We start from the raw sequence: 56,152 nt of genomic DNA on the forward strand, positions 1-56,152 counted from the left end.
CTCCTGGTTGGTCTCTTCCGCCACGCGGTGAAGGGTGCCGACGGACTCCCCCAGTTCACGCGCATGTTCCACCATCTCCGAAACCATCCCCTGCAAGCGCTCGATAAATGCGTTGAACAGACGCGCCAAACGATCAATCCCGTCATTGCGCGGGGCATCGATCCGCTGGCTCAGATCGCCCTCCCCCTCCGATACCCCGCGAAACTGCGAGGCCAGATGCGCCAGGCGCCGCCGAATCATCAACACGAACAGGAAATACACCACGACAACCACGCCGATCGCGACACCCAGCATCATCGCGTTGACCTGCCAGGCCGCAAGATCCAGCAGACGATTGATCTCGAGCGCCACCTCGGCCTCCAGTGCCGGGGTCGTCTCGTGGCCCTGCATGACGCCCGTCAACGTCGCCTCCATACCCCCCTTCAGCGTTGCGGTGTGCCAGAACACCGCGGCAGCGGCAATTAGAAAGAACACCCCCACGATCGCGCTCAGGGCCAGCGAGAACCGTCCGGCGAGTGACAGCCGGCCCAACCCCTTGATCGACTCCATTGAATTCCCCTGTATTTCGGCTTCAGAAGCCTTGTTATTATTGGCATGTAACGGCCGGGCTGTGCGGTTTCTGAACCCCGAATACGCCCCGGCCTTCACTCAGCGGCAACGACCGAACTTGTGACGGGTGTCCGGAGCGATTAAGGTTCCAAGACATATGCGCGCATGCATATCCTTCAAAACCGCGAACCGACGATTCCTTCCCTATGCAGCTCACTCGCTATACTGATTTCTCCCTTCGGGTCCTGATGTACCTCACCGTGCAACCGCGCGACCAGCGCGTGACCGTGAGCGATATCTCCGAGCAGTTCACGATCCCGCGCAACCACCTGGTAAAGATCGTTCACCAGCTCGGCCAGAAGGGCTACATCATCACCCGGCGTGGCAAGGGGGGCGGGATCTCGCTCGCCTGCGAGCCGAACGAGATCAACGTAGGCAGTGTCATCCGCGACATGGAGCCGAACCTGAACGTGGTGGACTGCGAGAATCCCGTCTGCCCGATTCTCCCTGGTTGCCAGTTGCGTGGGGTACTGAACGATGCGCGCGATGCCTTCCTGGACGTCCTCGACCGCTACACCATCGCCGATGTCACCCAGGCGCCGGATTATCTCTACGAACTGCTGAACCCCAGCAAGAGCGCCTGATTCTTCTCATGCGGCCATGGATCGGCTGACGCACCCCCGCCGCCACGCCAACCCGGCCCCGTGCGTGCGCCGCACGCTGGGGGGCGCACTGGTGGTTCTGCTATTCGCAGCCTCCCCGGTCGATGCCCGGGTGACCTGCCCCTCCCCCGGGGCCGAGGTCGCCCCTCTCGCCGAGCTCCGCGCCGGCGCGGTCGCCGAGGGGGATGCCGTCATCGCGGAGGGCATCGTCACGGGCGTGTTTATGGGGCCCGATCAACTCGGCGGGTTCTATCTGCAGCAGGGCGCCGGGCCCGACTCGGCCGGTATGTTCGTGTATGCCCCGCGGCGCGAGCCGGTCTCGACCGGCGAGCATGTGCAAGTACACGGGGTCTTTAGCCGCCACCGCGGACGCCCGCAGATCGCTCGGCTGGACGGCATCCAGGGCTGCGGGCACGGCGAACTGCCGGCACCGCTGGAGGTGCGCCTGCCTGACGACGCCAGCCGCCTCGGCGAGTACGCCGACCTCCGTGTTCGCTTTGCGCAGACGCTGGCGGTGACCGCCAACCACGAACTCGCGCGCTATGGCAGCCTGACGCTCTCGGCCGGGGGGCGGCTCATGCACCCCGGCCAGACCGGGGCCGCAGGAACCGCCCGGGACGAGAATCGCCGGATCACCCTGGATGATGGCAGCTATCGCGCGAACCCCGACCCGATCCCCTATCGCGACGATCATGGCACGCGCCGGGTGGGCAGCACGCTGGAAGGCCTGACCGGGATCCTGACCCACGCCTTCGGCGACCATCGCATCCATCCCACCCACTCGCTGGACTGGCTCGGCGGCGAGCGCCCCGAACCGCCGTCGACGCCGGGGACGGACCACCTGCGCATCGCCACCGCCAATCTGGAGAACGACTTCGTGACGCTGGGCGAGCGCGGCGCACAAAACCGGGCGGAACGCGAGCGCCAGACGGCCAAGCTGGATGCCCTGCTGCAAACGCTGGACGCCGACCTGCTGGGCGCGGTCGAACTGGAAAACGCCAAGGCGGCGCGCCGGCAGCTGGTCGAACGACTGAATGCCGTCCCTCCGCCGCGCGGCGACTATGCGGCCATCGCCCACCCGGGGCCGGGCGACGACGCGATCAAGGTGGCCCTGCTCTACCGTCCGGACCGATTGCAACTCGTTGGGTCCGCCACCGATCGCGATGCCGTGCATCATCGCCCGCCATTGCTCGGCTGGTTCCAGCAACCCGGGAGTGGCAAGCGTTTCGGGGCCGTGGTGGTGCACTTCAAGGCGAAGAGCGGTTGCCCCGACGCGGGCGATATCGACCGCGGCCAGGGTTGCTGGAATGAACGGCGCACGGCCCAGGCCGAACGTCTGGTGACATGGATCCGGGAACAGCAACGCAATGAGTTTGCCAATGTTCCCGTACTGATCCTCGGCGACCTGAACGCCTACGCCGCCGAAGACCCGGTGCGAACGCTGGCCGCGGCCGGCAAGCGGGACCTGGTGCATGACGATCCAGCGTCCGCCCATACCTATGTCTTTCGCGGCCGGGCCGGACAGCTGGATTACCTGCTGGGTCCCGATGCCTTGCGCGACGCCGTGCACGACGGGGCGACCTGGCCGGTCAATGCAGACGAACCCGGCTTCCTCGGCTTTGACGGTCGCGCGCCCGCCACGGGGCCCTGGCGCGCCTCGGATCACGACCCGGTCTGGGCGGATCTCCGCCTGGATTGAGGGACGGCCCAACCCCGCTCCGGCGGCCTGCCGGTCAGTCGCGCGCGGACGCTTCCGCCTCGGCCTCCGGCACGTTGTCGACGATGCGCACGGGTAACGGGCTTCCATCCAGGCCACCCAGCGTGCGCTGCGGGAACGGGATATCAATCCCCGCCTCGTCCAGCGCGGCCTTCACACCCTCGTGCATGGAATTGCGCAGATCCAGGAACTTCTCCCGCCGCGCCCACACCGAGAGCTGAATCTTCAGCGCAGAATCACCGTACTCGAGGAAGATAAACAGCGGCTTGGGCTCCTCCAGACAGACTGGATTGCGCTCGGCCACGCCCATGAGCACGTCACGCAACTGCTTGAGATCGGTCCGATAGCCCACCCCGATTTGCATGTCCAGACGGCGGATGGGGAAGCGGCTGAGATTGGTCAGTTGCGTCTTCACCAGGGTCTCGTTGGGCACGCGCACCATCAGGTTGTCGAAGGTGCGCAGCTTGACCGACAGCGGGTCGATCGACAGCACCTCGCCCGTGGCATCCCCGACCTTGATGACATCCCCCACGGAGAACGGGCGTTCGCCAATCAGGAACAGCCCCGAGATCAGGTTCGAGGCCGAAGTCTGCGATGCAAAGCCAAGCGCGACCGTCAGGATGCCGGCCGCGCCCAATAGCACGGTGAGATCGAACCCCAGCTCGCGCAGCGCCGAGGCCAGCACCAGCAGAACGATCAAGTAAAAGCTGATGCGGCGGGTGAGCATGACCTGCTGCGCGTCGAGCTTGTCCTCCAGCGCGCGCGCCAGACCGCGCGACAGCAGGCGCGCCAGCAACAGGCCCACCAGCAGATAGACCGCGGCGCGGATGGCGGCGAGAAAGGCCTCGCTGGTCACAAAGGTCTGAGCGGTTTGCAGCCATTCATTCATCGCGCCGGATGCTCCCTACTGAAACAGGGCGGTGAACGCCCTGACCATCAAATGCCGCCCCCCGGCCTGGCGGGGTTCGGCAATGCGCTGGGCCCCGCCGGCCACACCGGGGGGACCGGAGTCGATCTTCATGTCTGCCATGTCGCGATCTTCCTCGCGCTCCATGCGCACCGCCGGGGTCCACAACCGGTGGTGCTCGTCGGCGAACACCGGAAGGCGCGGCACCGGCAGGTTCACGCGTTCCAGGAACAGGGCATCCGAAGCCTTGTTCTCGATGGTCAGCGGCGTGATGACGCGGTGCGGGCGCACGGGCACGTCGGCCAGGTCCAGGCGAGCCTGGGTGCGAGTGGCATAACAGAGCTCCCCGTTCACGGTATTCGGGCCGAACCAGGTATCGGACGGCGTATAGACCGGAAACTCCTGCACCATGGCCTCGCCCAGATGCAGCTGCACCCAGGCCGGGGAACTCAGATAAAGCGTGACCTGACCACGGGCCGGCACATAGAAGGGGTTCTGCGGCCGGCTGACCATCGGCCGATCCGCCAGGGCCACCCGCAGCTCCGGTACCGAATCCGCCGGGGATCCGGCAAAACGCAGCAGGTCGTTCGCGTCGGCAGGGAACCCCTCGGCGCAGGGAACATCGATCGCCAGTGTGGCATCGGCGGGGTCGCGCGGGCGTTCCAGGACCATCTGCCATTCCTGCTCGCCGTGCAGCAGCCAGAGGTCCAGGGGGCCGATGGACCAGCGTCCATGTTGCCCCGATGCAAGTGCCCGGCGCCCCCACCAGGCCGCATCGGCGGTACTCATGGTTGGATTCTGCGGCATCGTCCGCCCTGTCGTGGTGTTGGCGTCACTGTAAACCAGAACACCCCGTCCGCGGGAGAAGCATCCTCAGGACAATGGCGCCATTCGCCGAGCGTCAGAAGAGATCGAGCTGCCCTTCGGACCGCGTCTTCTGCGGGCGCGCGGGCGGGGCAAACTGGTTGCAGTCCAGCTCCACGAGACGTCCGGCCAGCCCCGCCCGGCGCCGCGCCAGCCGGAAGCGCTGCCGCAACAGCTCCGCATACGGCCCGGCCCCGCGCATACGGTGACCGAAGGTTGAATCGTAGAGCTTGCCCCCATGCGCCTCGCGCAGGCGCTGCAGTATGTGCTCCGCCTTGAGCGGGTGATGGGTGCGTAACCAGTCCTCGAACAGTGGGGCCACCTCACGCGGGAGCCGGAGCAGCACATAGCCGGCGGCCACTGCGCCAGCCGCCGCCCCGGCATCCAGCAAGACCTCCAGCTCCCCGTCCGTGAGCACGGGGATCAACGGCGCCACCAGCAAGCTGACGGGGACACCCGCCGCCGTGAGCCGCTCCACGGTCTGCAAGCGCCGTTGCGGGGCCGCCGCGCGCGGCTCCAGATGTCGCGACAGCCCGCGATCCAGGGTCGTCACCGAGATCGCCACCTGCACCAGTCCGCGCTCCGCCATCGGACCCAGCAAATCCAGGTCGCGCTCGACCAGTGCGGACTTGGTCACAATGGATACGGGATGCCCGGTCTCGGCCAGCACCTCCAGCAGCTCACGCGTGATCCGCCATTCACGTTCGATCGGCTGGTACGCATCGGTGTTGATCCCGAGCGCCAACGGGGTCACCCGGTGGGACGGTCGCGCCAGTTCGCGCCGCAGGCAGTCGGCCGCGCCGACCTTGGCGAACAGCCGGCTCTCGAAGTCGAGCCCCGGCGAAAGGCCCACATAGGCATGGGCCGGCCGCGCAAAGCAGTAGGCACAGCCGTGCTCGCAGCCACGATAAGGGTTCAGGGAGAGCTCGAATGGCACATCCGGGGACTGATTCCAGGACAGGACGCTGCGCGGGTGCTCGACCGTCACCTCGGTGCGCAGCGGCGCCGGTGCCTCGCCATCACCGACCCACCCGTCGTCGAAGGGTTCGTGCCGGGTCGACTCGAAGCGGGCATGGGGATCGATGGTCGCGCCCCGGCCCTTGGTCGGTCCATGGACCGGCTTCATTGGCTGGGGCCATCCATGCGCTCGCATAGCTGTCGGAAATAGCCGGACTCGGAGAGCATGCCCCGACCCGCATCGCTGCGGTTCAGCCGGTCGAGCAGCAAGCGCAGGCGCTTGGCCGCCTGCTGGCGCGCCACCTCGTCATCCGCCGCCTGCAGCAACGCCTCCGTGGAGGCGATCTCGCCCCTCAGTTGCACGGCCTCGGGGACATAGCCGGCGTTCTTCATCACCCGGAAGGCCATGCGCAGCTCTTGCGGCACCGCGCTGTCATCATCCAGTTCCAGGGGTCGACCCGCCCCCGGGAGGTCATCGAACTCCCCGCGGCGCGCCGCATCGGCCAGCCGGGCCTCGATCTGTAACTCGGTTAGCAACATCCCGTAGTCCGTTGTTCATGCGACGGGCCGCGCTTGTTGAGCCCCCGCCCGATTTACCGTAACGTCCAGCTCTTCCACAAACCGTCCCCGTCTGGACCCCGATGGCACTCACCCCGCGAGACAATCCACCGGCGTCCAGCGTACGCGCGCTTGTTCCGGCCCGCGAGGCATTACGCGCCGATCCCCAGTTCGACACCTATCTGACGCGCCAGATCCCGGTGCTGGTGGCGCTGTCCCTGGTCCCCGGCCTGGGCTACATCCTGCTGGGTGCGCTGCACGGGGCCTTCACCGCGGCTGCAGCCTGGTACAGCGTGATGCTTGCCGCATCGCTCTGGGGCCTGCAGCTGTATTGGCGTTATCACCGCTCACCCTTGTCGCCGGAGCAACGGCTCCGCTGGCGGCTGCACCTCACCCTCTTCCTGTATCTCTACTTGGCGTTGTGGACCGCGATCTTTCTGATCTTTGTGCGCCTGGACTCGCACAATCTCCACTACATCGCCATTTTCACGCAGATCGGCGCCACCACGGTGGTCGCGGCCCTGCTCTACCCGGCCCCCTGGGTTTTCCGGCCGCTAATCCCGGCCATGATGGTGCCGCTGGCCGGGTATTTCCTGCTAATCGGGGACTGGTATAGCTATGTCCTGGCGGCCTTCTCGGCAACCCTTGCCCTGGTCCTGTTCTACGCGGCCAACAGCAGCTTCGGGCTGCTGCGCAACAGCTTCCACCAGGCCTCCCACGATGCCCTGACCGGACTGAACAATCGCGCCGCCTTCATCGAGCATCTCGAACAAAGCCTCGAGGTCCTGCAACATCACGGACAGCACTCGTACCTGCTGCTGATCGATCTGGACCATTTCAAGACGGTCAACGACCTGCTGGGGCACGACATCGGCGACGAGCTGCTGAAGTCCGTGACGCGCGACTTCGCCAACGCCCTGCCCCCGGGCCACCACCTCGCCCGCCTGGGCGGCGACGAGTTCGTCATCGTGGCCCCTGGCAAGGAAGACCGCCAGACCTGCGAGCGCGCCGCCCGGCGCCTGGCGCATTCGCTGCTCCAGGTGGTCAAGACGCCCTACATTATCCGCAACCATCACCTGCACGTGAGCGCGAGCATCGGCATCCGCCTGATCGAGCCCGCGCAGCCGGTCGACTCGCACCAGCTCGTGCGCGAGGCCGATATCGCCATGTACGAAGTGAAGGACCGCGGGCGCGACGGCGTGGTCGTCTTCAGCGACGAGTTGTCGCGGGCGGTGGAGCGACATCTGCAGATCGAGCGCTGCCTGCACTTTGCATTGCACAATCGCGAGATCGAGGTCCTGTTCCAGCCCCAGGTGGATACCACTGGGCGGATCCGCAGCGCCGAGACCCTGATTCGCTGGCACAGCGCCGAGCTGGGCGCCGTGTCACCGGCGGAGTTCATCCCCATCGCCGAACAGACCGGCTATATCAGCGAACTGGGCGACGCGGTGATCGCGCGGGCGTTCCAGGCCTTGCGCGACTGGGATCGCGCCGGGTTCCCCCTGGAGCAGCTCGCAATCAACATCAGCCCGCGCCAGCTGGTGCACCTGAACTTCGTCCACCGCATGCAAGACCTGATCACCCGCTATCTGGGCCGTGAACACGCCCACCGCATCACGCTCGAGATCACCGAGCACGTGGTGGCGGAGGATACCGACCGGGTGATCCACATCATGCAGGCCCTGCGGCAAATGGGCCTGCGCTTCTCCATGGACGACTTCGGGACCGGGTTTTCCTCGCTCAGCTACCTCAAGCGTCTCCCGTTCGACGAACTCAAGATCGACCGGAGCTTCGTCCGCCAGGTCGACCACGACCCGGACGACCAGGCCATGGTGCGCACAATCTGCGACATCGCACGCCAATTCGGTCTGGCGGTGGTGGCCGAGGGGGTCGAGACCGAGGCCCAGTACCGTTGGCTGACCACCCACGGTGACCTGCTCTTTCAAGGCTTCCTGTTCGCCCGGCCCATGGATGCCAATGCCTTTTTCGACCACTGCCGCCGCGCGCAGGCGCTGACGCCCGACATCCGTCAGGCGCCAGCGGCCGGATAGGAAACCGGCCTCAGGCCCCGCCGGTCGCGGCCGGCAGCACCCAGAGCGTCAGCGACAGCAGGATCGCCGTCAGGCTGACCCCGATCAGCGGCAACATCATCACGCCGGCCAGGGCCTCGCGCCGGAACAGGCGCACGGCCATGCCACCCAGGGTCAGCGCCCAGCCCAACGCCACGAAGAACGCCAGCGCGTTCAGTTCGGCCCGCCACAGCAGGATCAGGGCCACCGGGAGCCCAAGGTTGAGGATCACCACCCCCATCTCCTGGCTGCCCGCGGCTCGTCCGGCAGACAGCGCATAGGCATACGCGGCCCAGACCATCAGCAGACCGAAGCCCAGGGCACCGGCGGCCGGCGAGCTGAGCGGCGCGCGCAGGATCGGCGCGCCGGCCGGCTCCAGCCCGACCCCAAGCGCCACGATCAGCAACGCCACCCCCAGGCTGATGGCCATCCAGAACAACAGGGTCCCGCGTTGCACATTGGGTTCGGTCATGTCTCCATCCTCGTCTTGTCCTGTACTCGTCTACCCTGCTGACCGCCGAGCCGTTACAGGGTTCGCCACGCCGGCCGCTTCCGGAGGCTGGACTACGCCAGCTGCCAGGCGATCGTCTCGCCCGCGCGCAGGGGCACACCCGGATCATGCCCGAACAGTACGGCCTCCGGTACGGTCCACGGGGACCGCTCCAGCGTCAGCTTGTCGGTATTGCGCGGCAGTTTGTAAAAATCGGGGCCAAAATGACTGGCAAAGCCCTCCAGCCGGTCCAGTGCATCTGCCGCGGCAAAGGCCTCCGCGTACAGCTCGATGGCCGCGTGCGCGGAATAGATACCCGCACAGCCACACGCCGACTCCTTCGCGTGGCGTGGATGCGGAGCGCTATCGGTCCCCAGGAAGAAGCGCGGGTGGCCACTGGTGGCCGCCTCGAGCAGCGCCTTGCGGTGGCGTTCGCGCTTCAGGATCGGCAGGCAGAAGTGATGCGGCCGCATGCCGCCCGCGAACAGCGCATTGCGATTGTACAGCAGGTGCTGGGGCGTGATCGTGGAGCCGACGTTGGCCGGCCCGGCCTGGATGAACTGCACGGCCGACTCGGTGGTGATGTGTTCCAGCACCACCCGAAGCTCCGGAAAATCGCGGATCAGCGGCTCCAGGTGGCGCTCGATAAACACCGCCTCGCGATCGAAGATGTCCACGTCCGGATCGGTCACCTCGCCGTGAATCAGCAACGGCAGGTCCACCCGCTGCATCGCCTCGAACACCGGATAGCAGCGGCGGATATCGGTCACGCCACTGGCCGCATTGGTGGTGGCACCCGCGGGATAGAGCTTGACCCCGTGCACGAACCCGGAGGCCTTCGCCGCGTCGATCATGCCCGGTGTCGTGCCCTCGGTCAGGTACAGCGTCATCAGGGGCTCGAAGTCCGCCTCTTCCGGCAGCGCCGCCAGGATGCGGTCGCGGTATTCGGCGGCGGCCTCCACCGTCGTCACCGGCGGTTTCAGGTTGGGCATGATGATGGCGCGGCGGAAGCGGCGCGCCGTATCCGGCAGCACCGTCGCCAGCACATCGCCATCGCGCAGGTGCAGGTGCCAGTCATCCGGTCGAGTCAGGGTCAGGCGGTTCATCCGTAGTTCCCTTCGCAGGGGGGCCGTCCGGTACTGGGCCCCGTCACAGTGTTTGAGTCATGAGGATAACGCGCGGTGCAACTCGGCCTCGGACCAGCCCTCGACCACCACGGTCTTGCTGCGCGAGGTCGCACCGGCCACCACCTGCACGGCCGCCTTCGAACACCCCAGTTCCGCGGCCAGCAAGGCCACCACGGCCTCGTTCGCGCGGCCCTTCTCCGGCGGCGCCTGAACCTGCAGCTTGAGGGTCTCGCCCATCCAGCCGCCAATGGCGTTGCGCTTGCTGCCGGGCGCCACCTTGACCTTCAGCCGGCCCAAAAACCCTACCCGGCCGGGCGCGTCGCCATGTAGGCGCTGAAGACGCCGAGCTGGACATTGCGCTGCACGTCTTCGAAACCGACCGATCGCAGGGTTTCCAGGATGTCCTCCGGGGGGACGCACTGATCGATGGTGTCCCAGAAATAGCGCATCAACAGTTGCCCGTCCGGGTCGCGGGTGAGCACCTTGCCCACGAACGGCACGAAATCGCGGAAATAGAAACGCGCCAGGCCAAACTGGAACTTCGTACGTGGCCGCGAGACCTCGAGGATGGTGCAGCGCCCGCCCGGCTTCAGCACGCGGAAGTACTCGCTGAACAACTCGTGCAGGTCGCGCACATGGCGAAGCCCATACCCCATGTACAAACGGTCGTACTGCTGGTCGCGCAAGGGCATTTGTTCGCCCAGGCTCTGCACGAACGTGGCATCCATCTTGGTTCGGGCCACATCCATCATGCCGCGGCTCGGGTCCACGCAGGTCAGGTGATCATCGCCCACCACCTTGCGGATCTCCTCTGCAACCGGGCCGGTGCCGGTGGCCACGTCCAGCACCTCCATGCCGGCCTCGAGACCGGATTGTTTCAGGACAAACCGGCGATACGACTGCCCGGTGCCGAAGAAGCCGACCCGCAGGATTCGGTCGTAATACGGGGCAGTCCGGTCGAACAGGTCGTCGACGTAGGCGCGCCGGCTGGCTTCATCCCCGTAGTAGTCCTTCAGGACCGGGTGTGGCTTCTTGGTGGTTGGCTGCATTGCGTGTACTCCCCAGGCAAGGGACCGGCGCCACCGCAAGTCGGCGGCCTGACCGGCCCGGCATCAATCCTTCATGGTGTCGCGAACGTCGCGGTCAGACGCTCCGAATAAAGTCCCTCGATCTCCACCAGCAACTCCTCGCGGCAGATATCCCCGTGCAGCAACAGGCACGGCACATCGTGACCAAGGCGCGCGCGCAAGTGACGTTCCGCGGCCGACGCATCGGCCGCATGGCGCAGGTACACCTTGAGCAGCGACAGGTCGCGCGGCCTCTCCACCCGAACCGGGTGATCCGTGGCGGCCTGTTCCAGCAACACACCGACATTGCGCAGGCTTTCGTCGATCTGCGCCTCGAGATCGCCAACATGCCGGCTTTCATGGCCGACAATACTGGCGGTGCCCGAGATAAACAGCTCGGCCGATTCCGGCCCCGACTGCCACAGACTGGCGCGGGCAAACGAAGGGCTGCGCGGCCCGTACTGAGGCGGGTAGTGATACGCGCTGACCTGGCGCGGATTCTCGATACGCGCGGCCGCCTCGCGAGTCGCAATGAAATAGATCAGCAAGCCGTCGGAATGGGTGCCAATCGCCGTCGCCGCCGGCAGGAACTGTTCGTACTCCGGCAATGCCTCGAACACCCGCGCCCGTCCGCTGCAGAAGCCACGATAGCGCTCCTGGCCGGCGACCGGGTCATTGATCGCGGGAAGATAGTTCCACACCCGCACCAGGTGCTCGAAACCCAGCGCACGGCAGCCAGCCAGGATCTCGCGGTACGCGCACTCGGTCAGCGGGTCCGGGTCGCCTGCGGCATCCAGCGGCTGAACCCAGCAACCGATCAGGCAATCCTTGTGGCGAAGGTAGCTCAGCGAGCCTTCCACCCCGGTCTCGCCCTCGGCGCCGTCCGGCAGCGACCAGCATTCCGCCCAGTCCGACTCGCCACCCAGGGGCTCCAGCCCCACGCGGATCTCCAGACGCCCGGGCTTGCATTTCACACCGCTCGCCCCGCCAAAGCGGATCACCACCGGCGCCGACGCGCATTCCGGCTGCTCATCACGACAGTAGGTAACCGTCAGGGGGGCTTTTGCGGCAGATTCGCTCATTCCGGACGCCAGGGAGATCCATTCCAGCCAAAACAGCCGCGGAGTCTACCAATCTCCCACGATGGAAACACGGGTTCTCCCCTCGACCTGCCCCATCCGGTCTCTTTGTCCGCTCGTCATTGAGGGCCGTAGACCGCCACACCCGCATCGCGGAGGAATGCCCGCAGGCCCTCCGTGTAGTCGTCCCCCGTGGTCAGGAAGGCGTCGTTGTGGCCACCCTCCATCTCCAGCACTCGCGCATTCGTAGCAGCGGCCCGCAGGCGTTTGGCATGCTCGAATGGCACGATCTCGTCTTCGGCACTATGAGCCAGCAGGATGGGCGCGGAGATCGCGCCCACCCGGCCCAGGGTGTCGTATTGGTGCCGCAGCAGCGCCCGCACCGGGAGCCAGGGGTAATGGCGCGCCCCCAGATCGGCAGCCGAGGTAAAGGCGGACTCCAGGATCACCGCCCCCGGCTCCACGCCCGTTGCCAGTTCCGCCGCGACCGCCGCCCCCAGCGAACGGCCAAACAGCACGATCTCCTCTGGCGAAACCGAACGCTCATCAATCAGGTACTGCCAGGCGGCGCGGGCATCCGCATAGGTGCCGGCCTCGTCCGGGCGCCCCGCACTCCGCCCGTAGCCGCGGTAATCGATGATCAGCACGGCCAGTCCCAGCTCGTGGAACTGCCGTAGAGAATGCAACCGGTGACCGATGTTTCCGGCATTGCCATGCAGGAAGAGCAACACGGGCGTGTCGCCCCCGGGCCCCGGCAGGAACCAGCCATGAATCCGCACCCCATCCTCGGTGACCAGCTCGACCTCCTCGTAGTCCAGCCCGATGCGCTCCGGCGTGCTGGTCACCGTGCTCGACGGCAGATAGATCAGACGATCCTGAGTCACGAAGATCAGCGCGGTTACCAGGACATAGCCCAGCCCCACGAGCAGCAGGATCTTGAACAAGTTGGCCATATCCCGATCCTGATCCCGGTCACCCCCGTTCGCAAGCCTCTCGCCACCTTCTGCGCTCCCGTACAATAGGGCTCTCGCTCTGTTTCGACGATTGCCTCCATGCGCCATTCGCTGCTGACCAATACCGATCTGCAGGGGCTCGACCGCGACGCGTTGCTGCGCCATTTCGCGGGCAGCCAGCCCCTGGACGACGCCACCGGCCTGCAGCTGGCCGAGGCACTGGATCAAGCACTGGAGGCCGTCGATACCGCCGGGCTCGAATCGCATCCACTGGACGTGGCGGAGATCCTGCGCCATCTCAACGTCGATCGGCAGACGCTGATTGCGACCTTGCTGGTACCCGTGTATCTGGCGGACCTGATCAAGCCGGCCCAGCTCGAGCAGCGCTTCGGTGCCGCGGTGGCCCGGCTGACCACCAACGTCGCCGCGCTGGTGCGCCGCCGCTTCGAGGCCCCGGCCGGGCGTCCGGAACAGGCCGAACGCCTGCGCCGCATGCTGATGGCCATGGTGGACGACGTGCGCGCCGTGCTGATCAAGCTGGCGTTTCGGGTGCAGCACCTGCGCCAGCTGGTCCGCGAGCCCGACGAAGGCGCCCGCATCCTCGCCCAGGAGACCCTCGACGTCATCGCACCGCTGGCCAACCGCCTTGGGGTGGGCCAGCTCAAGTGGGAGATGGAAGACCTCGCCCTGCGCATCCTGGAACCCGAAACCTACCGCGACATCGCCGTCGGCCTCGAGGAAAACCGCACTGAAAGAGAATCCTACGTCGAAGAGTTCGCCCAGACACTGAAGATACGCCTGCAGGCAGACGGCATCGAGGCCCGGGTCTTCGGCCGGCCGAAGCACATCTACAGCATCTGGAAGAAGATGCAGCGCAAGCGCACCTCGCTGTCCGAACTGTACGATCTGCGCGCCACCCGCGTGATCGTCGACCAGCTGGCCACCTGCTACACCGTGCTCGGGATCGTCCACAACGACTGGCGCCACCTGCCCAGCGAGTTCGACGACTACATCGCCAACCCCAAGGACAACGGCTACCAGTCCCTGCACACCGCCGTGGTCGGACCGGAGGGCAAGGTCGTGGAGGTGCAGATCCGCACCCGCGAGATGGACGACTTCGCCGAGCTGGGGGTCGCCGCGCACTGGCGCTACAAGGAAGGCGGACGCGAGGATCAGGCGCTCAACCGCGCCATCAACAGCCTGCGGCAGCTGCTGGAGGCCGCCGACAACAACGACCAGAACCTGCTCGACGAGATCCAGAGCGAACCGCTGCACCAGCGCGTGTTCGTGCTCACGCCCCAAGGCGAAGTGCTGGACCTGTCCCAGGGCGCGACCCCCCTGGACTTCGCCTACGCGGTCCACACCGAGGTCGGCCACCGCTGCCGCGGCGCCAAGGTCGACGGCCATATCGTCCCGCTCACCTACAAGCTGAAGTCCGGCGAGCGGGTGGAGATCCTGACCACCCGCGAAGGCGGGCCCAGCCGCGACTGGCTAAGCCCCGCGCTGGGATATCTCAATACCGCACGCGCGCGCTCCAAGGTCCGCACCTGGTTCCGTCAGCAACACCAGGACGAACACCTGGCGACCGGCAAGCACCTGTTCGATCGCGAATGCCAGCGCCTTGGCTGCGGCCACAACCTCGACCGCCGCGCGCTGGCCGAGGCAATGAAGTATCAGACCTTCGACGAACTCCTGATTGCCCTGGGCGCGGGGGATGTCACCACCGCCCAGATCGCCGGACGTATCTCCCACCAGCTGCGCGACGCCCGAATTGGGGAACAACCGGCCACCACCCCTGCGCCCCAGCGGTCGCGCCGCCACGAGGGCGAAGCCAAACCGGACGACATCCGAATCCGCGGCGTCGGCGGGCTGCTGACCACGCGCGCCCAGTGCTGCAATCCGCAGACCGGTGATCCGATCATCGGCTTCATCACCCGCGGCGCCGGCGTCTCCGTGCACCGCAGCGACTGCGTAAACATCCTGCACATGCCGGAAGACAAACGCGGCCGCCTGATCCCCGTCTCCTGGGGCGAAGAGCCCGAACGCGAGGCGATCACCCTGGAGGTGGATGCCCACGACCGCCCCGGCCTGCTGGGCGAAGTCGGCAACGCCTTCTCCGAATGCGGCATCAACCTGCTGCGCGTAAACACCGAAACCAACCGCGAAGACCGCAGCGTCCGCATGGAACTGGAAGCCGAATTCAGCGACCTCGGCGAACTCAGCCACCTCTTCGACCGCCTCCAATCCCTCAGCAGCGTCCAAACCGTCCGCCGCCTACCCCCAAACCCCTGACCGCATCTCGTCAACCAGACCGTACATCGCCGCCCCTTCCCGTCATCCCGGCACAACGTGCGCTCCCCGTCATCCCGGCCGTAGCGCAGCGAAGAGCCGGGATCTCCCACGCCGGACACGCCCCAACGCGCGGGCGCACCGCGCCACAGAGATCCCGGATAACCGCTCCGCGGTTTCCGGGATGACGGGAGGGGGGATCGAGCTTTGCTGGATGTCGAAAAAGTGCCGACCGGGTACAGAGCCCCGTCAGTCGACCGAGTGGTCCGGCCCGGCCCGCATGGAATGCCGCCGGGTCGTCTCGTAGGCGTTGGTGCCCTTGCGGCCGGACTTCAGCTCGCGGATCTGCTCTGCGACCTCGCCCCGTCGTTGCGACAGGTCCTGTACGGAGGTCTCGTAGAAGCGCGCCAAGTCCTCCAGGGTCGCGCGCAGGGCCGCCCCGGAGTCATCTCGCAGCGGCACCGGATCGGCCCCGAAGGCCCGTTCCACCAGGGCCCTGGTCTGCCGGTCCAGCTCCTGCAGCTCTTCCCAGTCTTCCTCGGCCACGGCTCGCGCCATGTGGGCGCGGATCGCTTCAACCGCATCCTCCATGGTCGCCGCAACCGTGACGTCGGCGGTATCGGTACTATCACCGTTCGTCATACGCGTCGGCCCTGGGGGCACTCGAGAAGCTGGCCCATGGGCGACTTCAACTCGCCCGGGCAACACGTTGTTCGGACGGAATATCGTCCCAGCCAGCCTTGATCTCGCGCAGCAGCTTGGCCACCTCGTCCAGTGCCGCCGGATCGTTCTTCGCGTTCGCCTCCAGCAGGCGGCGGCTCATGTACTCGTAGAGCGCATCCAGGTTCCCGGCCAGCTCGCCGTTGTGCTTGTGGTCCAGCACCGCCCGCAGGGACTCGACAATGTCGATCGCCTTGCCGATCTTTTCGCCTTTCAGCGCCACGTTGCCCTGCTGCATCGCGCCCTTGGCCACGGCAATCCGCTCCAGTGCGCCCTCGAAGAGCATCTGGATCAGCCGGTACGGGTCCGCCACCTGGGCCTCGGCCAGCGCGCCCGACTGCCGGTACTGGTTCACTCCGCGATTCATGCCCGGTCCGTACATGCGTTGGTCTCCGTTATCCGTTCGCCCAAACGGGGCGACTATCGACGAGAATTGTTCTGGGCCAGCGGCATGTTCGCCAGCTGCCCCGTCAGAAAATCACCCGTGCTCTGCATCTGCGCCACGGCACTGTCCATCCTCGAGAACTGACCGATCAGGCGCTCCTCCATCCGCTCGAGGCGAATATCCAGGCGTTCGCGTTGCTGGCCGATTCGCTCCAGATCGTTGCGCAGGCCATCGGTACGCGCACCAATGAGACCATCAGCTCCAACAAGGGTATTCGTGACCCCTTCCATTCGACCACCGACCTCGCGTACGACCTCCGCAATACTGTCAAAGCTATTGTTATCCATCGCCTGATTGAAGCGGCTGGTATCGAAGGTCAGCGTCCCATCCCGGTTCGAGACAATACCCAGCTCCGAGAGCGTCTGCGCGTTTGCATCGGGTACTTGTGCGGGCTGCATCAATGCGTCACCGAGTCGGCTGCGGATTCCGCGGACCGTACTGTCACCCGTGAGCACCGAAGCTTCATCCTCTTCTGCGTTGTACGAGGTCAGTTCACGCGTTTGCCCAACCAGAGCGTTGTACTGTTCCACGAACGCCTGCAAGGCTTGACGCAGCTCACCCTGGTCCTCACGGACCGAAACATTGACGGGGCCCGTCGACGTATTCTGCAACTCAATACTCAACCCCTCGACGGCGTCATCGAGCGTGTTGCTTGAACTCGTTACCGTCAGGCCATTGATCACCGCCTCGGCATCCTGTGCGGCTCGTGTCTCAACCAGGCTGTTGCCGTCCAGACGCGCCAACCCACTACCCGCAGGATCCTCCGTCGCGCTAACCGTGATCGTGTTGTCCGCACCGGTCTCATTGGCATTCAGCACAAGCCGCGCGCCGTTGCCATCATTCACGATGGATGCGGTGACACCCGCGTCGGCTTCGTTGATCGCGTTGCGGAGATCGCGGAGCGTATCGCCCTCCTCCACATTAATGGTGATGGCATTTCCGCCACCCACCTGGATCTCCAGCTGGCCGGCTCCCACCTCGGCGTCGGCGTCCGCGAAATCCCCCGGGGCCGAGGCGATTGATTGCGCCTGAGCAAGCTGATTAACCTCAAGCGAGAAGCTTCCGTTGGCCGCAGTACCGTCGGCGGTAACGCTTGCCACACTCGCATCGGAAACAGAGGCGGACTGGGAGAGCTCAAAGCCGGAAAGTGATCCAAGCGCACCAGCCAGCTGTTCGATGCCATTTCTCAGATTGCCGTATGCGGAAATCTGGGCCTCGATCCGTTCTTCACGCTGGTTGAAACGCGTCTCTTTCGGCACCCGTTCCGCATTCAACAGGTCGCCGACAATCTGATTCAGATCGAGCCCCGATCCTACACCTAACGCACTAATGGCCATGGTCGTTATTCTCCTTGGTGTCCGACGTCTCGGACCCTTTGCACGCGCTATAGCGTATACAACGACAGCCTAGCCCAAATCTTGAGCCCACCGAAGAAAAAACCGGTCAAAGCCAGCCTTCACCGGCGTCCCTCTTCGGTCCAGCCGTCTGCCCTGTCCCAACACCACCTTCCTCCGTGATTGCAAGCGAAGCGAAGCAACCGGGATAACCTGGTCCCAATACGTCCATCCGACCCAGACCCCGACCGCGACCCCGTCATCCCGGAAACCGTGAAGGTGGCACAGACGTCGAGGCATTCCGACGGAGGAGATCCCGGCTCTCCGCTGCGCTACGCCCGGGATGACCATAACGGGGGTTAGGGCGGCATGAAGGCAAGGGGCTGTGCCCCGGATGGCGGCGAAGGCGCTGCAAGCGCAGACGATGGGAAAGAGGCCCGCGGCACATGAATCTGCGGCCGGCTGCCGCTGACCCAACGAAAAAAGCCGGACCCATTACCGGATCCGGCTCAATGAAAAATACCGCGTTAAGGTGCAGTCTGGATAAGACCGTCAGGCCTTGTCCGCCAAACCCGTCCCGGAAAGCTCTTGCTCGCTCTGGAACTGTTCCACCAGGGCCAATACGGCCTCCGGTGGAATCTGACGAATCACCTGTTCGCGTTCTCCATCCATCACCGTAATCACCGTGCGGCCGCTGCTGTCGTCCACGCTGAACTCTAGCGCCCGCTTGGTGGATTGCAGATAGGAATTGATCGACTCGACCACCTGATTGACCTCGGCCATGTCCATGGCCTCGATCGCCGGTCCGGTGGAACGGCGAGCCGTTGATTCCGAACTACTGTCCGAACGAGCCACGGCCTCCGGCCGCCCCTCGCCACGAACAAGACCCACGCTGAAGCCGGGCGCTTTCGCCCCCTCGCCCCCGCGCGGGTTCACTGCAACCAGCGGTGATGTGATACTGCCGATTCCATCACTCATATCGCTGTCCTCTTCAGATGGGGTGGATGGCGCTCTCGCCATCCACCCTCAACCCGAACCCGAGTGATCGAGCTTACTGCAGCAGGGCCAGCACGTTCTGGGGAACGGCGTTGGCCTGCGACAGCACCGAGGTACCCGCCTGCTGCAGCACCTGGGCGCGGGTCAGCTCGGCCGTCTCGGCCGCGAAGTCCGCATCCCGGATGCGCGAACGGGCTTCAGACAGGTTCTCCGAGCTGACCTGCAGGTTGTCAATGGTGGACTCGAAGCGCACCTGAACCGCACCCAGCTCCGCACGCAGGCTGTTGACTTGGTTCAGCGCCCCGTCCAGCGCACCGATAGCCTGAGTCGCAGTTTCACGGGTGATCACATCAATGGCGTTAAGGTTCACATCTTCAGCTTCGGCACCCGCGAACAGATCTACGGTATCGGTAACGTCAACCAGCGTTACCTCCCCGCCGGTAACAGTCAGATCCTCGGTGCCAAACGCGGAAGTCACAGCAATGGTCGTGTTGCCTTCGTTGTCGACCCGCAGAGAAGCCTGAAGGTTCGCATTGGCAATCGCCAAGGCATCGTCGCCACCGTCTGCGACCTGATTCTGAATTTGGGTATTGATCAACCTCACCGCATCTTCAAGGCTTTGGGTTTCCGGGGTTTCATCCTCTGTATCGGCAGCGTCAGGTCCCAATTTAACGGTGAACGTCTCGAAGTCAGCCCCATTAATGGTGATATCGGAGATACTCGCAATACCGTCCTCATTGATATTCTCCTGACTCAGCCCGTTCGTACCAGCGACTTCGGTCGCACCTAGGTTCGACGTCCGTGAGTCCACCCCGCTGACAGCAATCGTCTGACCCTGGTTCGCTCCCACCTGGAAGAATAGATCGCTCACGCTGCCATCCAGGATCCGGCCACCGTTGAACTCGGTGTTGTTCGCAATACGCGAAACCTCGGCCATCAGCTGCTGCACTTCGTCGTTGATCGCCTGACGGTCGGAGGCCGAGTTGGAGTCGTTCGCGGCCTGCACGGACAGCTCGCGAGCACGCTGCAGCGCGTCACCAACCGTGCTCAGCGCACCTTCGGCGGTCTGCGCGAAGGAGATGCCGTCGTTGGAGTTGCGCACCGCCTGGTTCAGACCGCGGATCTGGGTGCTGAAACGCTCGGAAATGGCCAGCCCGGCCGCGTCGTCCTTGGCGCTGTTGATACGCAGGCCCGAGGACAGACGTTCCAGGCTCTGGGCCAGCGCGCCCTGGGAGTTCCCCAGGTTGCGCTGGGCGTTCAGGGAAAGAACGTTGGTGTTAATTACTTGGGACATGATCGCTCTCCTGTAAGAGTCTTGCGTCACCGCCTCGGGCGGTTCTGGTGAACGGGTTGATCCCCGCTCTCAGAAGCCTTAACGACCCTCACCCAGAAACCTTTAGCCCTTCGTCGAAACTTTTTTAACCCGCGGCAATTCCTTGCCGCCCCCGGTTCATCCAGCCACGAAACCGTAACGCCACGCAACGAAGCCCAACCATCATCCGGACCGCACCCCGCCCACCGTGGCCCCAGGGTCATCCTGGCCGCAACGCACCCCTCCCCGTCATCTCCGCTGGAACGAAGCGGAGAGCCGGGGTCTCCCCACGCGGGAACGCCCCGATGTTTGTTGCACATCCTACGGCGGAAATCTCGGATAACCGCTTCGCGGTTTCCGGGATGACGGGTTATGGGTTATGGGTTTGGCGATACGTGTAGCGATGGCAGGCACGGGTTGCCACGGCTGAAGCCGACTAGATCAGCCAGGTGGTGCCGATGCGGTGTTCGGGGGTGGCGCCGGGGATCAGGTCCATCAGGAGCCAGCCGAAAATGAGGGTGATGAAGGCGCCGCAGAAGATGGTGGCCACAAACAGGCCGATCCGGTTGCCGCGGCGCAGGCCGATGATCTCGCGCAGGGACCAGTAGAGCAGCCAGAGGGAGTACAGGATCAGCAACAAGGCGATGCCGTTGCCCCAGGGCCAGGGGAACGCGGCGACCACCTTGCCGACCCAGACGGGCAACAGCCCGACCGTGACCGCGAGCATCGCACGGTCCGGGTGCGAGTAGCCCTGGAACAGCTCGGTCAGGTAGTGCGAGGACCAGGCCATCCCCAGCACCCCGATGCTCATCGCCAACACGCTGTAGACGCCGAAACCCCAGGCGCCCGGCATGGCCTCCGGCGGCAGGCCCGTCGGAATCACCTGGTAAAGCCACTGACTCGCGATTACGCTCACCAGCAGCACCGGCAGGGCAAGCCCCAGGAACGTCTGCCACCAAGGCGGGGCCGGGTCGATTGCACGCGCATCCCGCAAGGCCCCTAGCGGGTTAACGAGCGCACGCAGGGTCATGCGGGCCGGATTGAGTTTCGCGGGAACGGTCATCACCCAAGTATGTGGCAATTACGTGACCATTCGATGACAGATTTTTCTAGCTTCAGGCATGCATCATCTGCTCCTGAACGCGGAGACCCTGAATTGGCTCGATTGACGACCGGTTTGCCGGACGACAAGTACGAACGGCTGAAGGCGTTGGCCCGCGAACGCGGGACCAGCGTGAACCGCCTTGTCGACGAAATGGCCACGCTGATGATTGCGGAGCACGATGCCGAGCACCGTTTCCAGGTGCGCGCCCAGCGTGGTCAGGGTCGGGAGCAAGAAGGTCTGGCGCTGCTGGACAAGGCGATGGGGAACACCCCGCCTCATTGAGCGGCAGCTCCCTAATGCAGGGCGAGCACTAACGCCATGACGGTAATCGCCACCACCTCCACCAGTTCCAGGGCGGCGCCGGCGGTGTCGCCGGTGAAGCCGCCGAGCCAGCGACGCAGGAAGGCGGCGATGGCGAATACCGACGCCAGCGCAACGGCCAGGCCCAGGATCAGGCCCCAAACGCCGGTGACCAGCGCCAGTAGCAGGATCAGCACACCGGTGGCTATCAGCACCATCTGGGCGGGACTGCGTGGCAAGTGTGCGGCCATCTCGGCCCCCAGGCCCTGCTCCCGCACGTAGGGCACCAGCACAAACAGCCCGGTGAGTGCCGCGCGCCCCAGCACGATGGCGACCAGCAACGCGATCCAGGCACCCGTCTCCACCACGGTTACCAGGGCTGCGAACTTGATCAGCAGGACCAGGATCAGCGCTGCCACGGCCATCGGGCCACTGGTCGGATCCTTCATGATGGCCTGGGCCCGTTCCGGGTCCTGATGGCTGCCAACCCTGGCATCCACCGTGTCCGCCAGCCCGTCCAGGTGCAGCGCGCCGGTCAGGCCGACCCATAACGCGAGCACCAGTGCCGCGACCAAGAGCGGCGGCGTGCCGGGTATGGCCGCCAGCGCGATACCGACCAGTACCACGAGCAGGCCCAGGATCAGACCGACCAGTGGATAAGCCAGCACCGAACGGCCCAGGTCGGCCGGCTGCGGGTCTAGCGCGGGGGTGGGCAGGCGGGTGAGGAACTGGAGGGCCAGCCAGAGGGGTGTTAGCGCGGCGCTCATGCGGGTGCCCGGTCGCACTTTGGTGGGAGGTATTCGCGGCCAAGGGCGCTCCTACAATATGTAGGACGCACACCGCTGGTTCTCGGCATTCCTGTGGGAGCGGCCTTGGCCGCGAAGCCCCTGCCCGCGCCAGACTTTGGCAGGGGCTTCGCGTGCAAGCACGCTCCCACAAGAGCCCTCACAAGGGCGCCCACAGGGCCTTGGCCCACCAAGGGCAGGAGATTCATCGATAGGGCTGCCATGGCTCGACAATATGCAGGGAGGCGAGCGGGACGTCGATTCCGAGCAGCTTCTCCAGCGGCCAGCCCTCGTGCAGGGCACGGATCAGGCGGATGACGCCGCCGTGGGCGATCACGAGCACCCGGTCGCCTTCGTTGGGCGCCAGGTCGTTCCAGCCGGCGACAACGCGCTCGCGAAAAGCCTGGAGCGACTCGCCGTTGGGCGGCTGATGATTCAGCGGATCCTGCCAGAAACGGCCTAGTGCATCGGCGTCCGTCTCCATCAGCGCCGCCGCCGTGCGGCCTTCCCAGTCGCCGAAGTCGAGTTCGGCCAGGCGGTCGTCGACGGCGAGCGGTACCCCCGCCTCCTCGGCAAACACCTGTGCTGGGGCGCGGCAACGCGTCAGCGGCGAGCAGACGATGCGATCCCAGGCGGTATCTCGCGCCAAAGCGTCGCGCATTGCGCCCCAGCCGGCCTCGGTCAGCGGGACATCGCTGCCCCGGCCGCAGAACCCCTGGCCGGTGGTCTCGCCGTGGCGCAGCAGGCCGATTCGGGCCGAGCCGACGCTCACGCCTCCTCTCCGCTGACGCCGGCCTCGGCGAAGGTGGCCATGCCGGAGTGCAGCTCGCAGGCCAGGCGCAACAGGGGCACCGCCGTGGCCGCCCCGCTCCCCTCGCCCAGGCGCATGCCGAGATCGAGCAGCGGCTCGGCCTCCAGCGTCGCCAACAGGCGCTGGTGACCCGGCTCCGCCGAGGTGTGTGCATAGAAGAACCAGTCCGCCGTGCCCGGACACAGGCGCTCGGCCACCAGCGCCGCCGAGGTGCTGATGAAGCCGTCCACCAGCACCGGAAGGCCGATCTGCCCCGCGGCGATATACGCCCCGGCGAGCCCGGCAATCTCGAAGCCACCCAGGCAGCGCAGGCTGCCGAGTGCGTCGCCCCGCACGGCCGCATGGGTCTGGAGCGCCTGTTCGATGACCTCGGCCTTGTGCCGCACCCCGTTCGCGTCCAGGCCCGTGCCGGGGCCGGCCAGATCGGCGGGCGGCAGATCCAGCAGTGAACAGGCCAGCGCAGCAGCGGCGGTCGTGTTGCCGATCCCCATCTCGCCGCCGACGACCATCTGGGCCCCGCTGCGCCGGGCGCGTTCCGCGCACTGGCGCCCGGCGTTCAGGGCGCGTTCCAGCTGCGCCGGCGTCATGGCCGGCTCGCGGGCCAGGTTCGCGGTGCCGGGCCCGAGGTTCAGTTGCTGCACACCGCTGACCACCGGGGGCGCCACGACCGTGCCCAGGTTGATCACCTCGATGGAGGCGCCCAGGTGCCGCGCGAGCACGGAGATTGCCGCCCCGCCCGTGGCGAAGTTCGCGACCATTTGGGCGGTCACGGCCTGCGGAAAGCGGGAGATGCCCTCGGCCACCACGCCGTGATCGCCGGCGAACACCGCGATGTGGACGTTCTCCAGGCTGGGCTTTTCCTGGCCCTGCATGCCGGCCAGGCGTTCGGCGATCGCCTCCAGTTGCCCGAGCGACCCGGGCGGCTTCGTCAGCTGGGCCTGCCGTTCGGCTGCGGCCTGCCGGGCGGCGGCGTCCAGGGTTGCCGGCGGCACCTGCAGCCAGTCACAGTCTTCGGTCACTTGTTGGTCCTCATTGGTCTCTCGTGCGTGCTTTGCCACTTTCCTTCATCCCGCCCCATGACTCGTCGCCATCCCGGCCGGCTACTTCCCGTCATCCCGGCCGCAGCGAAGCGGAGAGCCGGGATCTCCCCACGCCAGGGATACCCCCCGACGTCCGTGCCACCTGCCAACGATGGAGATCCCGGATAACTGCTTCGCAGTTTCCGGGATGACGAGGGTTGGGTGGCAGGGGTGACGGCTGGGGTCGGGAGGCTGCGGTGGTGCCGGCCTGCCGGCATGCTTGTCTATGTGCCTGGAGGGCGGAATGCTTGTATGCCAGCCTGTCACAGCGGGTCCCCCTTCAGGACGTGCGGAAGGCCGGCGACGGTGAGGACGACGCGGTCCATCGCGGGGGCCAGGCGCTGGTGGAGCCAGCCGGCCTCGTCGGCGAAGCGACGGGACAGTACGTCCATGGGCGTGATCCCCATGCCGGTTTCGTTGGAGACGAACACCAACGTGCCCGGCAGGCGCGGAACCGTTTCGATCAGGGCCTCGCGCTCACGCTCGATCCGGCCCTCGTCATCGGTGCACAGGAGCTGGGTCAGCCACAGGGTCAGGCAGTCCACCAGCAGGCACTGCTCGGGTCCCGCGGCCTGCTCCAGCGACCGGGCCAGGCCCGTGCCCGCCTCGACGAGGCCCCAGTCTCCGGGCCGGTCGGCGCGGTGGCGTTCGATCCGGCGTGCCATTTCGGCATCGTCCGCGCGCGCCGTCGCCACGTAGGTCACGGGCAGGCCGCTGGCCGCCGCCAGTTGTTCTGCCAGCCGGCTCTTGCCCGAGCGCACGCCACCCAGTACCAGGGTCTTCATGCGACTGGCTCCTTCGGTTCGGCTTGCAGAAGGGTCAGTATGTATTTCATATCCATATGTTCTTCCAGGGAATCGGCGAGGCGTTCCAGGCCGCGCTCCCGCGCGGTGGCCAGGTCTTCCCCGGTCGCCATCCCGCTCCGCATACCCGCCCAGTGCAGCAAGGCCTCGGAGGCGTCCGATGTATCGAACACGCCGTGGACATAAGTTCCGGCCACCGCGTCATCCTCGCTGCGCGCGCCATCCGCGCCGTGTTCCAGCTGCAGCACCGGCCGCTCCAGGCCCGGACCGGTCGTCACGCCCGCATGGATCTCGTAGCCCTCCACGCGGGCCTCCCGATCCAGCACGCGGTCGCCGCGAACCCGCTCCAGGTGCTTCTCGGGTGCGAGCCGGGTCTCGATATCCAGCCATCCCAGCCCCGGCGTGGAGCCCGACTGGCCCTCGACGCCATCGGGATCGTGCACGGCGTGGCCCAGCATCTGGAATCCACCACAAATCCCCAGCACCTTGCCGCCATAGCGCACATGCCGCTGCAACGCTTCTTCCCAGCCCTGCTCGCGCAGCCAGGCGAGATCGGCGCGCACGGACTTCGAGCCCGGTAGGATGACCAGATCCGCGGGCTGCAGGGATTCGCCCGGCCCCACAAACCGCAGGTCCACTGCCGGGTGCAGGCGCAGCGGGTCGAAATCCGTATGGTTGGAGATGCGCGGCAGTGCCGGCACGACCACCTTCAGCGCGTCCGCGGGCGTCGAAGGCATCGCCTCGCGCGGCAGAGCGTCCTCGGCATCCAGGTAAAGCCCGTGCAGGTACGGGATCACGCCGAGCACCGGCTTGCCGGTCTCCTGTTCCAGCCAGTCCAGCCCGGGTTGCAGCAGGCCGATATCGCCGCGAAAGCGGTTGATCACGAAGCCCCGCACCCGGGCGCGCTCTGTCTCGCTCAGAAGCGCCAGCGTGCCCACCAGATGCGCGAACACCCCGCCCCGGTCGATATCCGCGACCAGGATCACCGGGCAGTCCACGGCTTCGGCAAAGCCCATGTTGGCGATGTCGCCCGCGCGCAGGTTGATTTCCGCCGGCGATCCGGCGCCCTCCACCAGCACATGGGCGTACTGCGCCGTCAGGCGCCGATGCGATGCCAGCACGGCCTCGCGCGCTACCGGCTTGTAGTCGTGATAGGCACGGGCATCCAGCTCCGCCGCCGGCCGACCATGGATGATGACCTGCGCCCCCTGGTCCGAGCTGGGCTTGAGCAGCACGGGGTTCATGTCCGTGTGCGGCTCCAGGCCACAGGCCGCCGCCTGCAGGGCCTGGGCGCGTCCGATCTCGCCACCATCCATAGTGACCGCGCTGTTCAGCGCCATGTTCTGCGGCTTGAACGGCACCACCGACAGCCCGCGCCGGTGCAGCATGCGCGCCAGCCCCGCCACCAGCACGCTCTTGCCGGCATCCGAGGTCGTGCCCTGCACCATCAGTGTCGTACCCATCAGGACGCCCCCAGCGCTTGTTCCAGGCGCTTCCATTCGTGTTCCTGCCCCGGCAGGCCAAAACGAAGGCTGCCCGGCTCATCAAACCGCCGCACGAGGATGCCCTGCGCGCCCAGGTGATCCTGCCAGCCTGCGGGATCGTCCACGCGGCACCACTGAAACAGCGCGGTGCCACCGGCGGGTTCCAGCCCCTGGTCGCGCAACAAGTCCGCCAGGCGCTGGCCACGTGCCTGGAGCATGCCGCGCGTCTCGGCCTGCCAGGCCCGGTCCGACAGCGCCTGGGTGGCGATCCAGCGGGACGGTCCGGCAAGACCCCACGGCCCCATCCGGGCGGCCAGCCGCGTGCGCAGCGTGTCCTCCGCGATGACAACCCCCACGCGCGCCCCGGCCAGGCCAAAGAACTTGCCCAGCGAGCGCAGCACCACCAGCCCTTCGCGCGGCGCCTCCTTGGCCAGGCTCGCCTGCGGTGTCACGTCCATGAACGCCTCGTCCACGATCAGCCAGCCGCCGCGCGCGGCCAGGGCCGCATGCCACGCCAGCAGGTCCGCGCGGTCGAACCGTTGCCCGGTCGGATTGTTCGGGTTGACCAGCACCAGCACGTCCAGGCCGGGCAATGCAGCCTCGATCGAATCCCCATCCAGCGGGACGACGTCGTGCCCGGCCCCGTGCCAGGCCCGGGCGTGCTCGTTGTAACTGGGCTCGAGGATGCCCACGCGCGAAGGGCCTTCCCGTAGCGCGGGCAGCAGCTGGATCGCGGCCTGGGAACCGGGCACCGGCAACAGCGCCCCGGTCCCGTAATAGGCGGCGGCTACGGCCTCCAGGCCGTCGTCCGGTTCCGGCAGGCGCGCCCAGGCCCCTGGCGGCAGCTCGCCCGCGGGGTAGCCATGCGGGTTGATGCCCGTGGAGAGATCCAGCCAGTCGGCCTCGGGGATCCCGTAGCGCGCAGCCGCCTGACGGATACCGCCCCCGTGCACCTGGATCAGTACCTGCGGCTCCGGCTTCTGCATCGATTGGGCCTCAGAACAGGACAACGACAATCACTCCGGCCACAATGAAGGCCATCCAGATGGCCAGCGCACGATCCAGCAGCGCAACCGCCTGGCGAATGCCTGCCGCGTCGGGCATGCGGCCCATCCCCAGACGGGGTCGCCACTCGCGCTGCCCGCCATAGGGCGCCGCCCCCCCCAGGACCACGCCCAGCGCACCCGCCCCCGCGGCCATCACCGGCCCCGCATTCGGGCTCTTCCAGCCGGCGGCCTGCTCGCGCCAGCACTGCAGCGCGTCCCGGCCACGACCGGCCAGGGCATAGCCCAGCGCCGTGAGACGGGCCGGGATCAGGTTCATCGCATCGTCCAGGCGCGCGGCGGCCCAGCCAAACGAGCGAAACCGGTCATTGCGATAGCCCCACATCGCGTCCAGCGTGTTCACCAGGCGATAAGCCACCACGCCCGGTGCGCCAGCCACCAGGAACCAGAAGATCGTGGCGAACAGCGCGTCGTTGCCGTTCTCCAGCACCGACTCGATGGTCGCGCCACTCACCCCGCGCGCGTCCAGGGCCGCCGTGTCGCGACTGACCAGCATGCCGACACCGGTGCGCGCCCCAGACAGGTCATCCTTTTCCAGGGCCTCGGCCACCACCTCCGCATGCTCGTCCAGACTGCGCCAGCCAATCGCCAGCGTGAGGATCGCCAGCGTCAGAACCCAGCCCCAGGCCAGCGAGGCGCCCAGTGCGGCCAGCGCCACCCAGGGCAGGACCAGCGCCGCGAGAAGGAGCGCTCCGCGTACACGACTGGGCGCATGCCAGCGGGATTCGGCCCAGGCCGCGAGCTGGCCGAATCCGGCGAGCGGATGAAACCGCCGTGGGTCACCAAACAGTCGGTCCAGGATCAGGGCGCCGATCAAGATCAGAAAGGTACTCATGTGTCGCCACCCCCGGATGGCCCATCCGGACGCGCGGCGGATTCCCGCACAACCGTGGGCAAGGCGAGTTCGCACGGCGCACCCCAGCGATCCTGGAACACCAAGTCTTCCAGTGGGCGCCGGCTGTCCCAGCCCGCCGTCTCCAGCATCGGCCGGTCATAGAAGCGCTCCACATGCCCCAGGCACAGCACCGCGATCGGGTACCCGCCTTCGGGCATGTCCAGCCGATTGGCCAGCCAGTCCGGATCGAACAGGGAGACCCAGCCCATGCCCAGACCCTCGGCGCGGGCGGCCAGCCACAGGTTCTGGATCGCACACGCGGCCGAACAGAGGTCCATCTCGGGGAGCGTCCGCCGGCCCAGCACGTAGCGCTCGCGGCCATCGGTCAGGGCCACGACCAGCAACTCGCCCGCCTCGCGGATGCCCTCCAGCTTCAAGCGATGCACGTCGGCCGCGCGCTCGCCACAGGCCTCGGCGGTGCGCGCCTGTTCATCCGCCGCGTGGGCGTGGAGCACCTCGCGCACCGCCGGGTCGGTAATGCGCAGGAAGCGCCAGGGCTGCATATAGCCCACGCTCGGCGCGCGATGCGCCGCCTCCAGCAGCCGCCGCAACACCGCTGGATCGACCGGGTCCGGCCGAAAATGGCGCATATCCCGGCGTTCCGCGATCACGCGATAGACGGCCGCAAGCTCATCTTGGGCAAATCCCGAACCCCCGGCATCAGCGCCCGGGCAGGAAGGGTTCTCATTGGCGGGCAACTCGGACTGCATCGGCTTACCGTCAGGGGGACACGACGCGGATGCAGAGGGATCGGGGTGTGGCCACAGGGGCCCGCACCTACCGACCCTCGCCCACCGCGCGGTCGCAGAAACATCGTCCAGGCCGGTCTCCGGGCTCGCGAGGCCCCGGCAACCCGGGGCGGCAAGTCGCCTTCCCGGGCCGCGTTCGGCCCAGTGGCTTTCGACTTGTCGAGGTCCGAGCGGCCTGCGGAAGCACCCCTCGAACCCACTCGCTTACCGTTGCGGGGGCAGCGTCGGAATGGGGCTGCGGAGGATCTCGCGCCTGCACCGACTTCCCGTTTAACCCGCGCGATCAGTCGCCCGGGCACCTGGTAGCAAGCCGCCAATCATACGCGGCAAGCCCACTGCCGACCAATTGACGCTCCGAGGCGCCCCAGGCTTGCTGCTATGATGCCCCGCTAGTCCAGCGCCTGGTGGCGGCTCCCCAGCCGGCTCGAAGGCGCTTGAACAACCAATCCAATGCGACTGTAAAAAATGCAATTTTGGACTTCCCGAACTCCACTGCTCGCTTGCCTCCTGGGCGTGCTCTCAACCCCGCTGATCGCAATGGCGGACTCAATCACGGTCACCGACGACGATGACCGCGAGGTCCATCTGGAGCAGCCTGCCGAGCGCATCGTCAGCCTGGCGCCGCACATCACCGAGGTGCTGTTTGCCGTGGGTGCGGGGGACCGCATCGTGGGCGCAACGCAGTACAGCGATTATCCGCCCGAGGCGGAGGCCATCCCGCGGATTGGCGGTTACAGCCGGATTGACCTGGAACGGGTACTGGAAAGGGACCCCGATCTGGTGATCGCGTGGAAGAGCGGCAACTCCGCCTCCCAGGTCGAACGCCTGCGCGAACTGGGACTGCCGGTGTACGTATCGGAACCACGCAGCTTCGAGGGTGTGGCCTCGAGCATGCGGCGCATGGCCACGCTCGCCGGCACGCATGACCAGGGCGAGGCCGCGGCAGAGGACTTCCTGGGCCGAATGGACGCGCTCCGCGCCACGTACGGCGACCGGGACCCGATTCGCGTGTTCTATCAGGTGTGGGAGCAACCGTTGATGACGGTCAATGACGACCACCTGATCGCCGAGGCCATCGCCGTCTGTGGCGGCGTGAACGTGTTCGGCGATCTCGACCGCCTGGTGCCACGCATTGGCCGCGAAGCCGTACTGGATGCCGACCCCGAGGTCATCATCGGCGGCGGCATGGGCGAGGACCGCCCCGACTGGGTGGTCGCCTGGGGCCAATGGGAGGACATGACCGCGGTCCAGCGCGACAATCTGTTCTTCATTCCCCCTTCGCTCCTGCAACGCCATACCGGACGCATCGCGGAAGGCACGGCCCTGATGTGCGAAGAGCTCGAACGCGCCCGCGCACGCCGTCCCGCCCCATGACCATGACGGTCCGCCTCGCAGTCTCTCGGAAAGGATATCGCGGGACACCAATGAAGGAGCGTTGTACGTGCGCTGAAGGCAGCGCTCCCGCCGTTCCGGCAACCTACCGCTTCGCCCGCCTGGAGCGGAGGGCTACCGCTTGACCCGTTCGTTCCTCCTGGCCCTGGGCGTGCTGTTGCCCGCGTCTGTGCTCTCCGTTCTGGTGGCACTGGCCTACGGCAGCGTGCAGATTCCGTTCCCTGACCTGCTGAGTGTCTTCTTCGGCGAGGCCTCGCAACTGCACAGCACCCTGGTACTGGATCTGCGCCTGCCGCGCGCGCTGGCCGCGTTCGCCGCCGGCGGGTTGCTAGGCCTGGCCGGAGCGCTGATGCAGGTCCTGCTACGCAATCCACTGGCCGATCCCTACGTGCTGGGGCTCTCCGGCGGTGCCTCGGTGGGCGCCTTGCTGGCGATGCTGGCGGGACTGTCCATGTTCTCGGTCTCGGCCGCGGCCTTCGTGGGCGCCCTGCTGTCCACCATTCTGGTGTTCGGCCTGGCCCACGGCACGGGCAGCTGGACCCCGACCCGCCTGCTGCTGACCGGTGTCGTGGTGGCCGCCGGCTGGGGCGCGATGATCAGTTTCATCCTCGCGGTCAGCCCCACTGCGGAGCTCCCGGGCATGCTGTACTGGCTGATGGGCGACGTCTCCCATGCCCGCAACCCCTACCCCGCCTGGGGCGTACTCGTGGTCGTCGCCCTGCTCGCCCTGCCATTTGGCCGCACCCTGAACGTCCTGGCGCGCGGGCCAATGCAGGCCGCGGCCCTCGGAGTGGCCGTACGCCCGGTGGAATGGACGATCTATGTCGTGGCGGCCCTGATCACCGCGACCGCGGTCACCCAGGTCGGCGCGGTCGGCTTTGTCGGGCTGATCGTGCCGCACATGCTGCGTCTGATCTTTGGCAACGACCAGCGCGTGATCCTGCCGGCCTCGGCCCTGGGCGGGGGCATCCTTCTCACCCTGGCCGACACCCTGGCCCGCACGATCATCGCCCCGGAGCAATTGCCGGTGGGCGTCATCACCGCGATGCTGGGTGTCCCGGTGTTCCTGTTCCTGCTCTACCGGAGCCGCTGATGCCGCGTACACATCTCCCAGTCCCCGCGGCGACCCAGCCACACGACACGCCGGGCCTGGGCGCGCGCAGCGTTCACCAGGAACCGGGGCCCAAGACCCTGCTCGCGACGCATGACCTTGTCATCGACGTGCCCGAGCGGCCGCCCGGTTCGCCGCTGGACCTGACGGTCGACCCGGGCCAGTGCTGGGGCATCCTGGGCCCGAATGGGGCCGGCAAGAGCACCCTCCTGCAGACCCTCGCCGGCCTGCGGGCCGCGCGTGCCGGAACCATCAAGGTCAAGGGACAATCCATTGCGAACCTCGCCCGCGCAGAACTGGCCCGTCGCCTGGGCCTGGTCTTCCAGACCCACCACGACGGCTTTCCCGCCACGGTGCTGGAGACGGCCCTGATCGGGCGCCACCCGTATCTGCGGCCCTGGGATATCGAGTCTTGCGAGGACTACGCCCGCGCCCGGGCGGCACTCGCGGCGATGGATCTCGCCGACCTCGAGGACCGCATGGTGGACACCTTGTCCGGCGGGGAACGCCAGCGCCTGGCGATCGCGACCGTGCTGACGCAGGACCCCAGCCTGCTCCTGCTGGACGAGCCCACCAGCCAGCTGGACCTGCATCATCAGGTGGCCGTGCTCAACTGCGTGCAGGCCATCGTCGGTCAGGAAAACCGAGGCGCGGTGTTGGTCCTGCACGACGTCAACCTCGCGGCGCGCTACTGCGATCACTTGCTACTGCTATTCCCTGACGGACAGGCGTGCTGGGGCCCCACGGCCACCATGCTGGTGCCCAGCGCACTGGAGCGCCTGTACAACCAACGCCTGAGCGTGGGTGAGGTGGACGGGCTGCCCGTCTTCCTGCCCCGCAACGAGTAGTCCCCATGGAATTCTTCCGCACCCTGCATTCCGACCTGGATGCCGAAAACCTGCAGCGAAGCCTCACCGTGTCCGCATTACCCGACGCCAGCGGCGCGATCGATACGCTGATCGCCGACGAGGGCCCCGATGCCGGCGTCGTGTACTGCCTGTGGGGCGAGTTTCGCGTCCATCGGGAAGTCATCAACGGTGGCGTGCGCTTTTCCCTGCCGGAATGCCCGAATGGCCTCGCCTGGACGCTGACCACCGGTCACCCGCCGGAGCCGCGGGCCGTCACCCTGCACCTCACCATCAATCGTCAGGAACACGATCCCGATTTCATCGAAAGCCTGGAGATGTTCGCCGATTCCTGGGAGCTTTCGGCCACCTGACAGAACGCCCCATGACGGGAAACGATGCAATTTTCTTTTCGTTTCATGGTCGGTATGGTGCAGATCTGTTGCGAAGGAGAACGCCATGAACCCGACACCGCCGGACAGCGTGAAGACCTCTCATCCCACCCAGGACGGGGCCGGGGTGAAGATTCGGCGCATCCATGATTTTAGTGGCGGGCTGGATCCCTTCCTGATGCTGGACGAACTGAAGGCCAGCGCGCGCGAGGACTACATCGGCGGCTTCCCCTCGCACCCGCACCGCGGTTTCGAGACGCTGACCTACCTGGTCCACGGCGGCCTGACTCACGAGGACTCCATGGGCAATCAGGGCCGCGTCGAGGCCGGCGAGGCCCAGTGGATGAGCGCCGGCCGCGGTGTGATCCACTCCGAGATGCCGCTGCTGGATGCCGACGGCCTGCACGGCTTCCAGCTTTGGGTAAATCTGCCCGCCGCGCGCAAGATGGACCCGCCGCGTTACCGCGACGTGCGCGCCGACGCGATGCGCCACCTGCCGGAAGACGACGATTCGCTGCGCTTCAAGGCCATTGCCGGCTCCTGGCAGACCAGCGCCGGGGACACCGAAGGCGCGCTGCCGCAGATCGGCGAAGGCGCCGCCATGGCCGATCTCACGCTACCGGCCGGCTACCGCCTGTCGCTTGCGGTGCAACTGGAAGATCGCGTGCTGGCCTACGTGTTCGACGGCGAGCTGACCGGCCTCGGCATGGGCCAACTGGGCGTCTGGCACGGCCACACCCAGGTCCACCTGATCGCGCAGCAGGATGCCCGGGTACTGCTGTTCAAGGGGCGGCCCCTGGGCGAACCGATCGCCCACTACGGCCCGTTCGTGATGAACACCTCCGACGAGATCGAACAGGCCATCAGCGACTACCAGTCCGGCCAGCTCGCCGCCGAACCGGCCAGCATGGACTGAGCTCGAGCCAGCCCATCATCCCGCAAGTTCCTCGCGCGAGTCCCCTCACCGTCATCCCGGAAACCGCCCAGCGGTGATCCGGGATCTCCCCGCGTGGACCAAACCCCGACCTGCTGCCTGGCACCCGCGCCGGAGATCCCGGCTCTTCGCTCCGCTACGGCCGGGATGACGCCAGGGAAGATCACCCGACCGGTGATCCTTGCATCCCCCCCGCCACCTAACGCTTTCGTCAGCCCGGAAACCGCGCAGCGGTTATCCGGGATCTCACTGCGTGGAACGAACCCCGACCCGCTCTCTCGCACCCACGCAGATGACCACGGCTCTTCGGTTCGCTACGGCTGCGGTGAAGGGGCTTTGGGAGCCAAGGTCGCTATGGATGGCGTCGCGGGCCACCCAGCTAGGCTTGGGGGTGGATCCGGTGATCCCACGATCCGTTCCGTGGAGAAGGATGGCCCCGCAACGGGTGCAGGGGCGCTGGTTCGTGGCCGGCCCCCCAGTCCGGCCTCAGCCGCCTTCCTCGATCAGCTCGATGGCGTTGCCGTCGGGATCGCGCACGAATGCGGCCGGGCGCCCGGAACGACTGCGCTCCACGGCAATCCCTGCCCCTTCCAGACGCGCTGCCAGCGCCTCCAGGCCACGGACGCGCAACGCCAGATGACGGTCCTGACCACAGCGCACGCCGCGCTCGGTCGAATCGGGGTTCGGCACCTGCAACAGATGCAGAGCCTGTCCGCTCCCCAGGTCATACCACAGACCGGGAAAGTCGAGATCCGGGCGTTCCAGTGGCACCAGGCCGAGCTGCTCCCCGTAAAAGGCCGCCGCCACCCGCGTGTCCGCAATCACCAGGCTTGCATGATGCAGACGCAGGATGCCGGGTTCTACCCGCTTCGCCGAAGTCATACCCGCATCACCCCCGAGGCCGGTTCGAGCAACACAATAGCCTGGGCCGCCACCCCTTCCTTGCGCCCGGTGAAGCCGAGGTGCTCGGTGGTGGTCGCCTTCACGCTGACATCGGCGATATTCAGTGCGGTATCGGCTGCCAGGTTTTCGCGCATCGCGCGGACATGCGGTGCAAGCTTGGGCGCCTGCGCGATCACCGTGGTGTCGATGTTAACCGGGCGCCAGCCGGCCCCGGCCACTCGTTCGAGCGTCTCCCTTAGCAGGACGCGGCTGTCCGCCCCTCGAAACGCCGGATCGGTATCCGGAAAGTGCAGGCCAATATCCCCCAGCGCCGCGGCGCCCAGCAGGGCGTCACACACCGCGTGGATCAGCACGTCCCCATCCGAATGGGCCACGAATCCACGCTCGAACGGGATGCGCACGCCACCGAGTACCAAGTGGTCGCCTTCGCCGAAGGCGTGTACGTCGAAGCCCTGGCCAATCCGCAAGCCGCTCATGCGCGAAACCCGCCTTCCAGGCGTCCCTGCTGCATCAGATACAGGCGAGCAAGCTCAAGGTCTTCGCTGCGGGTGATCTTGATGTTCATCGGGGAGCCCTCGATCAGCCGGGGTGCCTGGCCCAGGAACTCGATGGCGCTGGCCTCGTCCGTCACCGGATGCCCCTCGGCACGCGCCTGCGCGTTGGCCGTGCGGAGCATGCCCAGCCGGAACATCTGCGGGGTCAGGGCCCGCCAGACCCGTTCGCGATCCAGCGTCCGTTCGACCTTCCCGGCACCATCGCTCCACTTGATGGTATCGGTGCTGGGACTGGCGAGCAGCCCACCCACCGGATCGTCACGCAACTCGTGCAGCAGCCGGTCCACATCCGCTAGCGGCAGACAGGGTCGTGCCGCGTCATGCACCAGTACCCAGTCGTCCTCGTGCGCCCGTTCTGCAAGGAAGTCGAGCCCGTTCTGGACCGAATCCGCGCGCTCCGCCCCTCCGGCCGCACGGAACAGCCGCCCGCCGGCCAGCGGCAGGTCCAGGGCATCCGGGTCGACGTCCGGACCGAGTACCAGAACCACCCCGCGAATCCGCGGGTGTTCGAGAAAGATCGACAGGGTGTGGGACAGGATCGTGTGCGATCCGAGTGTCAGGTACTGCTTCGGACGGTTGGATCCCATGCGTCGACCGATGCCAGCCGCCGGGATCAACGCCCAGAACGCTGGCTCCCGAGTCGGCACGTGTTCCGCGTCAGCCATCAAAGGGGTCCTCGGGTGGCAGGGTGTCGGTGGCGGGCTCCGCATCCTCCGGGACTTGCGCGTCCGGGCCCGGATCGGTCTCTCCAGCCGGGCCCGGTAGCGGCTCGACCTTCAGTCTCGCTGGCTCGTCCTCGCCCACCACGAAGAAGAAGATCTCGTCCTCGCGGATCATCCCCAGATCGCGACGCGCGCGCTCCTCGACCGCCGCGGTACCGCCGCGCAAATCGCGCACCTCGGCCTCCAGAGCCTGATTGCGTTGTTCCAGCTCGGCATTTGCGGCTTGCTGTTGCGCAACCTGCTCGCGCAGATCGCGAACATCGCGCCAACTCCCCTCGCCCAGCCACAGGGGCCATTGCAGGGCCAGCAGCACGAGGGCCAGACCGATCAACAGGCCGCGCATCACCCGCACTCCGTATGGTTGAACAGAGAAAGCCCTCGCCCGCGCAGCGCGACAGACGCGACAACGTGGAGACGAGGGCTTTCGCAAGTGGCCGGCATGCCCGGCATTCTACGAGCCCCTGACGACCGGGGACAGGAACCGCGCCGCAGGCTGAGGACTGCGTGGTGACCAAGGCCGTCCCGGGTCTCGATCAGCGCCCGAAGGTGAACGCCGACATGCCCGGATAGGTCGCCCGCGAACCCAGGTGTTCCTCGATACGGATCAGCTGGTTGTACTTGGCGACCCGATCGGAACGCGACAGCGAACCGGTCTTGATCTGGCCGGCGCGCGTGGCCACGGCCAGGTCCGCGATGGTCACGTCTTCGGTCTCGCCCGAGCGATGCGAGATCACTGCAGTGTAATTGGCCTTGCGCGCCATCTCGATGGCTTCCAGCGTCTCGGTGACCGTGCCGATCTGGTTGAGCTTGATCAGGATGGAATTCGCAACGCCCTTGTCGATGCCTTCCTGCAGGATCTGGGTATTGGTCACGAACAGGTCGTCACCCACCAGCTGCACGCGATTGCCCAGGCGCTCGGTCAGCGTCTTCCAGCCGTCCCAGTCATCTTCGGCCATCCCGTCCTCGATGGTCAGGATCGGGTACTGGTCCACCCAGTGGGCGAGATACTCGGAGAACTCGTCGGCAGAGAAGGCCTTGCCTTCGGAATCGAGGTGATAGCGCCCATCCCGGTAGAATTCGGAGCTGGCGCAGTCGAGGCCGATCCAGATGTCCTCGCCCGCCTTGAAGCCGGCGTTGTGAACCGCTTCCAGGATCACCTCGATCGCGGCGGAGTTGGACGGCAGGTCGGGCGCAAAACCGCCCTCGTCGCCCACCGCCGTCGCCAGCCCGCGCTTGGACAGCACCTTTTTCAGCGCGTGGAAGACCTCGGCGCCGTAGCGCACGGCCTCACGCACCGAATCCGCCCCCACTGGCAGGATCATGAACTCCTGCATGTCCACACTGTTATCGGCGTGGGCACCACCATTGATGATGTTCATCATCGGTACCGGCAGCAGCGTGGCGTCGTCGCCGCCCAGGGTCTCGAACAGTGGCTGTTCGCGATCCGCGGCCAGGGCATGTGAAGTGGCCATGGAGACGGCCAGCAGGGCATTGGCGCCCAGGCGTGCCTTGTTGTCGGTCCCGTCCAGTTCCAGCATGCGGCGATCGACCGCGGTCTGATCCAGCTCCATACCTCGCAGGGCGTCGCGGATCTCGCCGTTCACGTGGCTGACGGCCTTCAGTACGCCCTTGCCGCCGTAACGCTTTTCGTCGTCGCGCAATTCCAGGGCCTCGCGGGCCCCTGTGGAGGCACCGGAGGGCACCGCCGCTCGCCCCATGGCGCCGGAATCCAGGACAACATCGGCCTCGACCGTCGGGTTGCCCCGAGAATCGATGATCTCGCGGGCGTGAATCTCCGCAATCTTGGACATGCTCTCTCCTTGAAAATACCCGCCCGGACGGGCCCGTCCGGGACGTTTTATCGATTCTTTCGGTCGTTAACCGAGACCGTACTCCGCTTCCGCAAACGGCTGCGCCTTGGCGGCGGCGTCCAGCGCCTTGAGCGTCTGCAACAGCTCGGCCATCTTCGGCAGCGGCCAGGCATTGGGACCGTCGGAAAGGGCCTTCTCGGGATCCGGATGGGTCTCCATGAACAGGCCGGATACGCCAGCGGCCACCGCCGCCCGTGCCAGCACCGGCACGAATTCGCGCTGCCCACCGGAGCAGGCGCCCTGCCCGCCCGGTTGCTGCACCGAGTGCGTCGCATCGAAGACCACGGGGCAGCCGGTCTGACGCATCTGGGCCAGGCCGCGCATATCGGAGATCAGCGTGTTGTAGCCAAACGAGACCCCGCGCTCGCAAACCATGATCTGATCGTTACCGACCTCGCGGGCCTTGTCCACGACATTGCCCATGTCCCAGGGTGCGAGGAACTGGCCCTTCTTGATGTTCACCGGCCGGCCCTGACGCGCAACGTTCTGGATGAAGTTGGTCTGCCGACAGAGGAAGGCCGGGGTCTGCAGCACATCAACAACACTGGCGACTTCGTCCAGCGCGGTGTCCTCGTGAACATCCGTCAGGATCGGCACGCCGATCTCCGACTTCACTTTGTCCAGGATGCGCAGGCCCTCTTCCATGCCCAGCCCGCGGAAGCTCTTCGTCGACGACCGGTTGGCCTTGTCGAACGAGGACTTGTAGATGAACGGAATGCCGAGATCGTCCGCCATCGTCTTCAGCGCGCCAGCCGTCTCCAGGGCCATGGCCTCGGATTCGATGACGCAGGGGCCGGCAATCAGAAAAAAGGGCCGATCAAGGCCGACTTCAAAACCGCAAAGCTGCATGCTCTGTCCTGTCTGGTGGCCGCCACCCTCCGGGTCCGGCCACAAAAAAGCGAACTGGCGCCTATTCCGTCAGCGCCGTGGTGGTTTCCGGTTCGCGGGCATCCTGGTAATCCCGGGCGGCACACACAAACGCGGTGAACAGCGGGTGGCCATCCCTTGGGGTCGAGGTAAATTCCGGGTGGAACTGGCAGCCCACAAACCACGGATGGTCGCCCAGCTCCACGGCCTCTACCAGTTCGCCGGATTCCGAGACCCCGGAGAGTCGAAGACCTGCGGCCTCCAGGCGTTCACGATAGGCGTTGTTGAATTCGAAGCGATGACGATGGCGTTCTCCCACCACTTCGCGACCATAGGCCTCGGCAATGCGTGACCCCGGGGTCAGGCGCGCGCTCTGGGCGCCGAGACGCATGGTGCCACCAAGGTCACTGTCGGCATCGCGCCGCTCGATGCGGCCTTCCTTGTCCTGCCACTCGGTAATCAGCGCGATGACGGGATGCGGCGTGTCGGGGGCGAACTCGGTACTGTGCGCACCTTCCAGCCCCACCACATCCCGCGCAAACTCGATGACCGCCACCTGCATACCCAGGCAGATTCCAAGATAGGGCACATCGTTCTCGCGGGCGTAGCGCACCGCGGCAATCTTGCCCTCCACGCCGCGTTCACCGAAGCCACCCGGAACGAGGATGGCATCCAGGCCCTCGAGTTCGCGAACGGCCTCGTTCTCGGCCCCTTCCAGCTTTTCCGAATCGAGATAGCGAATCCGGACCCGGGTACCCGCCTGGATGCCCGCGTGGGTCAGGGCTTCGTTCACCGACTTGTACGACTCGGTCAGATCGACGTACTTGCCGATCATGCCGACCGTCACCTCGGACTCCGGGAACTCCATGGCATTGACCACGTGCTTCCAGTCCGAAAGGTCGGCTTGCGGGACCTCGATATGGAGTTTGCGCAGCACGATCTCGTCGAGCTTCTGCGAATGCAGCCACAGCGGGATCTTGTAGATGTTGTCCACGTCCACTGCAGAGATGACCGCCTTCTCCTCGACGTTGGTGAACAGCGCGATCTTGCGCCGTTCACCCTCGGGGATCGCCTGGGTGGAGCGGCACAGCAGGATATCCGGCTGGATACCGATGGAGCGCAGTTCCTTGACCGAGTGCTGGGTCGGTTTGGTCTTGATCTCGCCGGCCGCCTCGATATAGGGCACCAGCGTCAGATGCATGAACAGGGCGTTGTCGTGCCCCAGCTCCACGCCCATCTGACGGATCGCCTCGAGAAACGGCAGGGATTCGATGTCACCGACCGTGCCGCCGATCTCGATCAGGGCGATGTCGGCGTCGCCGGCCCCCTCGTGGATCGAGCGCTTGATCTCGTCGGTGATGTGCGGGATGACCTGCACCGTGCCGCCGAGATAATCCCCGCGACGCTCCTTGCGGATCACGTTCTCGTAGATCTGCCCGGCGGTGAAATTGTTGCGCCGCGAGGTGCGAATGCGCACGAAGCGCTCGTAGTGCCCGAGATCCAGGTCCGTTTCGGCGCCGTCATCGGTGACGAACACCTCGCCATGCTGAAACGGGCTCATGGTGCCGGGATCCACGTTGATGTACGGATCCAGCTTGAGCAGCGTCACCTTGAGGCCACGCGCCTCCAGGATCGCCCCCAGCGAGGCGGATGCAATACCTTTGCCCAGAGACGAGACCACGCCTCCGGTAATGAAAACAAAACGCGTCATGCGGGAAACCTGGCTGGGAGCTGACAAGCACCCTGCCCCGGTTCGCACACGCAATCCGGGGCAGGCGGAAAACCCCTGAGAGAGTACCAGAGCACCCGCCCCCGCTCAATCGGAAGGTGGGGGCAGTGCCTCGTTTCCAGCCCGGGATGACAACGGCCGGAAGGCCACCAGGGTCATATCGTCACGCCGCGGCTCGCCGTCGCGATAATCTTCCAGCACCCGGACCACGGCATCGATCTTGGCCGACAGATCGCGGCCACTCTTGTCCGTCAGCACCTGGCGCAACCGCCGCCGACCAAACAATCGCGGCGGCTCTCCGCCGACATGATCGTGCACGCCATCGGTGATCAGGAAGAATTCGGTGCCCGGCTCCACGTCGACCTCGTGGTCCACGGGCTGGGCCGGTTCCAGACTGCGGTAGCCAAGGCCGCCGCGTACGCCCCGGATCTCCTCGACCTCGCCGTCGCGGTCGATCAGCAACGGCAGCCCGACCCCGGCAAAGGCCAACTTGCGGTCCTCCGGACGATACACGCAGACCGCGGCCTCCAGCCCGTCGTCCGAGTCGGAGTCATAGCCATCCTGACGCAACCGCGAGCGTACCAGTCGGTCCATCTCGCGCAGGATGGCCGAGGGCTCCAGCAAGCGGTGTTCGTGCAGGATGCGATCCAGCGCCGAGGCCACCACCAGGGTAATGAATGCACCCGGTACACCGTGGCCGGTGCAGTCCGCCACCACCAGGATGCTGTGTCCGTCGATGGCCTCGACCCAGAAGTAGTCGCCACCCACCAGGTGCAGAGGCTCCCAGTAGATCTGCACCTCGTCCATGTGACCATCGAGGGCATGCTTGTCCGGCAGCATGGCGGTCTGGATGCGGCGAGCATAGCGGATGCTCTCCACCACCAGGCGATTACTGCGCTCGAGCTCACGGTTGGCCTCGTCCACCTTGGCCAGCGCCCGTTCCGTCTCGGATTTCTCGGCTTCCAACTGCCGGGTGCGTTCCTCGACGCGCCGCTCGAGATCTGCATTCAGCGCCTTCAACTCGCCCCGGGCCCCGTCGCGCGCGTCCAGCCCCGCCTGAAAGGCCCGCAGCAAACGATCCAGCGAACGCCCCAGCGCCCCCAGCTCATCGTTTTCGTGATGGCCCAGGCGCGGCATCGGCCAGTGCGCGGGCTGCTCCGGGTCGGTCTCCGCCACCGCACGCGAAATCTTCAACATCGGACGGAGCATCAGCAGATAGAACAGTACAACCACCACCAGAGAGACGATCACCGCCTGGGTCACACTGGTAACGACCCCGGTCTGCAGCCGGTTGACGAAGGCTCGCCCCAGCACGCCGGGGTCCAGTTCCACGCGCAGGACGCCCACGCCCTGGATATTTCCGCGGGTACCAGGGTGGCGCAGCTCACGCTCATGGGTTTGCAGATCACCGAAGAGCCAGTGCGCCCATTCGCCACCGGTCTGGGTGCGTTCCTGGGCATCCTCCGCAAGGGTGTTGCCAAAGTCGTCGAGGATCTCGACCCGCCGGATCTTATCGAATACCAGCAGGCCCTGGACCAGGGAATCGGCCTGGGCGGCGCTCAACTGGAAGGCCGCCTCGGCGGCGGGTGGTTCTACCAGGCGTTGCAGACGGTCGATCTGTTCCCCGGTCTCGGCCCGGAAGGCATGCCAGTCTGAGGCAATGACATAGGCGCTGCTGAGAAGGCTCAGCGCCAGCGCCGCCAGCAGCGTGGCGACGGCCAGCTTGGCGACAAGGCTACGATTCCGGCGGGTGCCGCCCGCCATCACCCGCGTTCGCCGTGCATTTGCACGATGACACGGTTGCGTCCCTCGTTCTTGGCCCGATAGAGCAGGTCATCGGCCAGAGCCACCAGCTCGCCCGCGTCCGGCCACGGGTTCGTGGTGATAACCAGACCAATGGAAACCGCCAGCGCGAGCGGTTCGTCCTTCCAGTGCAGCGATGCATTCTCCACCGACGAGCGAATGCGCTCGGCCAGCGCGACTGCCGCTTCGGAATCCAGATCCGCCGCCACTACCAGGAATTCTTCCCCACCCATGCGCCCAGCGTACTGTTCCGCCCCCAGCTCGCCCCGCAGGATGTCGGCAAAGCTCTCGAGGGCGAAATCGCCGGCGGCATGGCCGTGGGTGTCGTTCAACGCCTTGAAGTCGTCGAGATCCAGCATCATCACGGTGAGCGAACGCGATTCCTCACCGACGCTATCCGCCATGCCCTCCACGCAGTCAATCACCCGGCGACGCGAGAACAGGCCGGTAAGGGCATCCTCCAGCGCCAGGCGCTCCAGCTCGGCCGTCAGGCGCTCGCGCTCGCGCACCTCGTCGGACAATGCATTGTTGAGCTGTGCCAGGTGCTCCGCCTGCTCGCGCAACTGGCGGTTGGCCTCCTGCAGATCCGCCTGCATGCGGTCGCTCATGCGCATCATGCGACGCTGCGCCCGATAGCTCTCGGAATAGGCCTTGGCGAGCACCTTCACGCCATCGCCTACCGCATCCAGCGCCTCGAGCATCTGCTCGGAGCGCTGCATGACGGACTTTTCCTGCTCGAACAGGGAGAAGTCCGCGAGCCTCTCCATTTCCTGGCCCTCCCGTGGCCGGGTAGCAGGATTCATCGGGTCCTCTCGGGAGGGGGCCTTCATGTCAGCGGACACATTCGATAGTCAGCGTGTTCGAAATCCTCGGAGAAGTCCTCACCGAACTCCTCCATGGTCTCGTCGTCATCGTGGTAACACCAGTTGATCCGCACCTTCAGACCCGACTCGGCGCCCTCTTCCAGGATCTGGAACATGTTCATCAAGGCCTTCGCAGTCGAACTGTTGAAGTAGATCATTTCCACGGTGAACTCCACCTCGTCGCTGGCCCGGTCCTCGATCGCCTGCCGCAACCCCTGAGTCAGCGGGCCGTAGAAGTTCGCGGCATCTTCCGGATACGACTCGCCGGACAGCCGGTACTGCCCCGCCGCGAAATCGAAAACGACGGCCGGGGTGCGGTCGGTTGCCTTGTGTTCAATGGTCTCGACGACTGCCATCAGATATAGGCCTTCAGGACAAAATAGGATTGCGCATCGGAGAGATGCTGAAAGTCGAACTGGATGGGCTCGCTTGCCCGGCGTGCGATCTCGATCAGGCCGATGCTGCCACCCTTGCTGCCTTCGTCCGGTGGTTCCCGCAGCTTTTCCTTGTAAAAGCGGCGCAACTCATCGCTGTCCATGCCCGCGAGCTCACGCAGGCGCACGGCCAGGGTGTCGGCATCCTTGCGCCCGATCACGTTGCCGCAAATGACGAAGAAGCGGCCGTTTTCCGACCCGACGGTAATCATCCCGGAGCTCAGCTCGACGGGGGGCTCCGCGTCGTGCTCGATACGCTCCGCCGAATAACGAATCACGTTCTGCACCTGTTCCACGAATACCGAAAAGACGCGGTTCACGGTCTTCGTATCGGTGGACTCCAGTCGGATTTTCTGCCGCAGTGCATCCCCCAGGGCCTTCAGGATGCCCTCGGAAATGTAGCCAGTGAACGAAAAGATGATGCCGCGCCGCGTCATGTTGCGCTGAAAGCCCAGCACCTCCTCGGCGATCAGGGCCGACGATTCCGTCCGGGCCTCGGCTGCGTCAGTCATTGCGCTCTCCATTGCTGTCCAGGACATCCTCCACGATGGCCGCATAGCGCCCGTCCGCACGCATCGCATCCAGTTCCTCCTGCATGCGATCCAGCGGGGCTCGCGCGGTTTCCGGGTGGCAGGCCAGGGACATCACAGTATCGTTGAAGGCGAACAGGGACCGGAGTTCACCGATACCCTCCTGACGGGCATACCACGGGGCCAGATGTTCACCGCTGACCCATACATCGATCCGGTTGGCCGCAAGCTTGCGCGCATTCAGCCGGTCATTCGGTGCGGTATCCACGGGGATGCCCCGGCCCTCAACGAAGAGCGCCACGGCATCGTCTCGATAGCCCCCGACGCGGTAGCGTTCCAGATCCTCCAGAGACTGCGCGTCCACATCGGACCCCTCCAGCACGAACGCATGCCACTGGTTTTCCACGAGAGGACCGACCCAGGTGAACAGGTCTTCACGTTCGGAGGTGCGCGTGGTGGAAAAGACGCAGGTACCAGGGTCCGACTGAGCCTCGGCGTAGGCCCGACTCCACGGCAGCAGGCGGATCTCGGCGTCCACCTGGGCGACATCCAGCAGGGCATCCATCACCCGGATGGAGATCCCGTCCAGCTCGCCGGTTTCCGTCTCGAAATTGAACGGGGGGTAGCTCTCGGTCGTGAGCATCAGCGAGTCCGCGGCCAGAGGCGCGGCCAGCAACATCCCGGCCGCCAGCACCCCCATGCCCGTACGTCGTCCGCATTGTGCCGCGAAACCTGTCACGTACCGCTCACCCGCACCCCTGAATACGACCCAAGAATTGTCCGATTTGGACAGGCGCGTCAACTCCCAGCGTGAACCAACCCGGGCCAGAGCACCGCCACAATCGCTCCATCCAGCTGACACAAAAGCGGAACCCGGTTGCGTTCCCAGGGGGCGATCCCGCGCTCCTGCATCAGCTTTTTCAGGGATCGGCGCCCGGCGGGGGTGGCGACCACCTCGCCCCCGCTTCGATAGCTAACGGTGAGGGCGGCCTCGCGGTCAACGCCGAGCCGCGGCAGCATCTCCCGGGTCAGGCGGCGCCCGTCTGCCAGAATCAGTTCCGGCTGACCGGCCGGCCAGGGCTGTTCGGGCGGCGGACCCGCAGCCTCCTCCTTCGGCCCGGCGTGCAGCTGATCGCGATAACGCCGCATCCATCCGCCACCCCATTCCACGGCGGGGGAGGCCTCGGGGTTGTCCACGAGGACCTGGCGCAGGAATTCACCCAGGCGGTCGTGGCCGGGCGGCCGAAGGCCCTGCTCGCGCAGCCAGTACCGTAGCAGGCCACGCTGGTTATCCGCGTCGAGCCCGCGCAAACCCTGAAGGTCCAGGCTGCCGGTCAGCGGATCCCGCACTTCTTCCAGAAGCTCGCCGAAATGCTGACGGAGCTGGCCGACCGCCTCCTGCTGCCAGGCAGCAGCGCGCGCCAGCCCGGCCGCGCCATCAAATCGCTCCCGCAACAAGGGCAGCACCGACTGGCGCAGGAAATTGCGGTCGAATCGGGGATCTTGATTGCTGGGATCGTCATACCAGTCGAGGCCCTCCTGCTCCGCCAACGCGGCCAGTGCCTCGCGGGGCAGGCCCAGCAAGGGTCGCCCCAGCCAGGTCTCGCCCTCGCGGCGCAGCGGCCGCATCGCCTGCAGCCCTTCGGGCCCGCTGCCGCGCAGGGCGGCCAGCAGGAACGTTTCTGCCTGATCGTCCGCATGCTGCGCGGCCAGGATGATGCCCGTAGCGTCCAGCCCTTCGCGCAGCATCGCATAGCGTGCCTCGCGCGCCGCGGCCTCCACGCCGAGGGCACGGGTGTCGAGTGAGCCGAGGGTACGGAGCCGGAACGGGCAGTTCAGTGCCTGTGCAAAGGCGCGGCAGTGCTCGACCTGCTCGCCGGAGTCCGGACGCAGGCGATGATCCACGTGCATGGCCTCGAGGTTGGGGATACCCAGGCGCACCGCGGCGTGGAGCAGCACGGTCGAGTCGAGACCGCCGCTGAAGGCGATGCGCACCTGGCGATAGCCGGGATGCGCCTGGAGGAAGTCCCGCAGCGCCGCGGCTACAGGATCGAGCGCCCCGGCACCGGGATCAGGAAGCGGCTTCCTGGAAGGCACCGTAATCCATCAGCCGGCGATAGCGCCGCTCCAGGCGCTTGCCCGGGTCCAGCCCTTCCAGGCCGTCCAGGGTTTCCAGAAGCGCGGCGCGCAGACTGGAGGACATGGTGTCGGGGTCGCGGTGGGCACCGCCCAGGGGTTCCGGCACGATGCGGTCCACCAGCCCCAGCTCGCGCAGCCGTTCCGATGTGATGCCCAGGGCCTCCGCGGCCTCCGAGGCCTTTTCGGCGCTCTTCCAGAGGATGGAGGCACAGCCCTCCGGCGAAATCACCGAGTAGGTCGAGTACTGCAACATCAGGGTGGCGTCGCCCACCCCGATCGCGAGGGCCCCACCGGAGCCGCCTTCGCCGATCACCGTGGCGATGATCGGCGTGTCGAGGCGCGCCATCACTCGCAGGTTGCGCGCGATCGCCTCGCTCTGGCCACGTTCTTCCGCCCCGACCCCCGGGTAGGCACCCGGCGTGTCGATGAAGGTGAGCACGGGCATGCGAAAGCGCTCGGCCATCTCCATCAAGCGCAGGGCCTTGCGGTAGCCCTCCGGACGCGGCATGCCAAAGTTGCGGTAGACCTTGTCGCGGGTCTGGCGTCCCTTCTGGTGCCCGATCAGCATCACCGGCCGTCCGTCCAGGCGCGCCACGCCGCCCACGATCGCCGGGTCGTCGCCAAACGCCCGGTCGCCATGCAGTTCCTCGAACTCGTCGAACAAGTCGGGAATGTAATCAAGGGTGTAGGGTCGCCGCGGATGCCGCGACATCTGCGAGACCTGCCACGGGGTCAGCTTGGCGAAGATGCTCTCGGTCAACGACCGGCACTTGCCTTCCAGGCGCTGGATCTCTTCCTGGATGTTGACCTCGGCATCGTCGCCGACATAACGCAGATCGCGGATCTTCGCTTCCAGTTCGGCAATGGGCTGTTCGAAGTCGAGAAAGTCCGGATTCATGCAGGGTCCCGAAGACTTGGTTGTGGATACCGACGAAGGACGCGAATTGTAACCAATTGCGGCGATCCCCGCTCCCGGACCGGTGATGCCTTGCTCCACCTACCGGCCGTAGAGCACCTCGGCCTCGCAACCCGGACCCAACGACTGCTGAATGCCGCGCAACAGCCGCTCGTCCGGGCGGATGGTCCATCCCTCCGGCAGGCTGATATCCGCCTCCAGCCCGTCACGGCGATAGCACAGGTGCACGCGGCAAGGCCCCTCACGATGCGGCTCCATCAGCCCGCGCAAATGGGCCACCTGCTCGGGAACCACCCCTTCCAGGCACAGGTGCAGCGCGCGGGCCCACTGGACCCGCGCTTCGTCCAGGCTGTACACGGTACGGGCCCGCATACGGATCCCGCCGGCATAGTCGTCAAGCGTGACCGTACCCTCCGCGACCAGCAGGGCATCCGGCTCCAGGCGGTCCTTGTAGGTAGTGAAGTCGTCGTTGAACAACACTACCTCGGCCCGCCCGCTGCGGTCGTCCAGGGTGACGATGCCCATGCGCCCGCTCTGCGTGTTGCGCACTCGCACCCCGACGATCAGACCGGCGATGCGCACGGTTTCCTGCTTGCCCCGCCATTTCTGGCCCTGGGGCTCGTCCGGGCGATCCTCCAGCTTGGCCTCCAGCGCCTGCAGCGTGGTGCCGGTCAGGCGCAGCATCTCGGCGCGGTAGCGCTCCACCGGGTGGCCGGTCAGATAAAGCCCCAGGGTGTCCTTCTCGCCGCGCAGACGATCGTCGTCCTCCATCTCGGCCAGGGTCGCACTATCCGGGATCACGGCCGCAGCCGGATCCCCGAACAGGTCCACCACACCCAGATTGGCATTGCGCTCGCTCTGTTCGGCTGCCGCGACCGCCATCGGGATGTCGTTCAGCAGCGTCGCACGGTTGGCGCCGATCCGATCCATCGCGCCGGCGCGCACCAGCGTCTCCAGCACACGCTTGTTCAGCTTGCCGAGATCCACCCGCTGGCACAGGTCCACCAGCCCGTGGAATTCACCGCCCTCGCCGCGCGCCTTGAGCAGGGTGTCGATGGCCGACTCCCCAACGCCCTTGATCGCGCCCAGGCCGTAGACCACGGTCTGCGCGTCGTGGCAGGTAAAGCGGTAGTCCGACTGATTGACGTCCGGCGGCAGGACCTCCAGGCCCATATTGCGGCATTCCTCGATCAGCCCCACCACCTTGTCGGTGTTGTCCATGTCCGCGGACAGCACCGCCGCCATGAACGGCGCCGGATAATGCGCCTTGAGCCAGGCGGTCTGGTAGGCAACCAGGGCATAGGCCGCGGAGTGCGACTTGTTGAAGCCGTAGCCCGCGAATTTCTCCATCAGGTCGAAGATGTAGGTCGCAACCCCTTCATCCACACCGCGCCCCAGTGCACCCTCGAGGAAGATCTCGCGTTGCTTGGCCATCTCCTCGGGCTTCTTCTTGCCCATCGCGCGGCGCAACAGATCCGCACCACCCAGGGTGTAATTGCCCAGCACCTGGGCGATCTGCATCACCTGCTCCTGATACAGGATCACGCCGTAGGTGGGCTGGAGAATGGGTTCCAGATCCGGATGCGGATATTCCACCTGGGCACGACCATGCTTGCGGTCGATGAAGTCGTCCACCATGCCCGACTGCAGCGGGCCCGGGCGGTAGAGCGCCACCAGCGCGATGATCTCCTCGAAGCTGTCCGGCTGCAGGCGGCGGATCAGGTCCTTCATGCCACCGGATTCCAGCTGGAACACGGCGGTGGTCTGATAGTCCTTCAGCAGCCGGAAGGTCTCGGGATCATCCAGCGGGATGGCGTCGAGATCGACCTGTACCGCGGCATCCATCTTGCGGATGTTGTCCACCGCCCAGTCGATGATGGTGAGCGTGCGCAGACCGAGGAAGTCGAACTTCACCAGGCCGACCGCCTCGACGTCATCCTTGTCGAAGTGGGTCACCAGCGAGCCGCCGTCGTCCTCGCAGTACAGCGGGGAGAAATCCGTCAGTGCGGACGGCGCAATCACCACCCCGCCGGCATGCTTGCCCGCGTTCCGGGTGAGGCCCTCGAGTTTCTGCGCGAGATCGATGATCGCGCGCACCTCCTCGTCTTCGTCGTACTGCGTCTTGAGGTCCGCGCTCTCGGTCAGGGCCTTTTGCAGGGTCATGCCCAGCTCAAACGGGATCAGCTTGGCAATGCGGTCGACGAAACCGTAGCCATGGCCCAGCACACGCCCGACGTCGCGCACCACCGCCTTGGCGGCCATGGTGCCGTGGGTGATGATCTGCGAGACCTTGTCGCGCCCGTAGCGCTCGGCGACGTAGTCGATCACGTCGTCGCGTCGCTCCATGCAGAAGTCGACATCGAAGTCGGGCATGGAGACACGTTCAGGGTTGAGAAATCGCTCGAATAGAAGATCGTAACGCAATGGATCCAGGTCGGTAATGCCCAGCGCATAGGCCACCAGAGAACCCGCACCGGAGCCACGACCCGGGCCCACGGGGATGCCATTGTCCTTGGCCCACTGGATGAAGTCCGCCACGATCAGGAAGTACCCGGGGAAACCCATCTGGCAGATCACATCCAGCTCGCGCTGCAAGCGCGCCTCGTAATCCGCCGCCGGCGCGAAGCAGAAGCGCTCCAGGCGCCCCGCCAACCCCTGCGCCGAGGTCTCGCGCAGATGGTCTTCGACCGTATAGCCCTCGGGAACCGGGAAGTCCGGCAGGACCGACTCGCCCAGGGTCAGGCTCACCGAACAGCGCCGCGCGATCGCCACACTGTTGGCCAGGGCCTCGGGGATATCCGCGAACCGCTCCGCCATCTCCTCGGGTGTACGCAGATACTGCGCCTCCGAGTAACGGCGCGGGCGTCGCGGGTCGTCCAGGGTCACGCCGTCATGGATGCAGACGCGCGCCTCGTGGGCCTCGAAGTCCTCGGGCCGCAGGAAGCGAACATCATTGGTGGCCACCACCGGCAGATCGAAGGCCTCGGCCGCGGCCAGCGCCTGTTCGATCCAGGCCTCTTCGCCCGGGCGGTCGCTACGCACCAGTTCCAGATAGAAGCGACCCGGGAAGCGCTGCATCCACGGCTCGAGATCCTCGGCCAACAGCGCGCGCGCAGCCCCCGAACCGTTCACGAATAACCCGTCGATCCCGCCAGACAATGCGATCAGGCCCTCGGCGGCCGCATCCAGCCAGGCGCAGTCCACCCGCGGAATGCCCTTTTCCTGGCCTTCCTGCCAGGCGCGCGAGATCAGCCGCGTCAGATTGCGGTAACCCGGATCGTTCTGCGCCAGCAGGGTCATGCGCGCCAGGCTGCCGTCGGCGCGGGCATCGCGCACCAGAACGTCCGCACCGATGATGGGCTGCACACCCTTTGCGATCGCGGCACGGTAGAACTTCACCAGCCCAAACAGGTTGCAGTGATCGGTTACCGCGACGGCCGGCATCCCGCCCTCGACCACCGCGTTCACCAGTGGCTTGAGGCGGACCAGCCCGTCGATCAGGGAATACTCCGAATGCACCCGCAGGTGTACGAAACCGGGATGGCCTTCGCTCATGCCCCCATCTCCTGTTCACGGGCCGCCAGCGCACGCGCTACCGGGCCGAAACTACGGCGGTGTTGCGGGCACGGCCCCAACCGTTCCAGGGCCTCGCGATGCGCCACCGTGGGGTAGCCGGAATGGCGATCGAAGCCGTAATCGGGGTAGTCGTGATGCAGATCGCGCAACCAGCCGTCGCGCGCCACCTTCGCGACGATGGAGGCGGCGCTGATCGCAGCCACCGAGCCATCCCCGCCGACGATCGCCTCGGCAGTCCAGGGACCCTGCGGTGTGAAGCGCCCGTCCACCAGCAGATGTGCCGGCGCGATGGCGAGCCCGGCCGCCGCTCGCTGCATGGCGAGCAGCGTCGCATGATGGATGTTCAGTTCATCGATCTCCGCCGCCTCGGCCCGGCCCAGCGACCATGCCAGCGCGTCGGCACGGATCTGCACGTCCAGCGTCTCGCGGCGTTTCGCGCTGAGCTTCTTGGAGTCGGTCAAGCCGGGGCAGGTGTAGCCTTCCGGCAGGATGACGGCGGCCGCCACGACCGGCCCGGCCAGCGGCCCGCGCCCCACTTCGTCCACGCCGGCGACGTAGCGCTGCGCTGCCTCTAAATCGGACATGGAGTCTCCACCACGGTGAACTGCGGGCAATCGCCCGAACGCGAACATGCGCCGCGCCGGGGATCCGTTACAATAGCGCCGAAAATCCTAGCACACCCCCTCCGGATCCGAGCCTACTCATGTCCCAATCTCCGTTACGCTGCGCCGCTATCGGCGTGGGCCATCTTGGCAAATGGCATGCCGCCAAATACGCCGCGCTGCCGGACACCGAACTGGTTGCCGTGGTCGATGCCGATTCCGAAACCGCCAGCCGCGTCGCGGCGGAGCACGGCTGCCGCGCGGAGACCGACCATCGCGCCCTGATCGGTCAGGTCGATGCGGTCTCCATCGCCGCGCCGACCACCCTGCACTTCGACATCGCCCGGGACTTCCTCGAGGCCGGTTGTCATGTCCTGGTCGAGAAGCCGATTACCGCCACCCTGGAGCAGGCCGAGACGCTGAACCAGATCGCCGAGCAACAGGGCGTCGTCCTCCAGGTCGGGCACCTGGAACGCTTCAATGCCGCGCTACGCCGACTGACCGAGACCCCGTTGCACCCGCGGTTTATCGAGTCGCACCGCCTGGCGCCCTACAAGCCGCGCGCCACCGACGTGTCGGTCGTGCTCGATCTGATGATCCACGACATCGACATCATCCTGTCGCTGGTGGATGCCCCGCTGACCGACATTCGCGCCTCCGGCGCCCGCGTGCTGACCGGCGACATCGACATCGCCAATGCCCGACTGGAATTCGCGGACGGCTGCGTAGCCAACGTGACATCCAGTCGCATCAGCACCAAGTCCGAGCGCCGCATGCGCATCTTCCAGTCACATGCCTACGCCTCGGTGGACTTCCAGAACCGCATCCTGTCGCTGAACCACATTGGCGAACCCGATCCGGAGACGGGAGCCCCTGCGATTCACCGGACGGAGAGTGTCTTCGACGAGGCCGACGCCCTGCTGGCCGAGATCCAGGCCTTCGTGGCCGCCGTGCGCGGTCAGGGACCGGTCGTGGTCAGTGGCCGCGACGGCCAGCGCGCCCTGGAGACGGCCAGCCGCATCACCGACCTGGTCTACGAGAACCTGAACATCATGAGCCGGGCCGACGGTCCGCACAGCCACCTCGAAGGAGTCAAGCCGTGATCCCGATGGTCGACCTGCAGCGCCAGTACCAGACCCTGCGCCCCGAAATCGATGCCGCGCTACAGGAGGTGCTTGCCGGTGCGCGCTTTATCCTCGGCCCCAACGTGCAGACCCTGGAGCAGGAGCTCGCCGAGTACCTGGGCGTGGAACACGCGATCACCTGTGCCTCCGGCACGGATGCCCTGCATCTGGCGCTGGCCGCGGCCGACATCGGCCCGGGCGACGAGGTCATCACCACCCCGTTTACCTTCATTGCCACCGCCGAAGCCATCCGTTATGTCGGGGCCGACCCGGTATTCGTGGACATCGACCCGCGGACCTTCAACATCGACCCGGACCAGGTCGAGGCGGCCATCACCGAGCGCACCCGCGCGATCCTGCCGGTCCACCTGTTCGGCCAGCCGGCCGACATGCCGCGCCTGCAGGCCATCGCCGAGAAACACAAGGTGTTGATCGTCGAGGATTGCGCACAGTCCTTCGGCGCGACGGTCGATGGCGTACAGACCGGCGCGGCCACCGCCTTCGGCTGTTTTTCGTTCTTCCCCAGCAAGAACCTCGGGGCCTTCGGCGACGGGGGTCTGGTGACCACCAACTGCCCGTCTGCCGCCGATACCTTGCGCCGATTGCGCAACCACGGTTCCAGCGTGCGCTACTACCACGACGAGATCGGCTACAACAGCCGCCTGGACGAGATGCAGGCGGCGATCCTGCGGGTGAAGCTGCCGCATATCGACACCTACAACGCCGAACGCCGCCGGGTGGCGGCACGTTATCGCGATGGCCTGGCCGGGCTGCCGGTCGAAGTGCCGTTCGAGGACGGCATCGGGGTCCACGTCTACCACCAGTACACGCTGCTGACCGATCATCGCGACGCGATCATGGAGGCCCTCAAGGCTGCGGACGTGGCCTGCGCGATCTACTACCCGGTACCCCTGCATCAGCAAAAGGCCTTCGCCGATCTCCCGAACCGGCCGGAATCGCTGCCCGTCACCGAAGACGTCGCCGCGCGCTGTCTGTCCCTGCCGGTGTTCCCGGAACTCGAGGATGCGACCATCGACATGATCTGCGGGAAGATCCGCGCCGCCCTCGCGTGACGCCACGCCACATCGCTTACACAGGGGGCCTCAACCGGTCATGACGCAGCATGTCGTGATCTGCGCCGGCGAGAGCTCCGGTGACGCACTCGGGGCGGGGCTGGTCCACGAACTCTCGGCACTGGAGCCCGGTCTCCGCTACACGGGCATGGGCGGGACGCAGATGCGCGCCGCCGGGGTCGACACCCTGATCGACGTCTCCGAACTGGCCGTGGTGGGCCTGGTCGATGTGCTGGTCAACTACCCGCGCCTGCGCCGGCTGTTCCGGCGCATGTGCCAGCATTTGGAGACCCACCGCCCGGACCTGCTGGTCCTGGTGGACTACGTGGAGTTCAACCTGCGCCTGGCTGCCCACGCCCGCCGCCTCGGTATCCGCGTGCTGTTCTATGTCAGCCCGCAACTGTGGGCGTGGCGTTCGGGCCGGATCAAGCGCATCCAGCGCAGCGTGGACGCGATGGCGGTACTTTTTCCCTTCGAGACCGACGTCTACGAGAAGGCCGGGGTGCCAGTACGCTATGTCGGAAACCCGCTTGTGGACCGGGTGCAGCCGCCCAAACAGCCGATTCGCGAACAGCTTGGCCTCGCGGCCAATACGCGCCTGGTCGGTCTTCTCCCCGGCAGCCGCAACGGCGAACTGAAGCGCCACTGGCCCATGCTCGTGGACACCGCCCGCCGCCTCCACGTATCGCACCCGGACATCCAGTTCGTGGCCTCCATGGCGCCGGGAGTCACCACCGAACACTTGGGGGCCCTAGCCGCGTCTGACGGCCTGCCCCTGCATTTCGTGGGCGGGGACGCAGGAACCCATTCCCTGATGGCCGGGGCCGACCTGCTGCTGATTGCGTCCGGCACCGCAACCCTGGAGGCCGGTCTGCTCAGGGCCCCCATGCTGGTCTTCTACCGCATGGGGGCCCTGAGCCACGCGGTCTTCTCGCGGCTCGTACGGGTCGAGAATATCGCCCTGGTCAATATCGTGGGCGGCGAGCGCCTGGTGCCCGAGTACCTGCAACACGATGCCACCGCCGAACGTCTGGCGCGCGATGCCGCGGATCTCATCGACCGGCCCGAGGCCCTGGAAGCGATGCGTGATCGCCTGGCGCAGGTGCGCGTTCGCCTGGGCAATGGTGGAGCCGACCGCCGCGTGGCCGAAATGGCGCACGAACTCCTGCACCACGGCCAACTAAGGGACGGCGAGAAGCCGATTTAAGGGCGACGGTTCGTTTGGGGAGCAAACGCTTGGGCAGCACGCAGGGTCCTGTCCCGCGGCGACTGCGTCAGTGCGGACGACCGCCGCGCAGGATACCGCGGCGACTGCCGCGCACGAATGCGATCAGGTTGCGCACCTCGGGCACCTCGGTCTCCTCGAACATGGCGTCCAGATGACTCTCGCGTCCGGCGCGTCCACGCATTCCCTGGATGAATACCCGGTGGAGCGCCTGGATGGCGTCATTGGAGAAACCGTTGCGCTTGAGGCCAACCTTGTTGATCCCGATCAGCCGCGCATAGTTGCCGCTCGCCAGGCAATACGGCGGGAGGTCACGGTTCAGCGCCGCACCCATGCTGGTGAAGGCGTAGGTACCCACGCGACAGAACTGATGCACCAGGGTGAAACCACCCAGCGTTGCGTGATCCTGGATCTCCACGTGTCCGGCAAGCGAAGTGGCATTGGAGAAGATGATGCCGTTCCCGATGGTGCAGTCGTGCGCGATGTGGACATACGCCATGATCAGGTTATCGTGCCCGATGACCGTCTCACCCAGCCCCTTCTCGGTTCCGCGGTGCAGCGTTACCGACTCCCGAATCACGTTGCGATCGCCGATGATCAGCCGCGTGGGTTCACCCCGATAGCTGGTGTCCTGAGGCTCCTCCCCGATCGAGGAGAACTGAAAGATTCGGTTTTCCCGCCCGATCTCGGTCGGTCCGTTGATCACCACATGCGGGCCCACCCAGGTATCCGCGCCGATCTTCACATTGGCACCGATGACCGAGAACGGCCCGATCGTCACCGAGCTGTCGATCTCGGCGCTGGGGTGGACGTCCGCGCGCGGATCGATCACGCCGGGATTTCCTGACCGGAACACATGAGCTGCGCCGTCGCGCACACGTCGTCGCCCACCTTCGCGACCGCGTCGAAGCGCCAGATGCCCCGCACCGTACGCTTCAGATCCACCCGCAGGTGGAGTTGATCCCCGGGTACCACCTGGCGCCGGAAGCGCGCCTCGTCGATCCCGACAAACAGGTACAACTGCTGCTTGTCCTGGTTCTCGTTACGCGCCTCTTCGGTCTTGAACGCAAGCAGGCCGGTGGCCTGTGCCAGGGCCTCGAGGATCAGAACCCCGGGCATCACCGGCTTGATCGGGAAGTGCCCCTGGAAATACGGTTCGTTGATGCTGACGTTCTTGATCCCCGTCAGATAGCTGCCCGCCTCCCACTCCAGCACCCGATCCACCATCAGGAACGGGTAACGATGCGGCAGGTAGCGCATGATCTCCTGGACATTAAAGTCATCCACGCCGGTGTCCTTTCTCTTGATCTTGTTGTGCCGCATCCGGACCGCTGCGCGGGACGTGCAATACGACGTTCGACTCGGCCTCCCCACACG

General features: G+C 66.3%; 56 protein-coding genes and 1 riboswitch (1 of these 57 running past the window's edge). Of the genes, 13 read left to right on the forward strand and 43 right to left on the reverse strand.

The features are described from left to right. On the reverse strand, positions 1-549 hold the beginning of the coding sequence (locus tag F792_RS0112045) for a methyl-accepting chemotaxis protein (protein WP_018169814.1). Its footprint begins 756 nt before the window's first position; only the first 549 of its 1,305 coding nucleotides appear in the window; its start codon is at positions 547-549; its stop codon lies beyond the left edge, outside the window. Between the two features lie 206 nt (positions 550-755). Between F792_RS0112045 and F792_RS0112050 the strand changes: the two genes are divergently transcribed. Further along, entirely contained in the window at positions 756-1,193 is a 438-nt protein-coding gene (locus tag F792_RS0112050) for an Rrf2 family transcriptional regulator (RefSeq protein ID WP_018145638.1), read from the forward strand. A gap of 16 nt (positions 1,194-1,209) precedes the next feature. Next, positions 1,210-2,910 (forward strand): ExeM/NucH family extracellular endonuclease, encoded by a 1,701-nt coding sequence (locus F792_RS0112055; RefSeq protein WP_018169815.1) that lies wholly within the window; start codon positions 1,210-1,212, stop codon positions 2,908-2,910. A gap of 34 nt (positions 2,911-2,944) precedes the next feature. On the opposite strand, the gene F792_RS0112060 is transcribed toward F792_RS0112055, so the two are convergent. From F792_RS0112060 to F792_RS0112075, 4 genes are all read right to left on the reverse strand, one after another. After that, the gene (locus tag F792_RS0112060; protein WP_018145636.1) at positions 2,945-3,817 is read right to left on the reverse strand and encodes a mechanosensitive ion channel family protein; all 873 of its coding nucleotides are present in this window, start codon (positions 3,815-3,817) and stop codon (positions 2,945-2,947) included. A 15-nt stretch (positions 3,818-3,832) separates the two neighbouring features. Next, the gene (locus F792_RS0112065) at positions 3,833-4,642 is read right to left on the reverse strand and encodes a hypothetical protein (RefSeq protein WP_018169816.1); all 810 of its coding nucleotides are present in this window, start codon (positions 4,640-4,642) and stop codon (positions 3,833-3,835) included. A gap of 94 nt (positions 4,643-4,736) precedes the next feature. After that, a complete protein-coding gene (locus F792_RS0112070; protein ID WP_018169817.1) occupies positions 4,737-5,825 on the reverse strand; it encodes a PA0069 family radical SAM protein in 1,089 nt (362 codons plus the stop codon). After that, positions 5,822-6,196 (reverse strand): DUF1992 domain-containing protein, encoded by a 375-nt coding sequence (locus F792_RS0112075; protein ID WP_018169818.1) that lies wholly within the window; start codon positions 6,194-6,196, stop codon positions 5,822-5,824. Before F792_RS0112075 ends, F792_RS0112070 begins: the two co-directional genes overlap by 4 nt. Positions 6,197-6,297: 101 nt before the next feature. Between F792_RS0112075 and F792_RS0112080 the strand changes: the two genes are divergently transcribed. Further along, positions 6,298-8,265 carry a bifunctional diguanylate cyclase/phosphodiesterase gene (locus F792_RS0112080; RefSeq protein WP_018169819.1) on the forward strand — a complete coding sequence of 656 codons (1,968 nt, stop codon included), beginning with the start codon at positions 6,298-6,300 and terminating at the stop codon, positions 8,263-8,265. Positions 8,266-8,275: 10 nt separating this feature from the next. Here F792_RS0112080 and F792_RS0112085 read toward each other — a convergent pair whose 3' ends face one another. The 6 genes from F792_RS0112085 to F792_RS0112110 form a co-directional block, all read right to left on the reverse strand. Beyond that, positions 8,276-8,755, reverse strand: coding sequence for a hypothetical protein (locus tag F792_RS0112085; RefSeq protein ID WP_018169820.1), 480 nt, complete (start codon positions 8,753-8,755; stop codon positions 8,276-8,278). Between the two features lie 92 nt (positions 8,756-8,847). Beyond that, the gene (gene pyrC, locus F792_RS0112090; RefSeq protein ID WP_018169821.1) at positions 8,848-9,879 is read right to left on the reverse strand and encodes a dihydroorotase; all 1,032 of its coding nucleotides are present in this window, start codon (positions 9,877-9,879) and stop codon (positions 8,848-8,850) included. Between the two features lie 57 nt (positions 9,880-9,936). Further along, positions 9,937-10,197 carry a DUF167 domain-containing protein gene (locus F792_RS0112095; RefSeq protein WP_018169822.1) on the reverse strand — a complete coding sequence of 87 codons (261 nt, stop codon included), beginning with the start codon at positions 10,195-10,197 and terminating at the stop codon, positions 9,937-9,939. 5 nt (positions 10,198-10,202) lie between these two features. Continuing rightward, on the reverse strand, positions 10,203-10,949 hold the full coding sequence (locus tag F792_RS0112100) for a class I SAM-dependent methyltransferase (RefSeq protein WP_018169823.1): 747 nt from the start codon (positions 10,947-10,949) through the stop codon (positions 10,203-10,205). A gap of 71 nt (positions 10,950-11,020) precedes the next feature. Next, positions 11,021-12,049, reverse strand: a complete 1,029-nt coding sequence (locus F792_RS0112105; protein WP_018169824.1) for a hypothetical protein — start codon at positions 12,047-12,049, stop codon at positions 11,021-11,023. A 116-nt stretch (positions 12,050-12,165) separates the two neighbouring features. Next, on the reverse strand, positions 12,166-12,999 hold the full coding sequence (locus tag F792_RS0112110; protein WP_018169825.1) for an alpha/beta hydrolase: 834 nt from the start codon (positions 12,997-12,999) through the stop codon (positions 12,166-12,168). A 99-nt stretch (positions 13,000-13,098) separates the two neighbouring features. On the opposite strand from F792_RS0112110, the gene F792_RS0112115 reads away from it, so the two are divergent. Then, positions 13,099-15,291: a bifunctional (p)ppGpp synthetase/guanosine-3',5'-bis(diphosphate) 3'-pyrophosphohydrolase gene (locus F792_RS0112115; RefSeq protein WP_018169826.1), complete on the forward strand. Its 2,193-nt coding sequence runs from the start codon at positions 13,099-13,101 to the stop codon at positions 15,289-15,291. A 246-nt stretch (positions 15,292-15,537) separates the two neighbouring features. Here the strand turns inward: F792_RS0112115 and F792_RS0112120 are convergent, their stop codons facing one another. From F792_RS0112120 to F792_RS0112145, 6 genes are all read right to left on the reverse strand, one after another. Further along, a complete protein-coding gene (locus tag F792_RS0112120; protein ID WP_018169827.1) occupies positions 15,538-15,930 on the reverse strand; it encodes a flagellar protein FliT in 393 nt (130 codons plus the stop codon). 46 nt (positions 15,931-15,976) lie between these two features. Further along, entirely contained in the window at positions 15,977-16,390 is a 414-nt protein-coding gene (gene fliS, locus F792_RS0112125) for a flagellar export chaperone FliS (RefSeq protein WP_018169828.1), read from the reverse strand. Between the two features lie 38 nt (positions 16,391-16,428). Then, positions 16,429-17,790, reverse strand: a complete 1,362-nt coding sequence (fliD, locus tag F792_RS0112130) for a flagellar filament capping protein FliD (protein ID WP_018169829.1) — start codon at positions 17,788-17,790, stop codon at positions 16,429-16,431. A gap of 549 nt (positions 17,791-18,339) precedes the next feature. Next, positions 18,340-18,807 carry a flagellar protein FlaG gene (locus F792_RS15060; RefSeq protein ID WP_369772413.1) on the reverse strand — a complete coding sequence of 156 codons (468 nt, stop codon included), beginning with the start codon at positions 18,805-18,807 and terminating at the stop codon, positions 18,340-18,342. A 31-nt stretch (positions 18,808-18,838) separates the two neighbouring features. Next, positions 18,839-20,077, reverse strand: coding sequence for a flagellin (locus F792_RS0112140; protein ID WP_018169831.1), 1,239 nt, complete (start codon positions 20,075-20,077; stop codon positions 18,839-18,841). Positions 20,078-20,531: 454 nt separating this feature from the next. After that, positions 20,532-21,158 (reverse strand): YIP1 family protein, encoded by a 627-nt coding sequence (locus F792_RS0112145; protein ID WP_018169832.1) that lies wholly within the window; start codon positions 21,156-21,158, stop codon positions 20,532-20,534. A gap of 114 nt (positions 21,159-21,272) precedes the next feature. Here F792_RS0112145 and F792_RS0112150 point away from each other — a divergent pair, with 114 nt between their 5' ends. Beyond that, positions 21,273-21,482 carry a hypothetical protein gene (locus F792_RS0112150; RefSeq protein WP_018169833.1) on the forward strand — a complete coding sequence of 70 codons (210 nt, stop codon included), beginning with the start codon at positions 21,273-21,275 and terminating at the stop codon, positions 21,480-21,482. Between the two features lie 11 nt (positions 21,483-21,493). On the opposite strand, the gene cobS is transcribed toward F792_RS0112150, so the two are convergent. From cobS to bluB, 8 genes are all read right to left on the reverse strand, one after another. Continuing rightward, complete coding sequence (gene cobS / locus F792_RS0112155) at positions 21,494-22,267, reverse strand: adenosylcobinamide-GDP ribazoletransferase (RefSeq protein WP_018169834.1); 774 nt, start codon at positions 22,265-22,267, stop codon at positions 21,494-21,496. Positions 22,268-22,490: 223 nt separating this feature from the next. Next, entirely contained in the window at positions 22,491-23,057 is a 567-nt protein-coding gene (locus F792_RS0112160; protein ID WP_018169835.1) for a histidine phosphatase family protein, read from the reverse strand. Continuing rightward, positions 23,054-24,115, reverse strand: a complete 1,062-nt coding sequence (gene cobT, locus F792_RS0112165) for a nicotinate-nucleotide--dimethylbenzimidazole phosphoribosyltransferase (RefSeq protein WP_018169836.1) — start codon at positions 24,113-24,115, stop codon at positions 23,054-23,056. The genes F792_RS0112160 and cobT overlap by 4 nt, the downstream gene beginning before the upstream one ends. Before the next feature lie 323 nt (positions 24,116-24,438). Then, on the reverse strand, positions 24,439-24,960 hold the full coding sequence (gene cobU / locus F792_RS0112170; protein WP_018169837.1) for a bifunctional adenosylcobinamide kinase/adenosylcobinamide-phosphate guanylyltransferase: 522 nt from the start codon (positions 24,958-24,960) through the stop codon (positions 24,439-24,441). Continuing rightward, positions 24,957-26,441 (reverse strand): cobyric acid synthase, encoded by a 1,485-nt coding sequence (locus F792_RS0112175; RefSeq protein ID WP_018169838.1) that lies wholly within the window; start codon positions 26,439-26,441, stop codon positions 24,957-24,959. Before F792_RS0112175 ends, cobU begins: the two co-directional genes overlap by 4 nt. Then, entirely contained in the window at positions 26,441-27,448 is a 1,008-nt protein-coding gene (gene cobD / locus F792_RS0112180; protein ID WP_018169839.1) for a threonine-phosphate decarboxylase CobD, read from the reverse strand. Before cobD ends, F792_RS0112175 begins: the two co-directional genes overlap by 1 nt. A 10-nt stretch (positions 27,449-27,458) precedes the next feature. Then, positions 27,459-28,361, reverse strand: a complete 903-nt coding sequence (cbiB, locus tag F792_RS0112185; RefSeq protein WP_018169840.1) for an adenosylcobinamide-phosphate synthase CbiB — start codon at positions 28,359-28,361, stop codon at positions 27,459-27,461. After that, entirely contained in the window at positions 28,358-29,131 is a 774-nt protein-coding gene (gene bluB / locus F792_RS0112190; RefSeq protein WP_018169841.1) for a 5,6-dimethylbenzimidazole synthase, read from the reverse strand. The genes cbiB and bluB overlap by 4 nt, the downstream gene beginning before the upstream one ends. A 92-nt stretch (positions 29,132-29,223) precedes the next feature. Further along, a riboswitch (cobalamin riboswitch) is annotated at positions 29,224-29,488 on the reverse strand. Between the two features lie 219 nt (positions 29,489-29,707). Between bluB and F792_RS0112195 the strand changes: the two genes are divergently transcribed. The 5 genes from F792_RS0112195 (at position 29,708) to F792_RS0112215 (ending at position 33,826) form a co-directional block, all read left to right on the forward strand. Further along, positions 29,708-30,544 carry a cobalamin-binding protein gene (locus tag F792_RS0112195; RefSeq protein ID WP_018169842.1) on the forward strand — a complete coding sequence of 279 codons (837 nt, stop codon included), beginning with the start codon at positions 29,708-29,710 and terminating at the stop codon, positions 30,542-30,544. Between the two features lie 139 nt (positions 30,545-30,683). Beyond that, positions 30,684-31,655, forward strand: coding sequence for an iron ABC transporter permease (locus F792_RS0112200; protein WP_018169843.1), 972 nt, complete (start codon positions 30,684-30,686; stop codon positions 31,653-31,655). Beyond that, complete coding sequence (locus F792_RS0112205) at positions 31,655-32,521, forward strand: ABC transporter ATP-binding protein (protein ID WP_018169844.1); 867 nt, start codon at positions 31,655-31,657, stop codon at positions 32,519-32,521. The genes F792_RS0112200 and F792_RS0112205 overlap by 1 nt, the downstream gene beginning before the upstream one ends. A 5-nt stretch (positions 32,522-32,526) precedes the next feature. Further along, positions 32,527-32,892, forward strand: coding sequence for a hypothetical protein (locus F792_RS0112210; RefSeq protein WP_018169845.1), 366 nt, complete (start codon positions 32,527-32,529; stop codon positions 32,890-32,892). Between the two features lie 85 nt (positions 32,893-32,977). Continuing rightward, on the forward strand, positions 32,978-33,826 hold the full coding sequence (locus tag F792_RS0112215; protein ID WP_018169846.1) for a pirin family protein: 849 nt from the start codon (positions 32,978-32,980) through the stop codon (positions 33,824-33,826). Positions 33,827-34,330: 504 nt separating this feature from the next. Here F792_RS0112215 and F792_RS0112220 read toward each other — a convergent pair. From F792_RS0112220 to rnhB, 16 genes are all read right to left on the reverse strand, one after another. Continuing rightward, entirely contained in the window at positions 34,331-34,726 is a 396-nt protein-coding gene (locus tag F792_RS0112220; RefSeq protein ID WP_018169847.1) for a VOC family protein, read from the reverse strand. Continuing rightward, complete coding sequence (gene ispF, locus F792_RS0112225; protein ID WP_018169848.1) at positions 34,723-35,223, reverse strand: 2-C-methyl-D-erythritol 2,4-cyclodiphosphate synthase; 501 nt, start codon at positions 35,221-35,223, stop codon at positions 34,723-34,725. The genes F792_RS0112220 and ispF overlap by 4 nt, the downstream gene beginning before the upstream one ends. Then, the gene (gene ispD / locus F792_RS0112230) at positions 35,220-35,966 is read right to left on the reverse strand and encodes a 2-C-methyl-D-erythritol 4-phosphate cytidylyltransferase (RefSeq protein WP_019571334.1); all 747 of its coding nucleotides are present in this window, start codon (positions 35,964-35,966) and stop codon (positions 35,220-35,222) included. Before ispD ends, ispF begins: the two co-directional genes overlap by 4 nt. Beyond that, a complete protein-coding gene (ftsB, locus tag F792_RS0112235) occupies positions 35,959-36,366 on the reverse strand; it encodes a cell division protein FtsB (protein ID WP_018169850.1) in 408 nt (135 codons plus the stop codon). The genes ispD and ftsB overlap by 8 nt, the downstream gene beginning before the upstream one ends. A gap of 190 nt (positions 36,367-36,556) precedes the next feature. Further along, positions 36,557-37,834, reverse strand: a complete 1,278-nt coding sequence (gene eno, locus F792_RS0112240) for a phosphopyruvate hydratase (RefSeq protein WP_018145599.1) — start codon at positions 37,832-37,834, stop codon at positions 36,557-36,559. Positions 37,835-37,900: 66 nt separating this feature from the next. After that, the gene (gene kdsA / locus F792_RS0112245; protein ID WP_018169851.1) at positions 37,901-38,743 is read right to left on the reverse strand and encodes a 3-deoxy-8-phosphooctulonate synthase; all 843 of its coding nucleotides are present in this window, start codon (positions 38,741-38,743) and stop codon (positions 37,901-37,903) included. A gap of 61 nt (positions 38,744-38,804) precedes the next feature. Next, positions 38,805-40,472: a CTP synthase gene (locus tag F792_RS0112250; protein WP_018169852.1), complete on the reverse strand. Its 1,668-nt coding sequence runs from the start codon at positions 40,470-40,472 to the stop codon at positions 38,805-38,807. A 105-nt stretch (positions 40,473-40,577) separates the two neighbouring features. Further along, positions 40,578-42,254 (reverse strand): PP2C family protein-serine/threonine phosphatase, encoded by a 1,677-nt coding sequence (locus F792_RS0112255; RefSeq protein WP_018169853.1) that lies wholly within the window; start codon positions 42,252-42,254, stop codon positions 40,578-40,580. Next, positions 42,254-43,060, reverse strand: a complete 807-nt coding sequence (locus F792_RS0112260) for a GGDEF domain-containing protein (RefSeq protein WP_018169854.1) — start codon at positions 43,058-43,060, stop codon at positions 42,254-42,256. The genes F792_RS0112255 and F792_RS0112260 overlap by 1 nt, the downstream gene beginning before the upstream one ends. Positions 43,061-43,119: 59 nt before the next feature. After that, positions 43,120-43,512, reverse strand: a complete 393-nt coding sequence (locus tag F792_RS0112265) for a DUF1987 domain-containing protein (RefSeq protein WP_018169855.1) — start codon at positions 43,510-43,512, stop codon at positions 43,120-43,122. After that, positions 43,512-44,102, reverse strand: coding sequence for a SiaB family protein kinase (locus F792_RS0112270; protein ID WP_018145593.1), 591 nt, complete (start codon positions 44,100-44,102; stop codon positions 43,512-43,514). The genes F792_RS0112265 and F792_RS0112270 overlap by 1 nt, the downstream gene beginning before the upstream one ends. After that, the gene (locus F792_RS0112275; protein WP_018169856.1) at positions 44,095-44,820 is read right to left on the reverse strand and encodes an ABC transporter substrate-binding protein; all 726 of its coding nucleotides are present in this window, start codon (positions 44,818-44,820) and stop codon (positions 44,095-44,097) included. The genes F792_RS0112270 and F792_RS0112275 overlap by 8 nt, the downstream gene beginning before the upstream one ends. Positions 44,821-44,918: 98 nt before the next feature. Continuing rightward, a complete protein-coding gene (gene tilS, locus F792_RS0112280; RefSeq protein WP_018169857.1) occupies positions 44,919-46,115 on the reverse strand; it encodes a tRNA lysidine(34) synthetase TilS in 1,197 nt (398 codons plus the stop codon). 76 nt (positions 46,116-46,191) lie between these two features. Continuing rightward, positions 46,192-47,157: an acetyl-CoA carboxylase carboxyltransferase subunit alpha gene (locus F792_RS0112285; RefSeq protein WP_018145590.1), complete on the reverse strand. Its 966-nt coding sequence runs from the start codon at positions 47,155-47,157 to the stop codon at positions 46,192-46,194. Between the two features lie 99 nt (positions 47,158-47,256). Continuing rightward, entirely contained in the window at positions 47,257-50,730 is a 3,474-nt protein-coding gene (gene dnaE / locus F792_RS0112290) for a DNA polymerase III subunit alpha (protein WP_018169858.1), read from the reverse strand. Beyond that, entirely contained in the window at positions 50,727-51,335 is a 609-nt protein-coding gene (gene rnhB / locus F792_RS0112295; RefSeq protein ID WP_018145588.1) for a ribonuclease HII, read from the reverse strand. The genes dnaE and rnhB overlap by 4 nt, the downstream gene beginning before the upstream one ends. Positions 51,336-51,454: 119 nt before the next feature. Here rnhB and F792_RS0112300 point away from each other — a divergent pair, with 119 nt between their 5' ends. From F792_RS0112300 to lpxB, 3 genes are read left to right on the forward strand one after another with little or no spacing between them, the layout of a single operon-like run. Further along, a complete protein-coding gene (locus tag F792_RS0112300) occupies positions 51,455-52,456 on the forward strand; it encodes a Gfo/Idh/MocA family protein (RefSeq protein WP_018169859.1) in 1,002 nt (333 codons plus the stop codon). Then, a complete protein-coding gene (locus F792_RS0112305) occupies positions 52,453-53,550 on the forward strand; it encodes a DegT/DnrJ/EryC1/StrS aminotransferase family protein (RefSeq protein WP_018169860.1) in 1,098 nt (365 codons plus the stop codon). The genes F792_RS0112300 and F792_RS0112305 overlap by 4 nt, the downstream gene beginning before the upstream one ends. 40 nt (positions 53,551-53,590) lie before the next feature. Then, positions 53,591-54,757 (forward strand): lipid-A-disaccharide synthase, encoded by a 1,167-nt coding sequence (gene lpxB, locus F792_RS0112310; protein WP_018169861.1) that lies wholly within the window; start codon positions 53,591-53,593, stop codon positions 54,755-54,757. Between the two features lie 67 nt (positions 54,758-54,824). Here lpxB and lpxA read toward each other — a convergent pair whose 3' ends face one another. Together lpxA and fabZ are read right to left on the reverse strand one after the other, a co-directional pair. Further along, entirely contained in the window at positions 54,825-55,607 is a 783-nt protein-coding gene (gene lpxA / locus F792_RS0112315) for an acyl-ACP--UDP-N-acetylglucosamine O-acyltransferase (RefSeq protein WP_018169862.1), read from the reverse strand. Then, a complete protein-coding gene (gene fabZ / locus F792_RS0112320; protein ID WP_018145583.1) occupies positions 55,604-56,098 on the reverse strand; it encodes a 3-hydroxyacyl-ACP dehydratase FabZ in 495 nt (164 codons plus the stop codon). The genes lpxA and fabZ overlap by 4 nt, the downstream gene beginning before the upstream one ends. Positions 56,099-56,152: the final 54 nt, after the last annotated feature.

The organism is Thioalkalivibrio sp. ALMg9, from assembly GCF_000380625.1.
Lineage (GTDB): Bacteria > Pseudomonadota > Gammaproteobacteria > Ectothiorhodospirales > Ectothiorhodospiraceae > Thioalkalivibrio > Thioalkalivibrio versutus.

What these genes read in the sequence shown, in the direction of transcription:
- F792_RS0112285 (WP_018145590.1), bottom strand. Translation starts at nt 47,157, where the DNA reads ATGAATCCGGACTTTCTCGACTTCGAACAGCCCATTGCCGAACTGGAA.
- F792_RS15060 (WP_369772413.1), bottom strand. Translation starts at nt 18,807, where the DNA reads ATGGCGAGAGCGCCATCCACCCCATCTGAAGAGGACAGCGATATGAGT.
- F792_RS0112275 (WP_018169856.1), bottom strand. Translation starts at nt 44,820, where the DNA reads ATGGGGGTGCTGGCGGCCGGGATGTTGCTGGCCGCGCCTCTGGCCGCG.
- cobU (WP_018169837.1), bottom strand. Translation starts at nt 24,960, where the DNA reads ATGAAGACCCTGGTACTGGGTGGCGTGCGCTCGGGCAAGAGCCGGCTG.
- F792_RS0112065 (WP_018169816.1), bottom strand. Translation starts at nt 4,642, where the DNA reads ATGCCGCAGAATCCAACCATGAGTACCGCCGATGCGGCCTGGTGGGGG.
- cobD (WP_018169839.1), bottom strand. Translation starts at nt 27,448, where the DNA reads ATGCAGAAGCCGGAGCCGCAGGTACTGATCCAGGTGCACGGGGGCGGT.
- F792_RS0112210 (WP_018169845.1), top strand. Translation starts at nt 32,527, where the DNA reads ATGGAATTCTTCCGCACCCTGCATTCCGACCTGGATGCCGAAAACCTG.
- F792_RS0112250 (WP_018169852.1), bottom strand. Translation starts at nt 40,472, where the DNA reads ATGACGCGTTTTGTTTTCATTACCGGAGGCGTGGTCTCGTCTCTGGGC.
- ispD (WP_019571334.1), bottom strand. Translation starts at nt 35,966, where the DNA reads ATGGCTGACGCGGAACACGTGCCGACTCGGGAGCCAGCGTTCTGGGCG.
- kdsA (WP_018169851.1), bottom strand. Translation starts at nt 38,743, where the DNA reads ATGCAGCTTTGCGGTTTTGAAGTCGGCCTTGATCGGCCCTTTTTTCTG.
- F792_RS0112145 (WP_018169832.1), bottom strand. Translation starts at nt 21,158, where the DNA reads ATGACCGTTCCCGCGAAACTCAATCCGGCCCGCATGACCCTGCGTGCG.
- F792_RS0112260 (WP_018169854.1), bottom strand. Translation starts at nt 43,060, where the DNA reads ATGGAGAGGCTCGCGGACTTCTCCCTGTTCGAGCAGGAAAAGTCCGTC.
- F792_RS0112205 (WP_018169844.1), top strand. Translation starts at nt 31,655, where the DNA reads ATGCCGCGTACACATCTCCCAGTCCCCGCGGCGACCCAGCCACACGAC.
- F792_RS0112175 (WP_018169838.1), bottom strand. Translation starts at nt 26,441, where the DNA reads ATGGGTACGACACTGATGGTGCAGGGCACGACCTCGGATGCCGGCAAG.
- F792_RS0112075 (WP_018169818.1), bottom strand. Translation starts at nt 6,196, where the DNA reads ATGTTGCTAACCGAGTTACAGATCGAGGCCCGGCTGGCCGATGCGGCG.
- F792_RS0112060 (WP_018145636.1), bottom strand. Translation starts at nt 3,817, where the DNA reads ATGAATGAATGGCTGCAAACCGCTCAGACCTTTGTGACCAGCGAGGCC.
- F792_RS0112140 (WP_018169831.1), bottom strand. Translation starts at nt 20,077, where the DNA reads ATGTCCCAAGTAATTAACACCAACGTTCTTTCCCTGAACGCCCAGCGC.
- F792_RS0112300 (WP_018169859.1), top strand. Translation starts at nt 51,455, where the DNA reads ATGTCCCAATCTCCGTTACGCTGCGCCGCTATCGGCGTGGGCCATCTT.
- F792_RS0112115 (WP_018169826.1), top strand. Translation starts at nt 13,099, where the DNA reads ATGCGCCATTCGCTGCTGACCAATACCGATCTGCAGGGGCTCGACCGC.
- bluB (WP_018169841.1), bottom strand. Translation starts at nt 29,131, where the DNA reads ATGCAGTCCGAGTTGCCCGCCAATGAGAACCCTTCCTGCCCGGGCGCT.
- rnhB (WP_018145588.1), bottom strand. Translation starts at nt 51,335, where the DNA reads ATGTCCGATTTAGAGGCAGCGCAGCGCTACGTCGCCGGCGTGGACGAA.
- F792_RS0112255 (WP_018169853.1), bottom strand. Translation starts at nt 42,254, where the DNA reads ATGGCGGGCGGCACCCGCCGGAATCGTAGCCTTGTCGCCAAGCTGGCC.
- fliD (WP_018169829.1), bottom strand. Translation starts at nt 17,790, where the DNA reads ATGGCCATTAGTGCGTTAGGTGTAGGATCGGGGCTCGATCTGAATCAG.
- dnaE (WP_018169858.1), bottom strand. Translation starts at nt 50,730, where the DNA reads ATGAGCGAAGGCCATCCCGGTTTCGTACACCTGCGGGTGCATTCGGAG.
- lpxB (WP_018169861.1), top strand. Translation starts at nt 53,591, where the DNA reads ATGACGCAGCATGTCGTGATCTGCGCCGGCGAGAGCTCCGGTGACGCA.
- F792_RS0112215 (WP_018169846.1), top strand. Translation starts at nt 32,978, where the DNA reads ATGAACCCGACACCGCCGGACAGCGTGAAGACCTCTCATCCCACCCAG.
- F792_RS0112195 (WP_018169842.1), top strand. Translation starts at nt 29,708, where the DNA reads ATGGCGGACTCAATCACGGTCACCGACGACGATGACCGCGAGGTCCAT.
- F792_RS0112105 (WP_018169824.1), bottom strand. Translation starts at nt 12,049, where the DNA reads ATGAGCGAATCTGCCGCAAAAGCCCCCCTGACGGTTACCTACTGTCGT.
- pyrC (WP_018169821.1), bottom strand. Translation starts at nt 9,879, where the DNA reads ATGAACCGCCTGACCCTGACTCGACCGGATGACTGGCACCTGCACCTG.
- F792_RS0112070 (WP_018169817.1), bottom strand. Translation starts at nt 5,825, where the DNA reads ATGAAGCCGGTCCATGGACCGACCAAGGGCCGGGGCGCGACCATCGAT.
- fabZ (WP_018145583.1), bottom strand. Translation starts at nt 56,098, where the DNA reads ATGCGGCACAACAAGATCAAGAGAAAGGACACCGGCGTGGATGACTTT.
- ftsB (WP_018169850.1), bottom strand. Translation starts at nt 36,366, where the DNA reads ATGCGCGGCCTGTTGATCGGTCTGGCCCTCGTGCTGCTGGCCCTGCAA.
- F792_RS0112100 (WP_018169823.1), bottom strand. Translation starts at nt 10,949, where the DNA reads ATGCAGCCAACCACCAAGAAGCCACACCCGGTCCTGAAGGACTACTAC.
- F792_RS0112220 (WP_018169847.1), bottom strand. Translation starts at nt 34,726, where the DNA reads ATGACTTCGGCGAAGCGGGTAGAACCCGGCATCCTGCGTCTGCATCAT.
- F792_RS0112080 (WP_018169819.1), top strand. Translation starts at nt 6,298, where the DNA reads ATGGCACTCACCCCGCGAGACAATCCACCGGCGTCCAGCGTACGCGCG.
- cbiB (WP_018169840.1), bottom strand. Translation starts at nt 28,361, where the DNA reads ATGAGTACCTTTCTGATCTTGATCGGCGCCCTGATCCTGGACCGACTG.
- eno (WP_018145599.1), bottom strand. Translation starts at nt 37,834, where the DNA reads ATGTCCAAGATTGCGGAGATTCACGCCCGCGAGATCATCGATTCTCGG.
- F792_RS0112265 (WP_018169855.1), bottom strand. Translation starts at nt 43,512, where the DNA reads ATGGCAGTCGTCGAGACCATTGAACACAAGGCAACCGACCGCACCCCG.
- F792_RS0112050 (WP_018145638.1), top strand. Translation starts at nt 756, where the DNA reads ATGCAGCTCACTCGCTATACTGATTTCTCCCTTCGGGTCCTGATGTAC.
- F792_RS0112110 (WP_018169825.1), bottom strand. Translation starts at nt 12,999, where the DNA reads ATGGCCAACTTGTTCAAGATCCTGCTGCTCGTGGGGCTGGGCTATGTC.
- F792_RS0112120 (WP_018169827.1), bottom strand. Translation starts at nt 15,930, where the DNA reads ATGACGAACGGTGATAGTACCGATACCGCCGACGTCACGGTTGCGGCG.
- F792_RS0112270 (WP_018145593.1), bottom strand. Translation starts at nt 44,102, where the DNA reads ATGACTGACGCAGCCGAGGCCCGGACGGAATCGTCGGCCCTGATCGCC.
- cobS (WP_018169834.1), bottom strand. Translation starts at nt 22,267, where the DNA reads ATGAGCGCCGCGCTAACACCCCTCTGGCTGGCCCTCCAGTTCCTCACC.
- F792_RS0112085 (WP_018169820.1), bottom strand. Translation starts at nt 8,755, where the DNA reads ATGACCGAACCCAATGTGCAACGCGGGACCCTGTTGTTCTGGATGGCC.
- ispF (WP_018169848.1), bottom strand. Translation starts at nt 35,223, where the DNA reads ATGAGCGGCTTGCGGATTGGCCAGGGCTTCGACGTACACGCCTTCGGC.
- fliS (WP_018169828.1), bottom strand. Translation starts at nt 16,390, where the DNA reads ATGTACGGACCGGGCATGAATCGCGGAGTGAACCAGTACCGGCAGTCG.
- F792_RS0112055 (WP_018169815.1), top strand. Translation starts at nt 1,210, where the DNA reads ATGGATCGGCTGACGCACCCCCGCCGCCACGCCAACCCGGCCCCGTGC.